Raw genomic sequence first — 45,809 nt, 5'->3', positions numbered from 1 at the left:
CCACCAGGAACAACTCCGGGTTAGGAATAGTGTTCTGGAAGGCGCAAGGGAGCTTCGTAAGGGCCATCCTCGGCTGGGTTGTAGGAAGCTCTATGCGGAGCTCAAGCCTACCGGGATGGGTCGGGACAAGACCGAGGCCTTATTGCTGAGTCATGGCTTTAGGTTAAAGCGCAAGCGCAACCGTTACCGTACCACTTATGGGGGGAAGCATTGGTATCCTAATCGGATCACTGATTTACAACTAACCGGGATCAACCAGCTTTGGGTGAGTGATATTACCTATATCGCTGTATCGGCTAAGAAGCCTTATTACCTGACCTTGATCCTGGATGTGTACAGTAGGAAAATCAAAGGCTGGAGTTTGTCAGCCACCCTGACCGCAGAGGATACTATAGTTGTAGCTTATAGGGAAGCCCTGGCCACGACTGCTAAAACCGAACGGAAACAACTCATATTTCATTCGGATAAAGGCAGCCAATACGTTTATAAGCGATTAGCTGAGTTACATACAGAAAATCAGGTACAGCCTAGCATGGGCGGTAAAGCCTGGGAGAATGCTCATGCAGAATCTTTAAACGGCATATTAAAAAATGAATATATCGATTTTGACCACTCCCATATCAGTTTAAAACAAGGGAGAATATTGATAAAAAAAATCGTAGAAAAGTACAATTATCAACGTCCACATGGTTCACTAAAAAATATGAAACCTGTAGAATTTGAAACCTTTGTTCAGGGGTTAACCCCTGAACAAAAACCGAGATTTAAGATTAATTATTAACCAGAAAAAAGGCAACCATATTCAGGCATGCCCAAACCTGTAATTTGGAACCTGCAACTTGCAACCTGCAACTTGGAACCCGAAACCCGGAACCCGGTGGCTTCGATACATTCCGAACATAATTCGGAACACTCAGCCACCTCGTTTGTTGCTCATATAAACCCTTTTTCTTTGGCTTTAAGGATCAGTTCCCGGTCTTCTCCGCTGCGTATATCAAAAATTTCTTTCAGGTGTCGTTTTCGTTTTTCTATGGCAGCGGTGGAGAGGGGGAGTATGGTGGACATGGTTTTCATCTTGGTGCCCAGGGAGAGCTGGTGGAGGAGCTGCCGGTCTATTTTGTCGAGCAGCAGGTCGCTGGTAATATACTGGCGCAGGGACTGCACCACGGTTTTGCTGTAATAGGGCGGGGCGTGCATGAGGTGCCGGATGGCGGTGACGAGTTCGTCGGGGGTAATGTCGTTCTTGATCAGGAACCCGTCGGGGTTAAGGCTTTCGAAGATACTGTGTATACGGTAGTTATCGTTAAAGGTGGTAGCAATAACGATTTTGGTATCCGGAGATACTTTCCGTATTCTCAGCCCCAGGTCTTCCCCCGAAATAATTTCATTAGTCTTTTTGGAAGGCGGCAGGTGGATATCGAGGAAGGCGATATCGATAGGGTGAAGGGGGGAGATATGGTCAAAAATATGCAGGGCTTCGTCACAGGAATGGGAGGTGACGATATTAAACTGTAGCTTGTCCTCATTGCGGATGTCTTCGAAAGCGTTTTTGTAGGCGTCGGTGATCAAGGGGTGGTCGTCTACCAGTACGATATTATACTGTTCTTTTTTCATAGTGATAAATTTTAGATGGGAATGGAAACCGTGAGGACGGTCCCCCGGTCTTTTTGAGAATGTATATGAAATGTTCCCCTGACCTTCCGTATGCGGGATTGCATATTCTTAATCCCGATACCTTTATGGCGTTTACGGGAATTAAAGCCTATGCCGTTGTCGCGTATGGCGAGTTGAAGGAAGTTGTTTTTTTTCTGTTGGAATTGCATGTCTACTAGTGTGGCCCCGGCGTGCTTAATACAGTTTTGCAGGGCTTCTTCGATAACCCGGTACAGGTTTACCTTGATAACCTCATCGATATCTTCCCAGGCTATGGCGTCGTCGTGTACCAGTTTGTATTCAAAACCCCCCGTATTTGCGCGTTTCTGGATCAGCTTTTCCACGATAAATATAAAATTGAGCGGGTAAGCTTCCGGTTCGTTCCGCAATTCGTGGGATGCTTCCCGGATATCTTTTTCTATCCGCTGTAGTTCCTGCAGGTAGTAAAGGTGTTTTTGCAGGGAGTCCGGGTCGCCCTGTAGTTTCAGGAATCCCCAGTCCATGCGTATGGCAAAGAGGTCGCCCAGGACACTGTCGTGCAGTTCTTCGGATATCCGTATTCTTTCCTGGTTGCGGCCTTCCTGTAATTTGGCCTGCTGTTTTAAGGAAAGCAGGTAGATCTGTTCATTGGCTTTTTGCTGCAGGTTTTCCATATGGAGCAGCTTGTTCCGTGCAAATTGCCGGTTTAGAATATACAATAGCAACAACAGGAGAACCAGGACAATACCAATGGTAAGTATCCATATTTTTTGTGTAGACAGCTGCCGGGTCTTTTCTATATACTGCTCCGTTTCGTATTGTATACGCGTAAATTTGTCCCGGGTACGGCGATCCTGTTCCTGGATGTCGTTGCTCAGCCGGATATACTCCTGTAAATAGTCGGGGCCTTTTTCGCGGTCTGTGCCGGAGAGTAAAAGCAGGGCGGATAGTATATCCCTGTTGTTCCGGATCTTCCGGGCCAGGTCGTATGCTTCCCCGGCCAGGTGCCGGGCCCGGGCGGAGTCGTTATACTTTATATAATATCGGGCAAGCCGGAGTTTGCCCAGAATGATCCCGGAAGTGTTCTGCCTGTCTTCCCATATACGTAAAGCCCGGTAAAAGTCCTGCGGGAGTTGTGTGGTATCGTTATCGAGGAAGCGGCTGAATGCCCTGTTTTCTATCAGCCTGGTATAGAGTTCCACATCGTCGGATTCCAGCCCCGGTGTTTGCAGGGCTTTGTTGAAATAATACAGGGCTTCCTTTTGGTTTCCCTGTTTCTGATAGATAAGGCCAATATTGTTATGGCTGTCCTGGAGGAATACGGATTTATCGTCCATTTTTCCCAGGTAATCCAGGGCTTTTTTATGGTAAGTGATCGCTTTATCGTATTCTTTCAGTTCTTCGTAAACTACGCCCAGGTGATTGTAGCAGTTGTAGAGCTGCTTATACCGGTCTTGGGGCTGGAAGCGGGATATGGCCCGGAACAATAATACCTCGCACCCCGTATAGTCTTTTATGCGTCCGCTGATGTAGGCCATATTGTACAGCATTTTACCGGAATAGTAGGTGTCCCCGATGTCTTCGAAGAGTTTTTGGGCCCGGTGGTAATGATAATATGCACTGTCGTAATTTTCCCTGTCCAGGTAAAAGGCGCCGTAATTCCAGTGTGTATCGGCTATACCGGAGGTATCTCTCATTTGAAGGACAAGGCGCATGGCTTCCTTGTTGGCTTTTTTAAAGAGGGCGGAGTCTTTAAGCAGGGAAGCCTGGTAAGCGATTTTCCGTAAGTATTCCTGTTTTATGGTGTCTTTTTGCTGCAGGGCCAGGTTATATGCTTTGACCAGGAATTGTCTTCGGACAGGTGCCATAGTGTCTTGCCCGGCTTTTTTAAGCCAGGTAGCGATGCTGTCCTTTTCTTTCTGTAATTGCGGGGCCGGATGCCGGGGGTTTTCACATGCGGTGTATATGGCTAATACAATGGCAAAAAAGAATATAGCATATGGATATTTTAGTTTGCAGGTTTTCAAAATTCAGGCGTTTGGGGTACACCAAATTTAATAAAAAGCCTTTAACAAATTTTGTTAAAGGCTTGAATTAAATAATTTTTATGAATAGAGACGGTCTCTTAATAATGAATTAGTCCTTTTCGTTATCCGGCCGGATACTGGAGTCATTACCCGTGGACTGGGTTGACGGATCGGTCTGCGTATCGTCCTCTTCGTTTTCTGTTTCTGTTTCGTCACCGGGAGTGATAGCTGCAGCAGAAACCATGGTAACGGTCTGTGTTTCTTCGGGCAGGTCGTCGGATTGGGTACAGGAAAAGAAATAAGTGGTAAATACGAATAATACAGTGGTTTTAAGAATTGTTTTCATTGTGCAAAATTTTAGATTCGACAAATAGTTTCCCGGCCTCCCCGGGGAGGCGGTTCGTGATCCGGTTGTGCACAACGGAAGCATTGACAACAGTATGGGCCAATGCGCAGAAATCTGTTTTACAAGGCTAAATTAAGGGGTGTCCGGGTAGTTTACGGCAGGCAAAAAGGGGTTGTTAGTGAGTATGGGAAGTGTACTAGTGAAACCGTGCTTTTTGCGAGGGAAATGGGGGGAATGAGTTAATGAGTTAATAAGGTAATAAGGTAATGAGTTAATGAGTATTGCCTAACTAACCAAATAACCCATTAACTCATTACCTCAATAGGAAGATTTCCGGAGAATGCTGTGTATCCTGTCTATGTTTTCCTGGAAGGTCCTGGTGAACGGAATGGGCTGCGGGCACTGTCTTAGGGAGCATGTGGCCTTCCCGTAGTGGATACGGGACACATGGGAGGTGTTTACAATATAGCTTTTGTGTATCCTCAGGAAAGTTTTCGGCAGTTTAGCTTCAAAAGTCTTCAGGGTTTTGAATGCTCCTATGACCCGGCCGTCTTCCAGGTAAAAATCGGTAGTATTGTTGTCCGCTTTTAAAAAGAGGATATTGTCGGTGTTGAGATATTGGTAGTCTTTATACGATTTTATGCAGATCAGGCTGGCACAGGCAGGTTTTTTCTTCTGGTACTTCAGGATGCTTTTCCGGATTTCCAATGTGGATACCGGGTGGAGGACATAATCCAGGAAATTATACTTGAAAGCGGTATAGGCCTGGTCTTCCGATTGGGAAATAGCGATGAAACTGGGGGGATGATGGTCATAAAGATAGAGTTCCGATACAAATTGGAAAGGATTTTCAAGGAGGTTGTCTATCCGGATAAAGACCAGGTCGGGCCGGTGTTTTAATAAGGTATCCATCGCGGTTTCCCGGCATTGAGTATGCCCCAGGAAATAAAACTGGTCAAAATCCCGTAAAACACTTTCTATGGTTTGAATAGTATTCCCGTCTTTTTCTATAATAAAATAGCTTATCAAAACACGTTGTTAAAAGGGGAAAATAGAGATCACCAGGAGGAAGAGAGTAGGCGTTACAGGTAAAAAAAGTACGGATTATGACTACTGTCACCTCCATGTAGTTGTAGTAGTTTTAGGCATTGCCTTTTGTACTATGGAATCATAACGGGAGCTGATGTAGTTCTGAACATGAAATCCGGCGCAAAACTTATCTGAGAGGGATTTTTTGTTATCCCAGAGGGATTATTTTGCCTTAGGAGCGGCGTATTAGTAAGATACTTTGGTTTAATTTTTTAGATTGTAGAGCTGTGTCCTGTACCCGACGAACCCGTAATCCGTTCCATAACACCTGGCCCGGAAATATAGTGACCGTAAGAAGTGTGGCAAATATATTTTATTGGAAACCTCGTTTTCCGGGCCTTTTTTTAATATCTGTTAAAAACAGAGAGAATAAATAATTGTTTCCTTCCGGGAATATTGATTATAAAGTACCTTAAGAACACCATTACCGGGAGGGGGCCGGATCAGCAGGGCAAACACATGTAAGATTATTTTGACGGTAATTTGGAAATTCCGCTCGCTTTAGGGCAGAGGTAACGGGATTCCGGGCTTTATAATAAATTTTTATTTACCACGTAAAGGGAGAAAATAAAGGAACCCGGAAGAAGAACAGGACAGGAACCAGGATCTGTTTCCGGCAAGTATTCGGTAATATTAAAAAATATCCGTATGAATAAAACGCATTCCCGCCGGTATGGAATAGGAGCGATTCTCATTGTCCTTCTTGGAGGATGGGCCGTATGGCATTATTATGTATTTGTTCCGTCCGCACCGGTAATCATTTCGCGGGACACCGTCGCCGGCAGGCAGGCCGTTCATACCCTACCCGATGGTACGACCGTAACCTTGCAATCGGAGAGTACGCTGACGTTTCCGGAGAGTTTTAGAAACAGGATAAGGGAGGTGGAACTGGAGGGAGAGGCGTTTTTTGAAGTGGCGGAAGACAAGGAAAAACCTTTCTCGGTAAAGGCAGGGGGATTGACCCTAAAAGTACCGGGCACTTCTTTTAACATCCGGGCTTACGAAACAGAGAAGAAAACGGTTATTTCGGTTATTTCCGGAAAAGTACTCGTTTCCCTGGAAAATCCGGAGCAGGAGAAAGGGAAGGCCGGGCAATATTTATGGCAGGTGGTCCTGGTGGCGGGAGAACAAATAGTCTGTAAAACCGGGGAGAAGCGTTTTATTAAAAAGAAAATTAGTGAAGATTTGAAGCGGAATCCATCAATGTAGTATGGGATAGGATGTTGAAATGGAATAAAAAATAATTGAGTTATACATTTAATTTCTCTACAATACTTTGTGCCTACTTTGTGAATTTCTGTGATAAAATAAGACCCGTGACAGGGAAAACCACAAAGGGCTCAAAGTTTTTCACAAAGCCCACAAAGTCAGGTTCTTTTGAAATGCCTATTCATTTTATACGTATACAAATGTTTAACTATTTGTTTATCAGGTTAATACGAACAGGTATCTATGTGTATAACTCAAAAAAATAAATTATTTCATTCCGATTATGGAAATCCGTAAAAAAGACTCGGAACATCTATTTAACTTTATCAGGAAACTGGTATAAGCTCTATTGTTTTCGAGCGAATGACCTTTACTGCTCTTGGTAGACATTTAGTTTTGCCGGGAGTTGTCGCCCTGATTTTACTATAGCAAACCAACCTCAATGAATCTTATCTATGAATGTCAAGGAAATTCTTCAGACCGAATTCCGTTATCCTTTTCCCTATTTTAAAAACCCTTATGCGGATACTCTTCAGCATATCACGGAGAATGAATGGATAGACGGAACATATCTTTATCTCTACCAGGAGAATGAAGCCATACGCAAAAAGTACAAAAAGACGCGAACGGCCCATATTGCTTCACATTGGTTTCCCACGGCAAGCCGGGAGCGCCTTTTACCGGTATGCCGGCTGATGCTCTGGACGCTGTATAACGACGACATGTACGAGGAGATCACCCCCGAAGAGCTTCCTTTCATACGCGACCGTTCCCTGGCTGTGCTCAAAGGAGAGATGACAGGAGAAAACTCCGGTATTCCCCTGGGGCCTTTACTGGGCTCTCTGAGGAAAGAATTTTTACGGTATCTCTCTCCGGCTTCCTACAACAGGTTTGTCTCCATGATAGACCGTTATTTTTACGGCTTGGAAAGGGAACTGATATATAAAGCCAGTCATGAATATCCGGGCATTGCCGAATGCCTGGCCATACGGGAAGCATCGCTTTGTCTTTATCCGTTTTTGCAACTCACGGAGATCGACACCGGGGTGACCCTGCCCGATGAAATTCATGACCACCCTGTGATCAGGCGGTTACAGGCCCTGGCCAGCCGGATGATGCTTTTGTATAACGATATACAGTCTTTACAGAAAGACCGGCTTACCGGGGGGATTTATTACAATATGGTAAAAGTCATCGAACATCAGAAAGGGATCTCCCTCGAAGCAGCCTGCGCGGAGGATGTCCGTATGCATAACGAGGACCTGAAAGAATTTTTAATACTGCAGCGAAAACTTCCCGATTTCGGAGAGTGGCATAGCGCTGTAGTTAATTGGGTACACTATATGAGTATTACCCTGAGCGGATGGAAAACAGTTTCCTTTGATCTTGCCCGTTACAATACGGCAACAGGATTTCCCTCGGTAGAAAGGTTAAAAAACAACCGGAACATTAGAACTTAAAAATTCGTAATGAACTCATCTTGATTTTAACAACAGATGTCTCTATAAGAAGCCTGCCTTGAAGATCTGAAAGAATTTTTAGAACTACAAGCCAATCTTCCTGATTTTGGGATCTGGCAGGACGCGGTGATCAACTGGGTACATTATATGAGTATGGTACTGAGCGGATGGAAAAATATATCTACAAAACTGGACCGTTATACCGCAGCTGAATTTCCTGGGGCAGCAGAACTAAAAACAAAGCTGAATCAGGTTCAATAATACTTTGTACAAGAATATTTTTAATTTAAAATATCCTATCATAATAACAACCTATCAAACATCAATTTATCACTTTAATTTTAAAAAATGAAACTAGAAGATTACAACCCGCATAATTACCTGCCTCAAGGTTATTATCCTTGGCCAGACAAAATCAACACTAATGTGGAACAAATGGGTATTGATTACAGAAACTGGATTGATACTGATTATGTATATTTATCTGAAAATATACGTGAACGATACAAGAGCATGAACCTGCACAAGTGTTCAGCAAGAATGTACCCTTATGCAAGTTATGAGCGCGTAACACCTATGCATCGGCTTGTTGTTTTCCATACGATATTTGACGATCAGCTTGAATATGCAACCGAAGAAGAGGTCAGTAAATATTGTAAGCGACTCGTAGCAATATTCAGAGGAGATAGCCTTACTCCAGAGGATCCCGGATATTTCATTCAGGCCGCCAAAATCAGAGATGAATTTCGTGCTTTTATGCCCGATGAATGGATGGAGCGCTTGGTACAAGTATTTCACACCGTTACAAGATATGGCGCTCAAGAAGAGACAAATTATAAGGCCACGCAAACAGTACCTTCACTTGCATTGTTTAAAGTAATCCGGGAATATTCAATTGTAATATTTCCCTATTTCTATCTGGTTGATGCGGAGTTTTGTACTTTTTTAACAGAGGAGGTAGAACGCCATCCTGTAATACAGCGTGTTCGATCCCTATGGTCCAGAATTATTGCCTGGCAGAATGATATCCAGGGATTGAAAAAAGAACTAAGCAAGGATACCGAAGTTATGAATATCGTTATCGTCTTACAGAGAAACTATAACTTGTCATTAGAAGATGCCTTGTCTAGAGCCATGAAAATTCATGATGATGATCTTGCAGAACTTGTTGCTTTACAGGAAGACCTTCCTGATTTTGGCAAGTATCAGGAAGAGATAAAACAATTGTTCCTAGGCTGGGGCAGTCTGATACAAGGTCTAAATACTTTTTATCTGAGAGATACGAATCGTTACGATCCTGAGTGCTTTGCATGGCCAGATAGGGAAACTGGAGACACATCACCTTAGATTATAATTGATTCCATCACAAAAATTATAAACAACGATATATGATGAATGCTATGGAATTTCCAAATGCAACGGAACTAAAGGAAAAACTAGACCAAATATAATATCATCAATTAATTTTTTATTTACAAATAAAATCAAAACCATGACAGAAGAATTAATCGTCCCCAGGTGTTATTACCCCTGGCCAACAGTTACCAGTCCTATTGCCAATGCCTTTGATGAGGAAGAAAAAGACTGGTATGATAATGACTATACTTTTATTTCTGAAGAAGGAATAAAAAGATGTAAGCCTCAGCTCCTGTCCCGGGTCGCCACTTATATGAATCCGACTTGTGATAGTATAAAACGTATGCGCCCCTGTGCCAGAATGATGATCTATATCACGCTTTTTGATGACTATTTCGGAATGACGCCCGCAAAGGAATTGAAAACCATAGCAGATCGGGTTTATGAGGTGATGATGGGTGAGGATCCGGGTCCGGATGAAATAGGTATTTTGCGGCAGATGGCACAGGCAAGAAAAGAATGGATTGCGAATGGTATGCCGCAGTTCTGGATAGAGCGCATTTCCATCAATTTTTATAAATTTATTATGTATGGTATTGCGGAAGAAATACCTTTCAAGCAAGCTGAAAATAGAACCTATCCTTTACTTCCGCATTATCTTAATTTCCGAAAATATTCCATCGGTATGTGGCCCTATGGTGACTTGACAGATCCTTGCGTTAATTTTGCGTTACCTGTTCATATTTACGATCATCCTGTTATACAACGTTGTAGAGAATTGCTTTGCCTGCTTATTGCAATCCAGAATGACTTTGCTTCTCTGAAAAAAGAACTTGAAGTAGAAAGTGATTATCTGAATATTATCTTCATTCTTGCTAATCAATATAAGCTTTCCTATCAGGAGGCTTGTACAGAGGCTATGAGAATACATGATGCGTATATCGAGGAATTGGATGATTTGCATAAATCTCTCCATTTTCTGGATTTTGGTCCTTTTCAGGAAGCGGCATACAATCATGTTTATCACGTTAAACTGCACATTAGCGGCTGTGAAAATTGGTATTATAATTCTGGTACCAACCGGTATGAGCCTAAAGCATTTATTGTGCCGAAGTATGGTAAAGAAGGAGACGACGATGTTAGCCCGCAAAGCATTTTTGTGAAAAAATAATTCTGAAAATTTCCTGATGTGTTCAATACAATAACCTCCCAAACAGATAATTATTAATACGAATTAAAGGCTGAAATTCAATATTTATAACCTTCTGGGGGTATATTTGATAAACGATTCTGTTCGTCCGGCGGGAAAATTGCATTTTAGTTATTGGTTATTAAGTTTATGGGTATTGCCTAAATAACTCAATAACCTGGTAATTTTACAGCCTTTTTAAAAAGGAGGATTTTTAATCCCCGGTAAAGAAATCTTTGCACCTTCTAAGTAAGGCTCTTATCTTCTGCCGGAATATGTCATAGCCTCTCCTTTACCAAAGCTATAGCTTATACCCAAGGTGAAGAATTGTCCTCTCCGGGAGAAATTATACACGGAAAAATCGTCCTGGTAAACGTAAGACTCCTGTATCCCGGATGAAAAAACGTCGCGTACTCCCAGGTTTATAATGGCTTTTCCGTTCCAGAGTCTTTTCCTTACTCCTACATCGGCAAAAGCAAAGCCGGAGACTTCTCCCTGAACTGTGGGGAAACCGGATTGATAATTTACGGTAAGTTCCAGATCATAATCCGCCGGGAGCTTGAATTTTGAATTTGCCCTGAACGACCACTGGTCTCCCCTGAAATCGAAGTTCTGTTCCTGGTAATCTCCCTTGCGCTGAAAGAACCCGTAGTTAAAATCACCGCTGAGGGTAATTGCTCTTACCGGGGTGTATTTTCCGTTGATCTCCAGGCCCGTCTTTCGATTGGTCCCGATATTCATCGGTGTGGTGACATTTACATTGTCTTCAAAAGTGGATACCCTCTCCACGACATCGGTAGTGTAGAGATGATAAACACTGCTGTTCAACGATGCCTTTTCGAAGATAAAGATACCTGTGATCTCATAAGAATCCGCAAATTCGGGTTGTAAATCGGGGTTTCCCCTTCGGATGTTATAATTGTTCCTGATATTAAAAAAAGGATTGAGGTCCCAGAGCCTGGGTCTGGAGACCCTCCTCGTATATCCCAGCTGCAGGGAATGGCTATCATTCAGTTTATAAGAGGTGTGGAAGGAAGGGAAAAAATTGGTGTAATCCTGTTGATTTTCTTCGCTGGTGTCGGTAAGCAGGGTGTTGAGGTTTGTGTTTTCTACCCTAAAACCGAGTTTAACACCAAACCTTTCCCTTTCATAGGCACCTGTGCTATAAACGCCAAATACTTTTTGTTTGTATTCGAAATTGTTGGTAAGGCCGGCATCGGGAACCCATTCGTTGTTCTCCAGGTTGAATACCGCGTAATCGTTACCCACATTGTTAATTTCGTATGCCGCACCGGTTTCCAGGGTGAAATGTTCTGAAAAAGGATTGGTGTAGTCCAGTTTAAAAACAAAATCGTGCTGGTAAAAATCGGTACCGGTACGCTGGTCCGGGTCTGCTTCCGACCCGACCGTAGGTGTATTGGTAAATTCAGAAGATTGGTCCTTGCCAAAAAAGCTCCCCAGGGTGCTGAATAATAAAACGTGGTCTTCGTTATTCCTGAACTGCTTTTTATACTGCAGGTCATACTGATACTTCGGGTTTTTGGCTGAGGTGTTTTCCTCCCTTAAATATTCGGAAACAAGCTCATCTTCCACGCCGTAAAAGCCTAAGGTGGTCTCCGATGGCTGATTTTCTTTTTCATATGCGAAGTTCCCGGAGAGGGTCAACGTGTTGTAATCGTCAATGTAATAGTCCGCCCCCAGGATAATGTTAAAAAAAGCCTCGTTCCGGTATTCCGTCCCGTCACTGTGCACCTCGGTGTTGTTGGTAAGGTTCCTGTTGATGCTTTCATTATCACTCGGGAGCGAGCGGTAACCTGCTCCTAATTGGGTGAAAAAATTGAAGTTTTCCGTCCTCCTGTTCAGGCTTACCCCTATACTGTGATTGTCCGGTATCCCGGTATTGGCGGAAACAGACCCGTTAAACCCTTTTTTTTCTTCCTTTTTCAGAATGATATTGATGATCCCGGAAGTCCCTTCCGCTTCATACTTGGCAGATGGATTGGTGATGACCTCCACACTTTCGATCATATCGGCCGTTATGGTGCCCAGGGCGTTACTTTCTTCATCGGCTAAAACAGAAGGCTTCCCGTTAATGAGTATCTGTACCCCGGAATTTCCTCTCAGGCTGATCTGCCCTTCGATACTCACATTGACGGAGGGTACGTTATTCAGGACGTCCAAAGCTCCTGTACCGGTGCTGCTGATATCCGACCCTACATGAAATACCCTTTTATCCAGTTTGAATTCTACCGTAGAGCGTTCCCCGGTTATGACTACCTCATCCAATGCCTCGGTATCCGGGGACAAAGCTACTTTTCCAAGATCAATGGTCCTGCCTGTTTCAAAATCTTTGACAGTCTTGCTCAGGTAGCCCAAAAAGCTGATCTCAATAAAAAATTCTCCCGCTGTGGTAGATACTTCAAAATAACCGTTTTCATCCGTGGTTGTACCGGTTATTCCTGTACCCGAGTGCTCCGTAATTACCACGGTGGCATATGCCAAAGCTTCCTGATCGGTGGCGTCTACAATTGTTCCGGTAACAGTTTTACGTTCCTGTGCCATAAGAAAATGGCCGGTAAACAATAAAACTCCGGCCAACACTATCTGCAGGATATTCTTCATACGTATACCTTTTACAACTTATTCTATTTGATTTGACTACCAAAGTAATAAAGGAAATGAAAAACATGCAACAAAGATCGGGTGAACAACAAATCTTATCCAGTGAACAACGTATCTGCTGTCTTTTTTACTCACTAAGTGTCCCGATATTATCGGGCTTGCCCCGAGGTAGTGGACTCAGACGGTCTCTTAAAATAAGGTGAGTTTCTATGTTAAAATATGCAGGTTAGCTCCCGGATAATGCAGATCGGGTGTGTAATCCTGTCGTTCGGGGGGCTCGATTTGGGAAACCCGGCAGAAAGCATACTTTTATATAATGAATTTGTCCCTTCGACTATCCAGACCGTTGTTTTACGAAATCCTGTTCCAGGTGTTCCTCCTGGGGCTGGTTTTTGTTTTTTATGCCTTTGACCGGGTGGGGTCCAGTATAGAAACGCGTGTAGAAGGTTATGAGATCGCATTTTTTTCAAATTACGTTTTTGCGGCCTTTATTATTAATTACTTCTTGCTTCCCAGGTATCTTTATCGCAAAAAATACTGGCACTTTTTTTTCTGTATGTTTGTATTGATCGCTGTGGTGATCTTTATGGAAGAGGGGGTTATTGAAAAAATTTATTTTCCCACGACCAGGGGAACCAGTTTTCCCGGGGTATTCTATAACCTTTTGAATGCTATGCCAACAATAACCATCCTGGCCGGATTTAAGTTTGCGTGGGACGCCCTGAAAAAACAACGTGAACTGGAAGAACTCAGAAGTGCGGTAAAGGAGAACGAATTACAATTCTTAAGGTCGCAGATAAATCCCCATTTCCTGTTCAATAATTTAAATAATCTGTATTCCTACGCTTTGGAAGGCTCTTCCAAAACTCCCGAAATTATCCTGGAATTATCGTCTGTGCTCCGGTACGTACTATACGAATGTCAGACAGAATATGTACCTTTGGAAAAGGAAGTACGGCACTTAAGAGATTTTGTGAAATTAAACGAGTTGCAGTTGGAAGGCCGGTCTAAAATCGATTTTTCCTGTAAAGACATTTCATCCAGTTTTTATGTGGCCCCACTTATATTTCTGGTCTTTATCGAAAACGCATTCAAACACAGCATGTCCAGTTTAAGTGAAAACATCCGGATATCGATCGATATCTCCATGAAAGGTGATCTGTTGTACTTCCGGTGCGAAAACACTTTTTCCGAAGAATCCAACCTCGATAGTTTGTCCAGTGGTATTGGCCTGGATAATGTAAAAAGAAGACTGTATATACTGTATCCCAAATTGCATGAGCTGGATATAGAAAAAGAGGAGGGGGAATACAAGGTTTTCCTGAAAATGAAGCTTCATAAACGAAACGGAAGATGAACTGTATCATAATTGAGGACCAGGCGCCTGCACAGCGAATTCTTAAAAAGTATATCCTGGATTTCGGTTCTTTGGAGCTGAAAGAAAGTTTTACCGATCCGATAGCCTCCCTGGACTATTTGAAATCAGAGAAAACAGACCTGATATTCCTGGATATTCACCTTCCCAAAATTTCCGGTATCGATTTTTTGAACACTTTAAAACATCCGCCCAAAGTGATCATCACTACGGCGTTTTCCGATTATGCCGTACAAAGCTATGAGTTCGATGTTGTGGACTATCTGTTAAAACCGTTTTCTTTTGAACGGTTTGTCAAGGCCGTCAACAAAGCCATGCCCAATATATCTCCACCTGCACACGAGACAGACCTCCGGAAAGGGAAAATTTTTTTTGTGAAGTCCGGGTATGAATATTACAAGATCAACAGCAAAGATATTGTCTATATCGGTTCGGATATGGACTACACCGAATTGCATCTGGAAGCCGGGAAACATCTCACTACCGAAACACTACAAAACTGGGAAGAAAAATTACGGGATCACGGTTTTTACAGGGTGCACAAGTCTTTTCTGGTGAATTCATCCATGGTCAAAAAAATTTCCGGAAACCTGATCTTCCTGGAAGGAGATCTCCAAGTGCCTATTGGCAGGTCGTATAAAGACTCCTTCATTTCCCGGTTCCTGAAGTAAGCGGAAATAGGTTCGTCCCGGGTTATGTTACACGTTGCAGGTTACAGGTTTTTCTGTTACCCGGGGAAATGCGGAGAATCTCCGATAAGTACGAAATCTCCCGGTAAAACAATGTCCGAATAGCACTCCGGAAACCTGCTACCTGCAATATATAACGATTATAAAATCAAAATTCCGCAACTTCGGGGGTTGTTCGAAATTACCTTCTTAACTCTTGTGGTTCGATATTCAGAACCGCCAGGCCATAAATTAGTTTTTATAAAAAGGCTAGTCCTTTTTGGATATAACCTGAAGTTCTGAAACGATTATTTTCAGTAGTCCTTCAAAGATACATCGGCCCCACATAAGTCTCTTTCAGCCCTCCCCAGTCAATTACAATACGCTGAACAATTACTCCCGGATCACCGCAAGTCAGCGTAAGGGTATGTTTTTTTGCTTTTTGCTCAACAGGAAACCTGGCTACCGCAAGGGCTCCGTTCTGCAATACCTGGTCTTTCCATTTCCCGGAAAACTCTTTGGGGTTATTTTCGGCGACATAAATAAACGCGGTATCTACCTGGGAAAATTCGTACTCAAGCGTGACCCATCCGGGTTTTCCGAGTCGACATGTTCACTAAAGGTATTATATTTGAAAGGAGATGTTTGTTAAGAAATGTTGATTCCGGGGCGCCTGAGACACCGGGAATTTCAAATGGCACATAGTTTATACGCTTTGAGCCATATTTAATACACCCTTAATTGCCTTTTTGATAACATTGTTAAATATTTAAATTACTGAATTAAAAATTGATGATCGCCAGATTAAATAAGATTATTTGGATATGCTTAGCCCTGTTTGTATTTAACCGGGCGCAGGCGGAAGACTGGAATAAAGTACTGACATCCCCGGACGGAAGCTATCAGTTGACAGTAACAGGAGATAATGCCGGGGAGATTAAATATAAGGTAAACTATAAAGGGAAACCCCTGATCAAATCATCCCGGTTACAGGTTGAGTTGGATAACCACCTTTCCGAATGGGCGCTGGCCATTAAGGAAAAACCCGAAACTCCCTGGATGGACGGACTTGTCCTGAAAAAAACCCTGACCAATACGGTGGATTCAAGCTGGACTCCAGTTTATGGCGAACGTTCTGTCATTCAGCAGAAGTATAACGAACTGACCCTGTCTTTTGAACAAAAGGCCAGCGCCAATTACAAAATGGACATCCAATTAAGGGTCTACGATGAAGGGGTGGCCATCCGGTATTATTTCCATACCAACCCTACGGGCATTTACTACCGGATCACCGAAGAAAATACGGAATTCACTTTTCCTGAGGGGACACAGGCCTGGTTTGAGCCGTGGGCACAGGGACCCTTTACAAAAATGCCTTTGGCCGAATGGCCGACGGAAAGCGAAAGGCCACTCACCCTGGAACTGGAAAACGGTCTGTATGCCTGCCTGGCAGAAGCGGCTATGGTAGATTTTGTCCGAACAAAATTCGAGTTGGCCGATGGTAAACCCAATACCGTAAAAACGGTGCTCTACGAGTCTGTAGACAAAGTGCCGTATTTTGCTACACCGTGGAGAGTGATCATGGCCGCGGAGACTCCCGGTGAACTCATCGAACACAACGATATTTTGCTCAACCTGAACGCCCCTTCCAAAATAGAGGAGACCTCCTGGATCAAGCCCGGAAAAATTGTGCGGGATCTCACCTTATCTGATGAAGGAGCCAAAGACTGGATAGATTTTGCCGCAGCACATAACCTGCAATATGTTTTGTTTGACTGTTGCTGGTATGGCGATAATTTTAGCTGGGATTCGGATGCAACTACCGTAGATATTGATCTGGATTTGAAGGAAGTGATCCGCTATGGCAAAGAAAAAGGTGTGGGTATCTGGGTATATGTCAACCAGCAGGCACTCGCCAAACAGGATTTTGATATTTTCCCCCTTTACAAGGAATGGGGACTGGCTGGCGTAAAATACGGTTTTGTACAGGTAGGCTCCCATCGCTGGACCAAATGGCTGCACGAATCGGTACAACGGGCAGCCGAAAACCGGTTGATGGTCAATATCCACGATGAATTCCGCTTAACAGGTGAGCAGCGTTCCTGGCCCAATATCATGACCGTAGAAGGTATTCGCGGTAATGAAGAAATGCCCGATGCTACCCATAATACCATATTACCGTTTACCCGTGGCATTGCAGGAATGGGAGATTATACCGTGTGTTACTATACACCGCGTATCAAAACCACGCATGCACATCAGCTGGCTTTATCCGTAGTGATGTACAGCCCGTTGCAAACGCTATTCTGGTATGATAAAGCTTCCGATTACCAGGGAGAACCGGAAATTGAATTTTTTGATAAAGTTCCCACGGTATGGGATGATACCCAAGTGCTGGACGGTCGGATAGGTAAATACATCATTACGGCCAGACGATCGGGAACGGAGTGGTTTATCGGCGGGATCACCAATAATGACGCAAGGGAGATTGAACTGGACCTCAACTTCCTAGACAAAGACAAAAAATATGTCGCCACCCTTTACCAGGATGATGCGTCCGTAAAGACCCGGACACAGGTATCCCTGACACAGAAAAAGGTAACGGCATCGACCAAACTGAAGTTAAAGCTGAAAGCATCGGGAGGTGTGGCAATATGGATAAGGGAACGATGATCTTGAAATTTGTTTTGGCCGTTATCCTGTGCATAAGTACGGGCATAATGGGTATGGCACAGTTACCCGTACCTTCCGATATCGGAGATGTGCACCCGCGCTGCTTCGGTAAAAAGATGTCCGGAGAAGCGGTTCGGCAACTGGTTGCTCAGGAAGAATGGGCGCAGCAGATCATTTACAAAACCGAAGAAAAGTTGTCCGAATACCTGGACCATTGGAAAGACGACCCGGAATGGCTGCTGTCCAGGCTTCAAATGTACTGGAAAACCAAATCGACGCAAGTCCATATCGACGGGGGTAAATACGACCACGCAGATGGAGAAGCGCCCGTTCCTACGGTCAGGTTTCCGGGGACGAGGGACCATCGTACCGATTATCTTACACCGCAACCGGAAGATGTCAAACCTTTTATGGATGACGACCGGGGATTGTACCTTCAACGAAGAGATAATAAGCAGTGGGAATGGACCGATATTGTTTCCTCGGCCAGGATTGTCGAGTCCATTAACCGGAACATCCTGGAAATAGCCAGGGATGCCGCTTTTATGTATTGGTACACCGGTGAGGAGGACTATGCCAAACTTGCCTTCGGGGTATTGGATACGTACCTGACCGGGCTTTATTACCGGGCGGAACCCATAGACCTGAGCCATGGCCACCATCAAACCCTGGTAGGGCTGACCTCCTTTGAAGTGATACAGGAACATTACATCGCAGAAGTCACGCAGGCTTATGATTTCCTACATGGTTACATTTCGGTCAACTACCCTGAAAAGATCACGTTGTATAGTGCCAGCCTTCAGAAGTGGGCCGACCAGGTGATTAAAAACGGGGTGAGTTTCAATAACTGGAACCTCTTCCAGGCGGGGCACGTATCCCGTATTGCCCTGGTATTGGAAAATGACTCCGCTTATAAAAACGGCAAAGGCGCGCAATATTATCTCGACAGGATTACTAATCAAAGTAGTACCCGCCAATGGTCGCTTACCAAACTCATCGATTACGGGTACGATCCTGAAACGGGTATCTGGAATGAAAGCCCGGGCTATGCATTGGGCGTCCTCAGGGATTTTATTCATTTTGCAGCATTTTACGATCATACCTTTGACATTGACCTGGTAGCCAAACTACCCGTACTCAGACAGGCGGTCATTGCCGCACCGCAATATCTCTATCCTAACGGTTACCGGGTGGCCTTTGGAGACGGGCACTACGGAAAACTGGAAGCGGGGCCAGTATTGTATATGATCGAAAACGCCAAAAAATACGGTAAGGAAACCGATGAGGTTTTTTTCACCCGTATGCTCAAGACCCTGTTTGATGAAAACGTTTATGCAGGGGAGTTCAAAGGCAGGCATATCAAAGACCTCTTCGCCGAAGAGCCGCTTAAGGTCCGGAAAGACATTAAACCCGGTAAACCCGAAGATTTTACTTCTCCGCTGTTTTACGCGCCCAACACCAGTTGGCTGGTGCAACGGCAAGGTAGAGGTGAACCTGGTCTGATGATCAGCCAGATCGGTTCCAAAGGCAATCACATGCATTCTAACGGCATTGCCATGGAACTTTATGGACAGGGTTTGCCACTGGCACCGGAACTCGGAAACGGCCCCAGCTACTTTTCCGCAGCTTATGCCGAATATTACTCCCAGTTTCCGGCCCACAACACGGTAATCGTTAACGGAAAGTCCAGGTATCCGGAAATGAAAAGCAATCACGCCTTTACCCTCCATGCCGCCTATCCCGAAAGCGGGAAACAGGAGGGCAACCTGCCGGGTCTTACTTTTTCCGATGTGGGCTTCCTGGAACCGGAAACCCATAGCGACCAGCGAAGGGTAATGGGCATTGTTTCCGATGAAGAAAACGGGTATTATATCGATATTTTCCGCTCCGCGCAAAGGGAAGGGAAGGATATCAAACACGAATATTTTTATCATAACCTGGGGCAAAGCCTGGCCCTGAAAGATATGCAGGGAAATCCCCTGAACCTGGAACCAACCTCAAAAATGGCTTTTGGCGATGGCGACCTGATGGCCTACGATTATATGTGGGATAAAAAATCTATCGAATTCACTGGTGATTTTACCGGGCAGTTTAACCTGGAAATGCAGGACAAAACCGTTACTATGAACCTTTGGGTCAAGGGTGAAAGCGACCGGGAGATCTTCTCGGCCATGAGTCCGAAGTCCACGGCTTTCCGGCACGGGCCGCTCCCGGAAGCATTCTATGATTTGCCAATCCCGATCCTGGTCATCCGGCAAAACGGAGAAGCGTGGAACCGTCCTTTTGTCGCCGTGTATGAACCCGCTTTAAACGGAGGGTCCAATATCCGGTCTGTGGATTATTTCGGTGAAAATGAGCAGGTCGGCATCCATGTGACCGACAGATCGGGAAAAGAAGATTTTATTCTGTCATCCGCAAGCGGTGATCAGGATTGGAAATATAAAAATATCTCCCTCACAGGGACATATGGGGTAATATCCATTCAGGATAACAATCTTAAAATGTTCCTGGGTCACGGCCGGTCACTTGGTTATGGAAAGTATACATTGCGCGCCGAAGAACCGGCTTCCCTGGCATTCGAGGTTGACAAAGGGCAATGGTATGTGATGACCACAGCCCGGGCATGCCTGGACATTTCCGTTAATGATGTAAAAGCGGATTATAAACTGGAAGATACTCATGGCAACAGCTATCAGGGTAAAGTAGACAAAAAGGCGAAACAGGTTCGTTTTAATCTTCCCGTATTGGATTATACCCCGGTAGAACTGAAAATATCAAATTAAACTGACAGATTTTCAACACCTGCAGTTTTTAAATTTTTGAAATGGATAAAATGTATTTTAAGTTGATGAAAAAGTTCTTATTTGTTTTTGTGGTGTTTGTTTGCTTTATATCGGCAGGCACAGGCTTTGCGCAGGACAGCCTGGTTACCTACGATGTTCCCAAAGCGCTATTTTATACCATGCATAACGATGATTTTACCGTGCAGGTAAGGAATCCCGGAGGACCGTGGATGGACCTTTACGAATACAAAGTACAGGTAGACATGGACCGGGTGCAGGATGCCTCCATGGTCTATTTTGATTTTTCGGGGACAGTGGAAGTAAAGATCCGTAAAAACAACGGACTGGTGAATGCCGTGGATATCCGGCCATTATCTTATGAGATCACACCCGAGATGAAAGGCAATATCATCCGGTTTACCCTGAATAAGCCCAGGAACATTTCCATAGAAGTGAACGGGGACAGGCTTCACAATCTTCACCTTTTTGCCCGGCCCATTGAAGAAAGCCGCCCGGATCCCAAAGACCCCGATGTGGTTTATTTTGGTCCGGGTGTACATGAAGCCCCGGATAAGCCGGGAGATGTCTTCCAGGTTAAAAGCGGGCAGACCGTATATATCCATGGCGGAGCGGTAATCAAGGGGAAACTGCTCTGCAACAATGTTAAAAATGTGCGTATCCTTGGAAGGGGGATCATTCTGGAACCCGAACGGGGCGTGGAGATCCGTTTCTCCGAAAATGTGGAAATTGACGGGATCCATGTAGTGAATCCCAGGCATTATACCATTTACGGAGGGCAATCCAGGGGACTAAAGATCAGGAATATTACATCATTCAGTTGTGGACCATGGACGGATGGTATTGACCTGATGAGTTGTTCGGATGTAGAGATTGACGGCGTTTTTATGCGCAATTCGGACGATTGTATTGCTATCTATGCACATCGCTGGGATTTCTACGGGGATGCGAGAAACTATAAGATCACCAACTCCACGCTTTGGGCGGATATTGCTCATCCGACCAATATAGGGGCTCATGGTAACACGGAGCATGAAGGAGATACGATTGAAAATATCACCTTCTCGAATATTGACATCCTGGAGCACGATGAGGATGACCCTTGTTGCCGGGGTACCATGGCTATTATTGCCGCAGATAACAATCTGGTGCGCAATGTTACCTATGAGAACATCCGTGTAGAAGATATTCAAGAGGGCCGTTTATTTGATTTGCGTGTGTTGAATAACCCGAAATACAATACCAGATCGGGAAGATCGATCGAGAACATTCATTTCAGGAATATTACTTACAATGGCTCCGGTTTACTCCCTTCTCAGATCCGGGGATACAACGAAGACCGGAAAGTCGACGGTGTGACATTCGAAAATGTGAATATTAATGGCGATAAGATCATGTCTGTCGGGGAAGGCGATATCATCATCGGGGATCATGTGGAAAATATAAAATTCAAAAAGTAAAGTAAATATGAAATGCCCATAAGCAAAATTGCCATACCTTCCGAAAGCTTCCGGGATGACATGATTACTTCGGGCATTACTCCCGATAATCATCGGGATAACCTATGAAAAACCAATAAAAAATAAACAGATGAAACAGAAAACGAATAGATCAAAAATCCTTGTCGCAATAGGTGCGTGTGTACTTCTTACGGGGTTGATAAGTTGTAAAAATAACCAGGGTAAAGAGACAAAAGAGTCAGAGAAAACTTCCGAGCTCGTGAGCAACCCCCTTTCCGAGATCTCCTGTGCAGACCCTTCCATTGTAAAACACGACGGCAAGTATTACATCTATGCCACGGTTGATCCCTGGGGAGGAGACGAACTTGTTGTCCTGGAATCACCCGATTTTAAAAGCTGGGAACGGAAGCATATCCAGTGGCCCAATCCGGAAGACTGTGTCAGTCCTACTTCACGGAACGATAAAGTATGGGCCCCGGGGGTAATTAAAGGCAAGGACGGCAAATTTTATATGTACGTAACAGTGCACAACGAAGTCTGGGCCGGGGTTGCGGATCACCCGCTGGGCCCCTGGAAAAATGCAAAACCGGATGGCACTCCCTTTATCAGGGGCAATATGTTCCCCGAATATCACATGATCGATGCAGAACCGTTCATCGATGAGGATGGCCAGGCCTATTTGTACTGGGGATCGGGGTTGAACTGGGAGAACGGGCACTGCTTTGTGGTAAAACTCGGAGAGGACATGGTTTCCTATAATGAGGATGAAATAAAAGATGTAACCCCACCCAACTATTTTGAAGCTCCGTTTATGCTCAGGAAAAACGGCAAGTATTACCTGATGTATTCCAACGGAAAATGCACGAACAGCACCTATGAAGTAAGGTATTCTGTAAGCGATACCCCTTATGGCCCCTGGACGGAAGGCCCGGAAAGCCCCATTCTTACCACAAGCAGGGATTCTACTACACTCGGACCGGGACATCATACCGTTTTTTCCGAAAACGGACAGGATTATATTCTATACCACCGGATCAGGGACAACAGTGAATCCCTGCTTCGTGAGCTGGCCATAGATAGCCTGAATTTTGATACGGAAGGGAATATCCGCAAAGTAACCCCACGGGGTGTTTCAAATGTTGCCTTGTGAGACGTGAATGGGAGGGACGGGTTTAACGTATTTTCAGGTTAAATGGTATCCAAAACAACTTTTGCCCTGTTCCAAAGCATATTTTAGTGCTTATGGGTAATAGATTGCGAAAACTAAACCACTCTGCACTGAAAGGTGCAGAGTTTTTTTTTACTGGGGACTAAAAGTTCCTCTTTTTAGAAAGCAATAAAATAACCAAGTTATTAGGTGGATTGAGTTATTGAGTCAACACCTAATAACCCAATAACTTTATAACTCAATAACCTGGATTATAATTTTATCGCACTACTAAAGTACTGCAATAAAATTGCAGGGTTTGACACCCCTAACTGAGACCAATCAACTACATCGGGATCAGGACAGGCGTTGGGAATAAGACCCATTTAATGGGATTTAAGCTATAAGTTCGGGTTTTTAAACAATCGGTTGCGTCAATCCTTTCAGGATAAATATTTTTTTATTTAATTTACTGTATAAATATAGTCTACAAGACTTTATGATATTTGTGCAACCGGTTGTTTTGATTAAACTCTAACATGTCATTCTCAGAAAAAATCACCCTTTTAGTCCTGGTCGTCCTTTTCGCCACGGGAACATCTGTAGCAAACAATGGTTATGACCTGTGGCTCCAATACCGGAAAATAGAAGACTCTGGTATATTGACAGGATATACCAAACATATCCGTTCTGTTTATATGGAAGAAGGGAGCGAAACCTTGAATGTCGCCCGCGAAGAACTGTCCCTCGGACTGGGTAGCCTGCTGGATGCCTCCATCCCTTTTGTAGATGCACAGTCGGCGGACCATTCGCTGGTCATAGGCAAAATCCGAAATCTGGACAGTGCTATTCAGAAGCATCTCAGTGAGGAAGTTTCAAGGATCGGAAAAGATGGATTTCTGATAACTACTTTTCAAAACCGGACTATCATTACCGCCAATAAAGACATTGGCATTCTTTACGGGGTGTTCCACTTTTTAAGGCAATTGCAAATGCATAAGTCCCTTAAGGATGTGCACATCCTTGAAGTTCCTAAAACGGATGTCCGGGTATTAAACCACTGGGATAACCTCGACAGAACCGTAGAGCGGGGATATGCGGGAGCTTCCATATGGAATTGGCAAAAATTGCCGGACTTCATAGACCATCGTTATATAGACTATGCGCGGGCCAATGCTTCCGTGGGGATTAACGGGACTGTCCTTACCAATGTAAATGCCAGTGCGTTGGTTTTTTCCTCTTCTTATATAGAAAAAGTAGCTGCTTTAGCCAAGGTGTTCAGACCTTACGGAATAAAAGTATACCTTCCGGCAAGGTTTTCGTCCCCCATGGAAATAGGGGGACTTGCCACAGCCGATCCGCTCAACCCCGAGGTACAACAGTGGTGGAAAGAGAAGGCCAGTGAAATATATGAGAAGATCCCCGATTTTGGGGGATTCCTGGTCAAGGCCAATTCGGAAGGACAGCCTGGTCCGCAGGATTACGGCCGGTCTCATGCCGAAGGGGCGAATATGCTTGCGGATGCCCTGGCTCCTCATAACGGCATCGTAATGTGGCGGGCTTTTGTCTATTCCGAGCACGATACTTCGGACCGGGCCAAACAGGCTTACAGCGAATTTGTTCCCCAGGACGGAAAGTTCAGGGATAATGTGCTTATCCAGGTGAAGAACGGAGCTATAGATTTTCAACCCCGGGAACCTTTTCACCCCATGTTCGGCGCCATGCCGAAAACCCCGCTCATGATGGAATTCCAGATCACCCAGGAATATCTGGGCTTTAGCACACATCTCGTTTTTTTACCCAAACTCTATGAAGAAGTATTGAAGGCAGATACTTACCGGCATGGAAAGGGATCGTTGGTAGCCAAAGTCATAGACGGTACCCTTGATCATAAACCGATAACCGGAATGGCCGGGGTGTCCAACATTGGAAGTGATATCAACTGGACCGGGCATCCTTTTGCGCAGGCCAACTGGTATGGCTTCGGGAGACTGGCCTGGGATCCGTACCTTGGTGCGGAGCAAATTGCCGATGAATGGCTCCGTCTGACTTTTTCCAATAAAAGCGAGTTTGTAGAGCCTATGAAAGAAGTATTGTTGAAATCCCATGATGCTGTGGTAAACTACATGACCCCTTTGGGATTACATCACATCATGGCTACAGGGCATCATTATGGCCCGGGCTCCTGGGTGGATAACCTGGACAGGCCGGAATGGAACCCGGTATATTATCACAAGGCAGATACCCTGGGCATAGGTTTTGACAGGACACTCTCGGGAAGTAATGCCACCTCTCAATACGCAAAGGAAGTCGCAGAGATGTTCAATGACCCGGAGACCTGTCCGGAAGAACTTCTCCTTTGGTTCCATCATCTTCCCTGGGATTATAAACTGCAAAACGGAAAAACACTGTGGGAAGGGCTGGGAGTAAAGTACCAGCAAGGTGTGGATTGGGTCAGGAATACACAGACATTATGGAATAAAATGAAGCCTTATGTCAACGAGCAGCAATTTCAGGAGGTGCGCATGCTGTTAAACATTCAGTTTAAAGAAGCCAAATGGTGGCGAGATGCTTGTATGTTGTATTTCCAGACCTTTTCAAAAAGGGAATTTCCGAAGGAAATGGAAAAACCTTCCCGGACATTAGAGTATTACCGCTCCCTGGAATTTCCTTATGCGCCCGGAATAAGACCGCAGCAGAATTAAGTATTATTAATATGAGTTCGATTTGTATTTTGCAGAAAAAATAATGATTTGATTTAGTTCTCTGTTTTCCAGGATAGATACGAAGGTTACCCAATTTTTATCCTGGGTTTTTAAGATTTTGTCAACTACATTCTTTATTCATAAGTACAATTGTTTCTTTTAATCCCATTACATGGGGCTAATTCCCGATGCTATGCATTGAAATGGGCTAAGATTTGTTCGTTTGAATACCTTTTGTCCCGATAATATCGGGATGCTCCGAGGTAGTTGATTTACTGTCAATGTTTAGTATAAACGCAGTAGCAGTATAAAAGCACATTACTTTCAAACTGCTACCAGGCTATAAAATTTCTAAAGATTTTCAGTTGCACTTCAATTGCTTTTATACATCTTTGTTGGCGGTTCGTTGCTATTTTATTTATTCAATTGCCACTTATCGGCAAGTTTCTTGTTAAACCCTTCACCTTCTTTAGGATTGGGCTCTCCCTTACCCGTGGTGATAAGTTTGTAGAGACTGTTGTTTATATAATTGTTCCAGCCATCCCTGCACACTTCAAAGCATTCATTAAAAGCTGTTAGCCCTTCTTGGGTAAAAGTCATTCTGGTCTTATCTCCTTCCCTGGAAATATCAAAAACAATTCGGTTTCCAACCCATTCTTCCTTGTCTTCGATGAAGTTGAAACTGTTGTCTATGACCTTCCACACTATTTTTTTATTGGGAATCATTTCCACGACTTTTATTTTACAGAGGTGGATATCTTTATAGTGGTAGAACCATTCTTTGTTCAATTTGTCCGTAGGTCCTTCAATTTCTTCAGACCACCATTCACGAACGTTATTGATGGCGTTGTACACTTCTTCAGGGTTTTGATCTACCAAAATGGTAGTACTATAATCTTGTTTACTCATAATTATGTGATTTATTGATTTTTGTTTACTAATTGTTCTTTTATCAAATGATGTATTCAAGTTGTTGTTTGTGAATGGCAAAGAAAATATAGCCAGCAGGATGAAAGATTTCATATCAAAAGGTTTTTAGGTCTTATTTCAGTTTTTCTTCGAGGTTTTTCATATACTGTGTCCAGGCTGCTGTGCAGTTGCTGTAGCATTCAAACTTCGGCACAAGCCCTTCGTGGGTAAAGGTCACCCGGGTCATACCTCCTTCCTGGGCAATTTCAAACCGCAATTTTGTGTTCATCCATTCATCGGTTTTGGTCAGAAACGAAAGGTCGGATTCAATGACCTCCCAAACGATTTTTTGATTTGGAACAAGTTCTGTTAACCTGTGCTTTGAATAGTGGGCTCCGCCGCCCGCGCTAAATGAAAATTCATCATTGATCTTCCGGCTCTCACCGGTAATGGTTTCTTCAAAAAACCCTGACCACCACTTATCGATGACCAAGAGTAAATTGAAGATTTCCTCAGGGGATTTTGGTGTAGTAAAAACATACGAAAAATCTTTTATTTTTACTTTTTTGTCTTCGGTAACATTCGGTGTTTTCATACTAAATCTTTTTATCTTAAACTTCTTACTTACAAAGATATATGTCTGTATTTGTCTTTTCAGAGGGGAAATAAGACAAAGTAAAAGGTTGATTCAGACATATTGTTTTCCTATGTTTGCTAAAAGCATCTATAATGAAGCATCTTAGTATACTTGTACCACAGGGACAGAACAACCTGAGTAGCGTTGTGGGACCGTTTAAAATATTCAATAGGGCCAATACCTGTTTTGAGCAGGCCGGCAGGGACAGGGTTTTTGATATAGAACTTGTGGGTACTAATGACAAGGTGGATTTTTACCACGGTCTGTTCACGGTAAATACGCAAAAAAGCATACAGAATATAGACAAAACCGATCTTATCATCATCCCTTCGTTAAATCATAATTACGAAAGCGCTATTGTCGGTAATGAAGCTTTGATAAAGTGGATTTACAAACATTACAAAGCCGGTACTGAAATTGCCAGTATCTGTACGGGTGCCTTTCTATTGGCTGCCAGTGGCGTGCTTGATGGAAAGAGCTGTTCTACGCACTGGGCTGCAGCAGAAAATTTTAGGAAAATGTTTCCGGGGGTGAACCTTCAAACCGACCAATTGATAACTGATGAAAATGGTATCTATACAAATGGTGGGGCGTACTCTTTTCTTAACCTGATGATTTATTTAGTAGAAAAGTACTATGACAGGGAAACGGCTATTTTTTGTTCAAAGGTGTTTCAAATAGATGTAGCCAGGAACCTTCAGTCTGAATTCTCAATATTCAACGGCCATAAAAAACACGATGATGAGATAGTCCGGGAAGCCCAGGTATTTCTGGAAGAAAACTATCGGGAAAAGATTTCCATAGAGACTCTGGCCAGAAAACTGAATGTGGGCCGGAGAAATTTTGACAGAAGGTTTAAAAAGGCTACAGGTTTTACACCACTTGAATATTTGCAACGTGTAAAGGTTGAAGTGGCAAAAAAGGTCTTTGAAAATACCAGGTTAAATGTCAACGAAGTAATGTATGATGTAGGTTATAGTGATAGTAAGGCCTTTCGGGAAGTCTTCAGCAGGATTACCGGGCTTCCCCCGGTCGATTATCGAGCTAAATATAATAAGGGTTAAACTTTTGAATTCTGTCATCCGAATTCATGATCGTTTTTTCAACTGCCCGGACTTTTCAGAAAGAATTGTTTTTCCGATACCGTCTTCAGTCAGCTTTTTTTGAACTTCCTTTTTAACGGTAGTATTTTTCTTTTTTGCTGTTCCACTTTATTTATTGTTAACTATCTTCATTTCCTGATGGCTTTTAGCCTGAATTAAGTATTTGATATTTTTTTGACCCGTTGAATGACGTTTAAATTATAAAATGGGTTATAATTTATCAATATTGGATTATAGTTGATATTCCTTATAAGCCGGTCTGGCTATCATTGTATGCTAAAACCAGAACTTCTTCCGATACTTTTTTACTGCGGGTCACTGCCTTGTCCTCTTCGGGATAAATTAATGGTGAAGTGATAGTGGAACAAGGGAGAGAAGAAAACCAAAATTAAATTTTTTATGGAAAAAAATGATTTCGCCAGAGCAAGATCACGGATGAGGGGGCTCATCGGTATTTTGTGGCTATGTAGCATGTTTGGCAGCCTGTATGCACATCCCGATGACATTCGCCGGGGTATGGGGATGATGTTCTCGAAAGTCACCGGAAAAATAACTTCGGCCACCGACGGCCAGCCTTTGCCGGGGGCAACAGTAATGGTGAAGGGAACTTCAACAGGAGTGGTGGCTGACTTTGACGGAAATTACGAAATAGAGGTGGACGATCCTGCCAATGCCGTATTGAAGGTTTCTTTTGTAGGATTTAAGACCATAGAAATTCCCGTAAACCATCAAAATACTATGGATGTGGCATTGGAGGAAGACCTTGCCCAATTGGAGGAAGTTGTAGTGGTGGGGTATGGTACGCAAAAGAAAGCGACACTTACGGGAGCTATAGAACAGGTAGATGCGGAGGTCTTTGAAGACCGGGCCGTTACCAACCCTGCGCTTTCCCTTCAGGGGCAAACACCGGGTTTGGTAGTAACCCGTACTACATCCAGGCCCGGTAATGAAGACCTCAAGCTGCAAATACGGGGGGTTACATCGGTAAATGGCGGGTCGCCACTCATCGTTATTGATGGAGTGCCCGCGGTGAATGACAATGCTTTTTATAACATGAATCCTGACGATATAAAGTCTATAAGTGTCCTGAAAGACGGGGCAGCTTCTATCTATGGGTCCCGTGCCGCTAACGGCGTTCTATTGGTGGAGACCAAAAGAGGTTCCGCCGGAAAGATCAAAGTGAACCTCACCAGTAATTTCCGTGTAAATACCATTGGCATACGACCCGCTGCACCCGGAATGAAAGAATATGCCGGGATGTTTATGGAAGCCACGGATCAGGATGGGGACAATGCCTGGTATTGGGGATGGAGAAACAGGGAAACCCTCATGAGAATGCAAACCGAAGGGCCCGGTATATATACCACGGAATACTGGGGAGATATTTATCTCGGTAATGCTTCCCGCTTTGATGATATGTACGGGACATCTTATTCTCATCAAACAAACCTGAGTATTTCGGGCGGTTCGGAAAGGGCCAGGTACCGGCTTTCTGCCGGATATGCCGAAAATATAGGTAACCTCAAACCTTCCTACGATGGCAAAAAACAATATAACCTGAGGTTTAATCACGATTATCAGCTTTCTGACCGGATAAAACTCGAAACAGGGGTATCTTACTTCAGGTCCCATATCTCAGCTCCTTCGGGAGGGCTTGGTGTTACTTCATTGGCCAATGACCCCCCGTTATTCCCTTCCAAAAATCCCTATGGCCAGTGGTATGCCAATTTTGGTATTGCCGGGAACAGACATTCCGTAGCCAATGCCATGGAGGGTGGCCGGAACGAATCTTATGCAGATCAGCTGAAATTATACCTGGCAGCTACGGTAGATATCACTGATGATTTGAATTTCAGGGCCACGGCCAGTGTGGATAAAGAGTTCTGGGACCAGGAAGTATATAAGATCAATGTACCGATGTACACCTGGTTCGGTGAGTTGGCACCGGAGTCCGTGAACCCCAATTCTTCATTTGAGAAGAAAAAAAATAATATCAGCTACCAGAACTACGGAGCTTTTCTCAACTACAGCAGGTCATTCCGGACCGATCACAATTTTGCTATGATGCTGGGGACCACCGCCGAATTGCGAAAGACCGATGACCTGAAAGGATTCAGAGAAGGTTTCGAGGATTATGGCATTTATGATTTAAACGTGGCATCGCTTGATAACAATGTAACCAATGCGGGAGGATCTTCCAACTGGGGTTTCCTTTCGTATGTAGGACGTTTCAATTACAGTTATAAAGACAAATACCTGCTGGAGCTTACCGGCAGAAGGGACGGGTCTTCAAAGTTTCACCCCGATTATCGTTGGTCCAACTTCGGTGGGGCTTCCGTTGGCTGGGTAGTAACGGAAGAACCGTTTATGCGGAATATTCCCGCGCTGAACTTTCTTAAGCTCAAAGCCAGTTACGGCGAGATGGGGGGACAGGTAGGCATAGGCAACCACGATTATGCTTCTGCTATAACCCTGGGAACGGCTATTTTTGGTGTGCAGGCCAGTAATCAGACTGCTGCATGGGTTAGTGGCCTTACTAGTCTTACCCGTACCTGGGAACGGATAGGAATGGCCAATTACGGGATTGAATTCAGACTTTTGGATCACAGGCTATCAGGGTCATTTGACTATTTTACCAAGAAGAACGATGGTATGCTGATCGCTGTGAACTATCCCGATATTTTAGGAGGAAATGTCCCAAAAACAAATAGCGGAGTGTTGAAAGTGAAAGGATGGGAGGCCGTATTGGCCTGGAAGTCTGAAATAGGCGACCTCAAATACAATGTATCCGTGAATATGAGCGACACCAGGAATGAACTGGTTCGCATGGAAGGGGTGAGCAGTTACAATGCCGGTCTGAATTCGACCGTCCAGGGATATGCGTTGGATTCCTATTTCTTATATCAAACCGATGGCTTGTTTGCCAGTGAGGCGGAAGTGGAAGCTTATTATGAACAAGTGGGCAATGGAGGAGAGATTCCGGCAGTCGATAATGCGTCTGTCCGCTTACGCCCGGGAGATACGAAGAAAGTTGACCTGGACGGCAATGGTCTTATCCTTGGTTCCGGAAATACAATAGACGGTAATGGCGATGTGAAATATATGGGAGATGCCGCCCCGCACTATATATATGGTATAAATATAGGGATGCAGTACAGGGGATTTGACTTCAGTACTTTCTTTCAGGGAGTGCTTAATCAAAACATAGTAAGAACCGATCATATGAGCTTTCCGTTCAGTACGGTAGGGAATAATCAGACAACAGCCTACCGGGGCAAAACGTGGACAGAAGAGAACCCGGATGCATCTTATCCCAGGCTGACCGCACAATCGGGCAGGGCAGGCTGGAACTGGAGAAATAATGACTTTATGATGCAGAACAACCGTTACCTCAGGATGAAAACACTGGTGTTTGGCTATACGTTCAACAAGCTGAAAATCGGAAATTACGCTATGGACAGGTTCCGGATATATTTTTCAGGAAACGACCTGTTTGAATTTACGAGTGTAAAAGATGGCTGGGACCCTGAGTTTGGCGCCAGCAGCCATAGCTCTTATCCATTTAACAGAACGTATTCAATTGGTCTGAATATGACATTCTAAAAAATTTAAAAGATGAAAAAGTTCAATTACATACTTATGTTGTCCGGAATATTGATTTTAACAGCATGTGAAGATGAATTTCTGGACCTGAAAAGGCCGGACGCCCTATCGGAATCGTCTTATTACCAGACTGCCGATCATTTCAGGACGGCTGCCAACGCTTTTTACAGTAATCTATGGGCCTGGAACTGGCACGATGGAGGCAATGCCCAACAGCTCCTTTTGGACAGGGGGGCTGACCTGAACCTGTTTTTTACCAATTACGGGAGAGGGAATATAACACTTTCCAATACAGATGTTGTCTGGACAGATTCCTATAAACATATCAGGGGGAATAATATCTTATTGGAAAAGGCCAATGATTATGCCGGAGCCCCCGAAGAAATCGCCGAATATGTAGCGGCGGCCAGATTTTTCAGGGCGTATCATTATTTCTTCCTCCTTCAAAGATTCGGGGGCGTACCTGTAGTAACCGCTGTATTGGATATAGATTCTCCCGAACTGATAGGAAAAAGGAATTCCCGGTATGAAGTTTTTAGTCAGGTAAAAAACGATCTGGAAGAAGCTATCGAAGGGTTGCCGAGGGAGACAAGTATCGGTACTTCGGATAAAGGCCATATAAGCAAGGAAGCAGCACAATCATTTTTGGCCAAAGCGCTTCTGTTTGAAGCAACCTGGGAAAAGTATGTAGGTACCACTACCGACGGAGACGGCATGGGGATAGGTGCGGGATCGGCAAAGCCGGAAGGATATCCTTCCATAGAGGGAATGCTCAACCAGGCAATTGTACTATCAAAAGATGTAATGGATAACGGTGGTTTTGAGTTGTGGAATTACAATGGAGAATTGAACAATCTGACCATGTACTATCTCTTTAACCTGGAGGATGGCGGGTCCAATCCGGCCGGATTGGACAAGTCCACCAACAGGGAGTTTATATTCTACAGTAAATATGACTATACCCTACGCCGGGGCGGGACTAATATCAGCCACGCTTCCTATTACTCTTCGGTAAATCAGAATTTTATGGATATGTTTCTCTGTACCGATGGGTTGCCTATAGACAAATCGCCTTTATTCGAGGGGTATCAAAACAATTACCAGCAATTGTACAACCGCGACTACAGGTTATACGCATATGCCGGCACAAATGAACAAGAGGTGGAAATTGTGGAAGAAACACCGGCACTTATAGATGGAGCAATGCCCGGTTATTATTGGAACCGTAAGTTCAGATCCTATGACTATCCCAATTACCGGGAAGCAAACACAGAGTCGTCCGATTTTCCGCATATCAGGCTGGCAGAGGTATATCTGATTTACGCCGAGGCTTTGTATGAACGCAACGGATCGATCACGGATGCCGAATTGAACGAGTCGCTTAATCTGGTGCGGGAAAGATCCGGTGTAGCTCCGCTCACAAATGGACTGGCAACTGTAAATAACCTGGATATTCTTGAAGAAATACGAAGGGAAAGAACGGTAGAGTTGTTTCAGGAAAACAGCAGGTATAACGATTTGAGGAGATGGGGCATTGCCGAAGAGAAATTGAACGAACCCGTTTTCGGGCCCGTTATAGAAGGTACCGATTATGAAAACAATCCGGAATTGTATGAAGCATCGTCTTTTCAATATGGAGAAGCCGTAAAAGAGTACACCGGTGAAGGGCCATTAAGGGCCATAGTAGTGGATCCGGAAGCAAGCAGAAGCTGGTCTCGTTCCGATTATTTGCTTCCCATTCCGGTAGAGGAGATCAATTTGAATGGAACCCTCCTGCAGAATCCGGGATATTAAAGATCAATAAATCCAGGCACTTCCGGATCATGACGTTTGGGAGTGCTAATAAAGAGTCGTACAAAATGAAAACAAGAATTATAAAATATGTACCGGGATTTATGGCAATGGCCTCCGGGTTTATCATGGCCGTATCGTGCAAACCCGAATTTGAACCGGATATAGTGACCTATCCCGAGATAATGTTGAGCGATTTTAATCCGAAGACCGGTCGTCCCACTACCCCTATAACGATCTCCGGAACGAATTTCGGTGACGCTCCCGAAGCTGCGAATATTACATTTAACGGCACGGAAACCGGCGAAATTATCAGTTATTCCGATACGGAAATCGTTGTGGCAGTCCCTGAAGAAGTCGAAAGCGGACCGATCACTGTTCAGGTATGGACACATAAAAAAGTGACTTCAGATGATTTTGAATATATCCCGGGAGCCGAACTGTTCAGTGTGTCCCCTGAGAGTGCCGATCCCGGAGAAATCCTGTCGCTGACAGGAGCCAATTTTGGCAATGACCCGGATATAATAAGTGTAACATTTGGCGATATTCCTGCAGAAGTAGTGTCAGTCACGGATTCGGAGATCCGGGTTGTAGTGCCGGAGGGAACTTCAGGGACCATACGTATATATGTGGATTCCCAAACCATAGAAGGCCCTTTTTTCCTGATAGGTGAAGTTCAGTTGACAGGAAGTATTTTCGGTCATGAAAGTTCCTGGGGTGACAATCCCGATACCTATGTTTCTGCTGCTTTTGACGGAAATACGGAAACTTTTGTCGATGCCGCTTCGGCCGAAGGCTATGCCGGTATTGACCTGGGGGAAGGCAAGCAGGCTTTCGTTACCCGGGTTCGGTATTTTCCGCGAGCCTCGCATCCTTCGAGAATGGAAGGCGGAGAGATCAGGGTGTCTAATGATCCGGACTATATCAATAACTATACCTCTTTATACACCATTTCAGAAGTTCCTTCCGCCACGGAATATTCCGAGATAGCCCTGGATAGCGGGGGAGAAAGTTACAGGTATATCTACTATTACAGTGGTAACGGCTATGGCAATGTTGCCGAACTGGAATTCTATGGAGTGCCGGATAATTAGAAATAACCTTTTTATAAATTAAACCGTATTAAGAGCGTGTTTAAAAAGAATTCAATTGGCTAAAAAATGCCCTTTTTGTTGCCGACGCGCCACCTGGCCCCTTCACTAAAAACAGCCACTGGCTGTTTTCTTAACGTTCGGTCCTGTCTTTTTCTCGCCCCATAGCTACGGCTATGCTCCCGATAATCATCGGGATCAAAAAAGCCTTCATATGGAACAAAAATCATCATTTCCTGCCGGCCAGGCAGGTTCGCTACAATCAATCCTTTTTAAACATGCTCTAAGCATAACTAACCAAAACATTCAACCCAACTTCTTAAAGTAAATCAACCATGAAAAAGTATTTTTTGACCTTATTGTTTTCCATTGCCCTGGCTGGGAATCTCTTCCCGCAGGAATTTGTGCATCCCGGAGGTTTGCACACACAGGAAGACCTGGACCGTATGAAAGCAAAAGTCGCTGCCGGAGAAAGCCCGTGGATAGAAGGCTGGAATGCGCTGGTTGCCGATTGGAAATCGAGTTCCACTTATGGTATATCCGGCGGTGTCCGGGAAAATGCGAACCAACGGCAGAACATGAACAGGGACGCACAGGCGGCTTACCTGAACGCTCTCCGCTGGTACATTTCCGGGGACGTAGCCCATGCGGAAAAGGCCATAAGCATTTACAATGCCTACGCTAATACCGTCAACCAGATACCCTCGGGAGGAAACACGGATATACTGGGGCTGGGAGGTATCGGTTTTACAGCAATGGCCATAGGAGCGGAGATCATGAGGCTCTATGAGGGCTGGGCTCCGGAAGACTTTGAGAAATTCAAGTTCATGATGAAGGAGTATTTCTATCCTGTAAGCCACGATTTCCTGACCAACCATCGCGGTGCCTGCCCTACGCATTATTGGGCAAACTGGGACCTGAACAATATTTCTGCGCTCGTTGCCATAGGTATCCTTGTGGATGACCGGGATATTTTCAACGAAGGCATTGCGTATTTCAAGAATGGGATCGGGGCTGGAAGTATCCAAAACGCTGTCCCCTTTGTTCAGGGAAACTTCGGCCAATGGCAGGAATCCGGAAGGGACCAGTCCCATGGCATGCTCGGTATCGGGTTGATGGCCAATACCTGCCAACTGGCCTGGAACCAGGGAGTGGACCTGTATGGCTATGACAACAACCGTTTTCTAAAGGGAGCGGAATACGTGGCCCGTACCGGCGCACTTTCGCTCGAAGCCCCGTTTTTTGAAGAGTACAACAGCTGTTCCAACCGCAGGCACCGCTGGGTAGCCATCAATGCCCTGGGAAGATATTTTGACCAGCCCGTTTGGGAAATCGTCTATAACCATTACGTGGTGAAACAGGGACTGGAGGCACCCCATGTCAGGGCCATGGCGCAGATCATGAGATTAGCCGGGAGTACTAATGACCAATTGGGGCATGGGACGCTCACTTATACCCTGGACAGTGATTATTCACCCCCGGACTTTGCGGCACCTCCGGGACAATTGCAGGGGCTCATCGCAAATGAAGGCATCGGCAGGGTACAACTGCGCTGGAATGCACCCGAAAGCATGGACGCCATAGGGTACGTCGTTAAGCGTTCTACTACCCCCGGCGGACCATATGAAGAATTATCAAGAGGAAGTGGGAGTACCAACCCGGTATATACGGATACCAATGTGGAGAATGGCACCACATACTATTATGTGGTATCCGCTCATAATAAGACAGGAGAGGGGCCCGACTCAGAAGAGATCGTCGCTATTCCTAAAGATGAGGGAGAAGAGTTGCCTGCAGGTTGGGCCAGAGCAGACATAGGCAACCTGAGCATTGAAGGAGAGGCTGTCTATGCCGAGGTTAATACCGGCCACGCCTTTATCACCAAGGGAGGAGGTGTCATCGGCGGAACTTCCGATGCCCTGGGATTTACCTATGGGGTCGCTTCAGGAGATGTAACGCTCACCGCGAGGATAGCCGACTTTGGAGGCGTGCAAAAAACAGGGATCATGATCCGTGAATCCCTGGACCCTGATGCCAGGACCGTACTGATGAAAATAGGTGATGTGGGTTGGCGTGTCGCTGCAATGGGTGCGCGTACCGGAACAGGGGCAAATATGGAATGGATAGGCGGAAACCGCTACACCTGGCGTCCCGAAATATGGTTCAGGATTTCCCGGACAGGAAATACTTTTACCGTATATGAGTCCAACAATAAAGAGGAGTGGTTTGAAGTAGGCAGCCGTACCATTGAAATGGGTGCAAATGTCTATGTAGGGCTCTTCAACAGCTCCGGAAATACCACTTCCCTGAACACTACCCGGTATGATCATGTTGCTATTACAGGACTTGACAGTAATGTGCCGGATGCGCCTGCTAACCTTACTGCCTCACCCGGTAATACCCGGAATATGCTGGATTGGGATGAGGTTACCGGTGCTTCCAGCTATACCCTGAAGCGCTCTACAACCAGTGGAGGTCCCTACGAAGTGGTAGCTACAAACCTGAATGTCAATCAGTATACAGATAATGGTCTGGAGAACGGGACTACCTACCATTATGTAATATCAGCAGCTAATCTTTCCGGAGAAAGTGTCAACTCTTTGGAGGTAGATGCTGCGCCTGAATTAGCTGTTGCACCGGCACCTGAAGAAGTGACTGCTGAGTCGGTATCCGGACAGCAGATCAATCTTTCCTGGAATGCAAGTATAAGTGCAACAAGCTATCATGTAAAGCGGGCGACAGTAAGCGGTGGCCCCTATACAATTATTGCCAGCCCGGGTACCACTTCATTTAGTGATATCGACGTAAATCATTCCAACACTTATTATTATGTGATATCTGCTGTAAATGAACTTGGAGAATCAGAGGATTCCGAAGAAGTAAGCGCCACTCCCGGAAAAATCGCCTATCTGGCTTTCGATGAGACCGAAGGCAGTATTGCGGCCGATACCTGGGCCGATACGGATGGCACGCTCATAGGTGGGGCCACCTGGGGTGAAGGTATTGTAAACAACGGGATTTTACTCAATGGCTCCGGTGATTCTCATGTTGAATTACCCGCTGGTCTTATGGCCGGAGTGAACGATTTTACCATCAGTACCTGGGTAAAACTGGACGAAAACCCCACCTGGGGCCGTATCTTCGATTTTGGCTCGGGAACAGATACGTATATGTTTTTAAGCCCGGGAAGTAGCAGCAACACGGTACGTTATTCCATCAGGAAGGACAACATCGATCAGCAGATCAACAGTTCCCCGGTACTTTCGGTTGGGGACTGGCATCACGTGGCAGTAACCCAATCAGGTGACGTAGTGATCCTTTATGTTGACGGGGAAGAAGTTGGCCGTAACGAGAATATGACCCTCAGTCCTTCAGACCTCGGGAACACTGCCCAAAACTGGATCGGGAAATCCCAGTGGCCGGACCCGCTTTTAAAAGGGACCGTAGATGAATTCAAGATATACAGCAAAGCCCTGGACGCTTTGGAAATAGCCTCTGTTTATCAGGAATTGGCACCGCCGAATTCACCGAAAGACCTGGGCATTGACATTGCGGAAAATATGGTATCATTAAGCTGGTCCGCCGGTGAAACAGCTACTTCCTACAACGTTAAAAGAGCATCCACACGGGAGGGGCCATACAATACCATCGCAGAAGTTACTACAACTTCTTACGAAGAAAGTTATACGAAAGAGGACACTTATTTTTATGTGGTGTCCGCCGTGAATTCAAATGGCGAATCGGTAAATTCCACCTGGGTAAGTACAAATCGCCACAAATATATATACCTCAAATTCGATGAGACCGAAGGCAATATCGCCACCGATTCCTGGTCAGGCCTGGACGGTACACTGGAGAGTGGTGCAGGCCGGGGCGAAGGTACGGCAGACAATGCCGTTCACCTGGACGGTACAAACGAATCATACGCAACCCTTCCCGAAGGAATTATGACGGAGATAAATGACTTCACCATCTGTACCTGGGTTCGTTTAGATGAAGTGGCAACATGGGCCCGCATTTTTGACTTTGGCACCGAGAACGACAATTCCATGTTCCTGACCCCGAAGACCTCGACTTCCGGTGAAGGGATCCGGTTTGCCATTAAGACCCGGAACGGATATCCGAAGTTATCCTATAATCATACCTGGGAACCGGGTACCTGGACACATATAGCGGTGACTCTGAGTGAGGATACAGCAACAATGTACCTGAATGGAGAGCCGGTAGCTTCCAGTACCGATTTCACCAAACGGCCTTCAGACCTGGGTAACACTACCAATAACTACCTGGGAAAAGGGCAGAATACGGTGGATCCGCACCTGAAAGGTGCTATTGATGAATTCAAGATATTCAACAGGGCCTTGTCCGCTACTGAAATCCTGGATGCCATGAAACTGCCGCCTTATGTTCTGGCGAAGGATATAACTGTAGCACTGAACGAAGAGGGCCAGGCAGTGATTACTCCGGAACAGGTTAACAACGGTTCGGAAAGCTACCGGGGCGATCTCGGACTGTCATTGGACATAACAACTTTTGACTGTTCTCATGTACAAGCTCCGGTAAAAGTCACCCTGACAGGTGTGGATGATATGGGATATAGCAGTACATCAACGGCAACGATTACCGTACTGGATAGCCTGAAACCCTCCGTTGTTGCCCCGGCCGAACAGTTTTATTGTTACGATGATACCGAAACCTATTCGGTCCCCGAACTGGTTGCGACAGATAATTGCGGGATTGATGAAGTTAAATACACCGTTAGCGGAAGTACGACCAGGGAAGGAACAGGTGTTGATGCCAGCGGTAACTTTAATGTTGGTGAGTCGACAATTACCTGGACAGCTATGGATATTCAGGGGAATCATAGCGTCGATTCTACCGTTATAGTCGTAAATCCTCCCTTAACAGTAGATATAGCAGATACCTATGCTATGGATCGAACGTCCTCGGTAGTACCAAATACCATCTACCCGGGTTACGACCCTGCAGAGACGCTTACCATCCGGGCAAATGCTTTCGGAGGTGAAGGCAATTATACATATTTGTGGAACACGGGACAAAATACCGAAACCATTGACGTAAGTGCCGAAGGAACCTATTCGGTAACGATTACCGATGCAAAAGGATGCAGTGCCACAACGCAGATCAGTATTGCGGAAGTCAATGTCGGTTGCGGGAAATGGGGGCGTAAAGTGGAGGTTTGTTTTCACAACAATAAATTGTGCGTTGAGTCGCTGGCAGTAGCTTATTTGCTGGACTATGGAGGGCACCTGGGTACTTGCAGCGCAGAAACTGCTGTGAATGCAATGTCAACGGAAGAAGATCACTTTATTATCTATCCCAACCCCGCACATGATTTTATTGCCATTACGGCAAAAGAGGCGCCGGAAACCAATGGTTCGTTACAAATTTTTAACAGTACTGGGCAACTAGTAAAAACTCAGGAGTTTACCGATAAAAAAGAACAGATTCTGGATATAAAGGGGTTGCCAGGAGGAATCTACGTCCTAAAAATAAAGAGTGAACACAGCGTTACCACAAGAAAAATAATCAAGAATTAGACAGAAGACCCACGATTTATCTGTTGTGGAGGATAATTGTCACCCATTTTCGCCGGGGAAACTTAAAATTGCAGTGTAAAACTATTTTTCTCATAAATAGTCCGGGTGGTAAAGAGCCGGAGGGCGAGACAACAGGAGAAACATTTTGCTCCCTGAGGCTCTTTTGAACTCTTCTGAAAACAAAGAGTAGTTAGTAGTTAGTTGATAAAAGAGGTATAGAAAATATACCTGGAAGGGCTGTTGTTCTTTCAGGTTCTATACCTCTTCATTTTTTGTGGAAAACACCAAAATAAAATGTGTGGTACAGCCTTGAATAAGGTAGAATAAAGCTTTAAATTAAAGGAACTGTCTGTAAAAGGACGGTTCTTTTTTTAAGGGCCAATCTTGCAGTGAGGCAGGAAAAAACTACCTTAACCAATTAGAAACCGATAAACTGGGGACATTCACGAATTATGAAAAACAGGCTGCTATTATTCAAAAGTGCAGGGATATGCTGAATGCCCTTAATCGCTATGACATTGTTATCCGCAAACAGTTTATAGTAAAAACACTTTCGGCAGACCATGCAGAAGACGCCCGATTTACCGGGGAAGAAGTGCATTATTTCTGGAATCGAAGCAAAATGAGTATTACGGATACTGTAGTTCATCCTTCGCCCTTAGGAGAGCCGGAAAAAAAAGCCTTATGGAAATAGCGCCGGATTCTTTTTATATAGAACCTTACGTGGTACAATTTCTCATAGAGAAAGGATATCCGGGAAACAGTGGAAATCCGTATCCTTTAACCTTGCCGGCTATAATAGCGCTACAGGATTCCCATCCGTAGAAATGTTAAAAAAAAGAAGTGTTTAGCGGAGATTTATATTACGGCAAAATGCTACTGCTTATGCCATAGACTCATAACGAAACGTGATGCTGATTAAGTATGTGGTATAAGAGGTTACTTGAGTTCACACTTCGTGGATTTAACGGATGGATGACCGCCGTTTTCAAGGACTTTTCTCTTATAAGATTACTTCATTAAATACCTGTCGGGGCATGGGATAATGTAGAAGTATACTCAAATAATTCTTGTTGTATCCCGGGCCATGCAGGTATGTTCCGGTTCAAATACCCCTGTTGTTCCCGGCAGGGGCTTCTTTTTGTTAAATTCTTTTTAAACATGCTCCAAAAACAGGGCTTATCTCCAACGCCTGTCCTGTTCCCGATAATTCGGGATATCGAAGGACTCTGCATCGAAATGAGTTAAGGTTTACTCGTTGGAATACCCTTATCCCGATACCGGAATGCTCATGATACCCGATCCGGAATTAATAATCGAAAGTATCTTTTGTATGTTGAAATTTTAACAGATATTTAAGATTTATTGATATTATTATAATACACCCCTAAAAAATGATTTTTAAATATTTACTGTTAATTTTTTTTCTCCCGTTTATAAAAACCAAGCAACAATATGCAGAAAAACAGATAGATAGCATCCGGGAGAACGAGACACATTCACTTCGAAAAGAAGGCAAATTCGAAGAGGCCATGATGCTAAACATGGAATTGATCCGGGCTTCCAAACAACTCAACTACAAAAAAGGAGTGGCCTATGGGTATCTGTACATAGCTAATGTTCTCAGTACACTTGGCAGGCACGAAGAGAGTCTGAGGTACTTGAATCTGTCTGAAATGAATGAATATAAAGCAAAGAATCCGGAGATAAAGGCGCGTATTTTTGGTGAATACGGAAGGAATTATATGGCATTAGGCGCAAGTGAAAAAGCTATAGAATGTTATGACAAGGGCATCTCGCACTTTAGGAGTACCAATGGGAAGAATAAACAGCTTCTTGCTTTTCTTTACCACAACAAAGCGGTATCTCTTTCCGAGCATGGTGATATGGATTCCGCATTGTTTTTCTTGCGTAAAGCATCGCAGGCAAATCCTTCTTTGTTTGAATATTCGGTTCTGGCCTATCATCATTTGATGGTCCGACATAATAATGACTCCGCCGATTATTATTTAAACAAAGCCAGGAACTTAATCCATACAGGGCAACATTCCCAGTATGACATGACGGTTTACCTGTTAAACAGGGGGAGGTTGTGCAAAAACAAGAGAGAATACAAAACTGCTTTAGACTATTACAAGCGGTCACTTGTCATATCCAGGCAGATAAAAAGGGCAAAGGAGATTCGCAAGTCTTATAAATTACAATCCGAGGTTTACGAATTGCTGGGAAATGGGGAAAAATCACATGAATGTTTATTAAAGTATACACAGATAAGTGATAGTATGGACCTGGAAAGAAGAAAGACAATCAATATTCTGATAAAAAAATTCCTGGAAGAGCAGGAGAAAGAGTATAAATCTACCAAAAAGCGACTGCAATATATCACGACGGGATTAGCTACTTTTTGTTTTTCAGTGCTGTTTTTTTTATTGATTTACTATAGAAAAAACCAAAAAGAAAGGGTGCGGTTACTGGTAAAAAAAAACGCGATAATCAAACAAAAAGAAATAGAGAAGAAAGAACTGGAGCGGAAACTAAATGTCGCATTTAGTGAAGTAGTATCATTGGCAAAAAAAAATGCTCCGTGTTTTTTGACGCGGTTCCAGGAAGTATATCCCGAAGTATGTAAAAAACTACTTATCATAAATCCCGGGTTGGTAAAGACCGAACTTACTTTATGTGCCATGATCTGGCTTAACTTTTCCTCCAAGGATATTGCCCGTTATACCTTTGTACAACACAAAACAGTACAAGTTAAAAAATACCGTCTTCGAAAAAAAATAGGTATTCCGGTTACTGAAGATATTTCTTTATGGATGAGGAATTTGTAACCTTATCCGGTTGTAAAAAAAGTGTCTTAATGAGAGATGTAGTACATCTGTAACCCTCTTTTTGCGACATCTGTAGAATATTTTCTTCACCTTTAACTGAGACATAAACCAGAACTGATCAAGGATATCCTGTCCCCGTAGTACCGGGCTGACAAGATATTCCGGAGGTAAACATACATCGGATAAGATGACCCATATGAACCCCGGGAAAACCATAAAATAATATAATATCTCAAAAAGAGATTTTCATGCTCGTGCAACATTACCCCATTTATAAAAATAAACCATAAAACCCGGGAAAATACCTGGAACTATCCCGATCAAACCAAACAAACCTAATCAAAGACTCATGGAGAATAATGTACTCTGACATACGGATAGGCTGCAACTTATCGATATGAGTCTGATAACACTAAATAGATGTTTTTGCGGTATATATACAAATGCATATACATCAACGTATTATGTTTTCTCTTTCCTGCTACGGGAAACGGACAACAATACTCCAGGAGCCAGATAGATACCTTGTTACTTTATCAAACGGAAGCTCTCAGGCTGGATGGAAGGTATGAAGAGGCTATGGCTTTAAATATCCGGGCGATCAGGATGGCCGAGGAAATAGATTACAGGAAAGGAATTGCCCGGGGGTACCTGTATCTCGGAATCCTTCTGTGTGAATCGGGACAACCGGAAGGAGAGATAAGCGGATATCTCGTAAAAGATACATGGTCTAACGACAATATCCGGGTGGAAAAGGAAGGTTTCCCGTCAATAGAACTTACCAAAGAACAGGGAGCAAAATATCGGAAAGTTACACCTCAATTACATTACATTTCCTGGGGAATAATGATTTTATGTATAGTAATCCTCCTCCTTGTATTAATATATTATGAAAAGAGGAAAAGCAAGAATACACAATTAATACTTGAAAAAGACATGTTGATACAGCAAAAGGAAATGGAGAGTGAGGAACTTCGGAAAAAACTCAATGTCGCATTCGGAGAAGTAGTGGGACTGGCAAAAGAAAATGCCCCCTCCTTTCTGACACGATTTCAGGAAGTATATCCCGAGGTATGTACAAAACTACTGGACATAAATCCAAAGCTGGTGAACACCGAACTGAATTTATGCGCTATGGTCTGGCTTAATTTTTCCTCCAAAGAGATAGCCCGATACACATTTGTACAGCCTAAAACAGTGCAGATAAAGAAGTACCGCCTTCGAAAAAAACTCAATGTTCCGTCAGATGAAGATCTTTATTCGTGGATACGAAATTTGTAATCGCATTTATACGACAAAGACTCATAAAATGAGAAGTGTAGTACATCTGCAACCCTGTTTTTACAGTGTCGTTGGAATATTTTCTTCAATTTTATAAAAGAAAATCTGCTTAAAACTTTCATAAAAACATTTGCGCGATTCTATAGAAACCAAAAATGTGTTTACAACCTGTATGGAAAACTGGCTACCCCTCTTCTGGTTATAATGTCCAAATAAAGTAAGTGACACTTTATTAGTGACGGATCGGGAAAACAAAGACATTCTGATTATTTGATATAGTGAATTAGTTAATTATTAAACATGTCTAAAATTAAGCACATATGAAAAGAATACTTTTACTCTTGATTTTTAGCTTTTGTGTTTTTGAATTGTATGCCCAGGTAGGTATAGGAACACCAATGCCGGACAATTCAGCACAATTGGATGTTGTTGCTTCTGATAAAGGAATGCTTATTCCAAGGGTAGCTTTGACCAGCAGCACAGATGCCATGACCATAGCCAATGGAAATGTAAACAGCCTTTTGGTATTTAATACCACTACTGCGGCAGACATTTCACCCGGTTATTATTATTGGTATGAAGACAAATGGCTCCGGGTTATTAATTCCGCGGATGCGATCGGGGGAGGAGACCTTCCGGACAACGTTATGGTTTTTAATCCCGTAACTAACGAGTTTACTTATATAGATGAAAATGGCAATACACAGGTAGTCAATATCGAGGAGATTGTCCAGGCCAACGAAACGTTGACCCCCCTGATAAACAACAGTGATGGCACTTATACCTATACCGATGAAGAAGGGACGGAGACGATAGTGGATATCCCTGCCGGTGTAGTAGAAAACATCCAGAACGAAGGCGACATCTATAACGAGATCATCAACACGATCACGGCCAACAGCGATGCTTTGGTCGACAACGGTGATGGCACCTTCACCCATACTGCAGCCGATGGCACCGTAGTAACTTTCGATGGGAACACCACGACGGTAACGGATAATGGCGATGGCACCTATACGATTACCAATGCCGACGGTACCAGTGTAACGGTTGATGTAGTAGGCGATGTAGTAGAAAACATCCAGAACGAAGGCGACATCTATAACGAGATCATCAACACGATCACAGCCAACAGCGATGCTTTGGTCGACAACGGCGATGGCACCTTCACCCACACTGCAGCCGATGGCACCGTAGTAACTTTCGATGGGAACACCACCACGGTAACGGATAATGGCGATGG

General features: G+C 44.2%; 30 protein-coding genes. 22 read left to right on the top strand and 8 right to left on the bottom strand.

Going from position 1 to position 45,809, the window contains the following annotated elements; translation table 11 throughout:
- On the top strand, positions 1-781 hold a 781-nt coding region (locus ACVBDU_RS20895; protein WP_447178419.1), incomplete at its 5' end, for an IS3 family transposase.
- A gap of 152 nt (positions 782-933) precedes the next feature.
- Here the strand turns inward: ACVBDU_RS20895 and ACVBDU_RS20890 are convergent.
- The 4 genes from ACVBDU_RS20890 to ACVBDU_RS20875 form a co-directional block, all read right to left on the bottom strand.
- Positions 934-1,614 (bottom strand): response regulator, encoded by a 681-nt coding sequence (locus tag ACVBDU_RS20890; protein ID WP_447181635.1) that lies wholly within the window; start codon positions 1,612-1,614, stop codon positions 934-936.
- Positions 1,615-1,625: 11 nt separating this feature from the next.
- Entirely contained in the window at positions 1,626-3,659 is a 2,034-nt protein-coding gene (locus tag ACVBDU_RS20885) for a tetratricopeptide repeat-containing sensor histidine kinase (protein ID WP_447181634.1), read from the bottom strand.
- A 109-nt stretch (positions 3,660-3,768) separates the two neighbouring features.
- Positions 3,769-4,005, bottom strand: coding sequence for a hypothetical protein (locus ACVBDU_RS20880; RefSeq protein ID WP_447181633.1), 237 nt, complete (start codon positions 4,003-4,005; stop codon positions 3,769-3,771).
- A gap of 318 nt (positions 4,006-4,323) precedes the next feature.
- Positions 4,324-5,034, bottom strand: a complete 711-nt coding sequence (locus ACVBDU_RS20875) for a LytR/AlgR family response regulator transcription factor (protein WP_447181632.1) — start codon at positions 5,032-5,034, stop codon at positions 4,324-4,326.
- Positions 5,035-5,742: 708 nt separating this feature from the next.
- Between ACVBDU_RS20875 and ACVBDU_RS20870 the strand changes: the two genes are divergently transcribed.
- The 4 genes from ACVBDU_RS20870 (at position 5,743) to ACVBDU_RS20855 (ending at position 10,290) form a co-directional block, all read left to right on the top strand.
- Positions 5,743-6,303 carry a FecR family protein gene (locus ACVBDU_RS20870; protein ID WP_447181631.1) on the top strand — a complete coding sequence of 187 codons (561 nt, stop codon included), beginning with the start codon at positions 5,743-5,745 and terminating at the stop codon, positions 6,301-6,303.
- Positions 6,304-6,758: 455 nt separating this feature from the next.
- On the top strand, positions 6,759-7,763 hold the full coding sequence (locus ACVBDU_RS20865; protein ID WP_447181630.1) for a terpene synthase family protein: 1,005 nt from the start codon (positions 6,759-6,761) through the stop codon (positions 7,761-7,763).
- A 348-nt stretch (positions 7,764-8,111) separates the two neighbouring features.
- Positions 8,112-9,110 (top strand): terpene synthase family protein, encoded by a 999-nt coding sequence (locus tag ACVBDU_RS20860; RefSeq protein ID WP_447181629.1) that lies wholly within the window; start codon positions 8,112-8,114, stop codon positions 9,108-9,110.
- Positions 9,111-9,255: 145 nt separating this feature from the next.
- Positions 9,256-10,290, top strand: a complete 1,035-nt coding sequence (locus tag ACVBDU_RS20855; protein ID WP_447181628.1) for a terpene synthase family protein — start codon at positions 9,256-9,258, stop codon at positions 10,288-10,290.
- 276 nt (positions 10,291-10,566) lie between these two features.
- Here the strand turns inward: ACVBDU_RS20855 and ACVBDU_RS20850 are convergent, their stop codons facing one another.
- Positions 10,567-12,930 (bottom strand): TonB-dependent receptor, encoded by a 2,364-nt coding sequence (locus ACVBDU_RS20850; protein ID WP_447181627.1) that lies wholly within the window; start codon positions 12,928-12,930, stop codon positions 10,567-10,569.
- 316 nt (positions 12,931-13,246) lie between these two features.
- Between ACVBDU_RS20850 and ACVBDU_RS20845 the strand changes: the two genes are divergently transcribed.
- Both ACVBDU_RS20845 and ACVBDU_RS20840 read left to right on the top strand, forming a co-directional pair.
- Positions 13,247-14,287, top strand: a complete 1,041-nt coding sequence (locus ACVBDU_RS20845) for a sensor histidine kinase (RefSeq protein WP_447181626.1) — start codon at positions 13,247-13,249, stop codon at positions 14,285-14,287.
- A complete protein-coding gene (locus ACVBDU_RS20840; RefSeq protein ID WP_447181625.1) occupies positions 14,284-14,976 on the top strand; it encodes a LytR/AlgR family response regulator transcription factor in 693 nt (230 codons plus the stop codon). Before ACVBDU_RS20845 ends, ACVBDU_RS20840 begins: the two co-directional genes overlap by 4 nt.
- A gap of 322 nt (positions 14,977-15,298) precedes the next feature.
- On the opposite strand, the gene ACVBDU_RS20835 is transcribed toward ACVBDU_RS20840, so the two are convergent.
- A complete protein-coding gene (locus tag ACVBDU_RS20835) occupies positions 15,299-15,517 on the bottom strand; it encodes a hypothetical protein (protein ID WP_447181636.1) in 219 nt (72 codons plus the stop codon).
- 248 nt (positions 15,518-15,765) lie between these two features.
- On the opposite strand from ACVBDU_RS20835, the gene ACVBDU_RS20830 reads away from it, so the two are divergent.
- From ACVBDU_RS20830 to ACVBDU_RS20810, 5 genes are all read left to right on the top strand, one after another.
- A complete protein-coding gene (locus ACVBDU_RS20830; RefSeq protein ID WP_447181624.1) occupies positions 15,766-17,646 on the top strand; it encodes a glycoside hydrolase family 97 protein in 1,881 nt (626 codons plus the stop codon).
- Entirely contained in the window at positions 17,643-20,429 is a 2,787-nt protein-coding gene (locus ACVBDU_RS20825; protein WP_447181623.1) for an endo-acting ulvan lysase-like protein, read from the top strand. Before ACVBDU_RS20830 ends, ACVBDU_RS20825 begins: the two co-directional genes overlap by 4 nt.
- Positions 20,430-20,494: 65 nt before the next feature.
- Entirely contained in the window at positions 20,495-21,907 is a 1,413-nt protein-coding gene (locus ACVBDU_RS20820) for a glycosyl hydrolase family 28 protein (RefSeq protein WP_447181622.1), read from the top strand.
- A gap of 130 nt (positions 21,908-22,037) precedes the next feature.
- Positions 22,038-23,057, top strand: coding sequence for a family 43 glycosylhydrolase (locus ACVBDU_RS20815; RefSeq protein ID WP_447181621.1), 1,020 nt, complete (start codon positions 22,038-22,040; stop codon positions 23,055-23,057).
- 536 nt (positions 23,058-23,593) lie between these two features.
- Complete coding sequence (locus ACVBDU_RS20810) at positions 23,594-25,759, top strand: alpha-glucuronidase family glycosyl hydrolase (protein WP_447181620.1); 2,166 nt, start codon at positions 23,594-23,596, stop codon at positions 25,757-25,759.
- Between the two features lie 414 nt (positions 25,760-26,173).
- On the opposite strand, the gene ACVBDU_RS20805 is transcribed toward ACVBDU_RS20810, so the two are convergent.
- The gene (locus ACVBDU_RS20805; RefSeq protein WP_447181619.1) at positions 26,174-26,668 is read right to left on the bottom strand and encodes an SRPBCC family protein; all 495 of its coding nucleotides are present in this window, start codon (positions 26,666-26,668) and stop codon (positions 26,174-26,176) included.
- A 133-nt stretch (positions 26,669-26,801) separates the two neighbouring features.
- Complete coding sequence (locus tag ACVBDU_RS20800; protein ID WP_447181618.1) at positions 26,802-27,263, bottom strand: SRPBCC family protein; 462 nt, start codon at positions 27,261-27,263, stop codon at positions 26,802-26,804.
- Between the two features lie 134 nt (positions 27,264-27,397).
- On the opposite strand from ACVBDU_RS20800, the gene ACVBDU_RS20795 reads away from it, so the two are divergent.
- The 10 genes from ACVBDU_RS20795 to ACVBDU_RS20750 form a co-directional block, all read left to right on the top strand.
- Positions 27,398-28,369, top strand: coding sequence for a GlxA family transcriptional regulator (locus ACVBDU_RS20795; protein ID WP_447181617.1), 972 nt, complete (start codon positions 27,398-27,400; stop codon positions 28,367-28,369).
- A gap of 438 nt (positions 28,370-28,807) precedes the next feature.
- Complete coding sequence (locus ACVBDU_RS20790) at positions 28,808-32,011, top strand: SusC/RagA family TonB-linked outer membrane protein (RefSeq protein ID WP_447181616.1); 3,204 nt, start codon at positions 28,808-28,810, stop codon at positions 32,009-32,011.
- Between the two features lie 12 nt (positions 32,012-32,023).
- A complete protein-coding gene (locus ACVBDU_RS20785; protein WP_447181615.1) occupies positions 32,024-33,805 on the top strand; it encodes a RagB/SusD family nutrient uptake outer membrane protein in 1,782 nt (593 codons plus the stop codon).
- 65 nt (positions 33,806-33,870) lie between these two features.
- Positions 33,871-34,896, top strand: coding sequence for an IPT/TIG domain-containing protein (locus tag ACVBDU_RS20780; protein WP_447181614.1), 1,026 nt, complete (start codon positions 33,871-33,873; stop codon positions 34,894-34,896).
- Positions 34,897-35,228: 332 nt separating this feature from the next.
- Positions 35,229-40,454 carry a LamG-like jellyroll fold domain-containing protein gene (locus ACVBDU_RS20775; RefSeq protein ID WP_447181613.1) on the top strand — a complete coding sequence of 1,742 codons (5,226 nt, stop codon included), beginning with the start codon at positions 35,229-35,231 and terminating at the stop codon, positions 40,452-40,454.
- Positions 40,455-40,944: 490 nt separating this feature from the next.
- Entirely contained in the window at positions 40,945-41,148 is a 204-nt protein-coding gene (locus ACVBDU_RS20770; RefSeq protein ID WP_447181612.1) for a hypothetical protein, read from the top strand.
- Complete coding sequence (locus tag ACVBDU_RS20765; RefSeq protein ID WP_447181611.1) at positions 41,139-41,279, top strand: hypothetical protein; 141 nt, start codon at positions 41,139-41,141, stop codon at positions 41,277-41,279. The genes ACVBDU_RS20770 and ACVBDU_RS20765 overlap by 10 nt, the downstream gene beginning before the upstream one ends.
- A gap of 569 nt (positions 41,280-41,848) precedes the next feature.
- Entirely contained in the window at positions 41,849-43,285 is a 1,437-nt protein-coding gene (locus tag ACVBDU_RS20760; protein WP_447181610.1) for a tetratricopeptide repeat protein, read from the top strand.
- A 426-nt stretch (positions 43,286-43,711) separates the two neighbouring features.
- Positions 43,712-44,566 carry a helix-turn-helix transcriptional regulator gene (locus ACVBDU_RS20755; protein WP_447181609.1) on the top strand — a complete coding sequence of 285 codons (855 nt, stop codon included), beginning with the start codon at positions 43,712-43,714 and terminating at the stop codon, positions 44,564-44,566.
- 320 nt (positions 44,567-44,886) lie between these two features.
- On the top strand, positions 44,887-45,809 hold a 923-nt coding region (locus ACVBDU_RS20750), incomplete at its 3' end, for a phage tail-like protein (RefSeq protein WP_514372390.1).

This window comes from Sinomicrobium endophyticum, assembly GCF_052983315.1.
Note: the sequence above shows the minus strand (reverse complement) of the source record. Positions and strands in the feature narration are given on the sequence as shown.

Excerpts from the sequence above, each read along its gene's own strand:
- ACVBDU_RS20890 (WP_447181635.1), bottom strand. The coding sequence starts at position 1,614 with ATGAAAAAAGAACAGTATAATATCGTACTGGTAGACGACCACCCCTTG.
- ACVBDU_RS20880 (WP_447181633.1), bottom strand. The coding sequence starts at position 4,005 with ATGAAAACAATTCTTAAAACCACTGTATTATTCGTATTTACCACTTAT.
- ACVBDU_RS20870 (WP_447181631.1), top strand. The coding sequence starts at position 5,743 with ATGAATAAAACGCATTCCCGCCGGTATGGAATAGGAGCGATTCTCATT.
- ACVBDU_RS20865 (WP_447181630.1), top strand. The coding sequence starts at position 6,759 with ATGAATGTCAAGGAAATTCTTCAGACCGAATTCCGTTATCCTTTTCCC.
- ACVBDU_RS20860 (WP_447181629.1), top strand. The coding sequence starts at position 8,112 with ATGAAACTAGAAGATTACAACCCGCATAATTACCTGCCTCAAGGTTAT.
- ACVBDU_RS20855 (WP_447181628.1), top strand. The coding sequence starts at position 9,256 with ATGACAGAAGAATTAATCGTCCCCAGGTGTTATTACCCCTGGCCAACA.
- ACVBDU_RS20850 (WP_447181627.1), bottom strand. The coding sequence starts at position 12,930 with ATGAAGAATATCCTGCAGATAGTGTTGGCCGGAGTTTTATTGTTTACC.
- ACVBDU_RS20845 (WP_447181626.1), top strand. The coding sequence starts at position 13,247 with ATGAATTTGTCCCTTCGACTATCCAGACCGTTGTTTTACGAAATCCTG.
- ACVBDU_RS20840 (WP_447181625.1), top strand. The coding sequence starts at position 14,284 with ATGAACTGTATCATAATTGAGGACCAGGCGCCTGCACAGCGAATTCTT.
- ACVBDU_RS20830 (WP_447181624.1), top strand. The coding sequence starts at position 15,766 with ATGATCGCCAGATTAAATAAGATTATTTGGATATGCTTAGCCCTGTTT.
- ACVBDU_RS20825 (WP_447181623.1), top strand. The coding sequence starts at position 17,643 with ATGATCTTGAAATTTGTTTTGGCCGTTATCCTGTGCATAAGTACGGGC.
- ACVBDU_RS20820 (WP_447181622.1), top strand. The coding sequence starts at position 20,495 with ATGAAAAAGTTCTTATTTGTTTTTGTGGTGTTTGTTTGCTTTATATCG.
- ACVBDU_RS20815 (WP_447181621.1), top strand. The coding sequence starts at position 22,038 with ATGAAACAGAAAACGAATAGATCAAAAATCCTTGTCGCAATAGGTGCG.
- ACVBDU_RS20810 (WP_447181620.1), top strand. The coding sequence starts at position 23,594 with ATGTCATTCTCAGAAAAAATCACCCTTTTAGTCCTGGTCGTCCTTTTC.
- ACVBDU_RS20805 (WP_447181619.1), bottom strand. The coding sequence starts at position 26,668 with ATGAGTAAACAAGATTATAGTACTACCATTTTGGTAGATCAAAACCCT.
- ACVBDU_RS20800 (WP_447181618.1), bottom strand. The coding sequence starts at position 27,263 with ATGAAAACACCGAATGTTACCGAAGACAAAAAAGTAAAAATAAAAGAT.
- ACVBDU_RS20795 (WP_447181617.1), top strand. The coding sequence starts at position 27,398 with ATGAAGCATCTTAGTATACTTGTACCACAGGGACAGAACAACCTGAGT.
- ACVBDU_RS20790 (WP_447181616.1), top strand. The coding sequence starts at position 28,808 with ATGGAAAAAAATGATTTCGCCAGAGCAAGATCACGGATGAGGGGGCTC.
- ACVBDU_RS20785 (WP_447181615.1), top strand. The coding sequence starts at position 32,024 with ATGAAAAAGTTCAATTACATACTTATGTTGTCCGGAATATTGATTTTA.
- ACVBDU_RS20780 (WP_447181614.1), top strand. The coding sequence starts at position 33,871 with ATGAAAACAAGAATTATAAAATATGTACCGGGATTTATGGCAATGGCC.
- ACVBDU_RS20775 (WP_447181613.1), top strand. The coding sequence starts at position 35,229 with ATGAAAAAGTATTTTTTGACCTTATTGTTTTCCATTGCCCTGGCTGGG.
- ACVBDU_RS20770 (WP_447181612.1), top strand. The coding sequence starts at position 40,945 with ATGCTGAATGCCCTTAATCGCTATGACATTGTTATCCGCAAACAGTTT.
- ACVBDU_RS20765 (WP_447181611.1), top strand. The coding sequence starts at position 41,139 with ATGGAAATAGCGCCGGATTCTTTTTATATAGAACCTTACGTGGTACAA.
- ACVBDU_RS20760 (WP_447181610.1), top strand. The coding sequence starts at position 41,849 with ATGATTTTTAAATATTTACTGTTAATTTTTTTTCTCCCGTTTATAAAA.